The organism is Rhodoglobus sp. G.S.23 (assembly GCF_056675935.1).
Map to the genome: position 1 here is coordinate 56388 of NZ_CM155237.1, position 54547 is coordinate 110934.

Genomic DNA, 54547 nt, shown 5'->3' on the forward strand with positions numbered 1-54547 from the left:
TGCAGACCTATCGCTTCTCAACGTCGTGGTCGCGAGTGCAACCTGACGGCGGTCCGGTCAATCCGAAGGGGATTGATTTCTATTCGCGTCTCGTCGATGAGTTGCTTTCTGCGGGCATCAAGCCGTGGCTGACGCTGCACCACTGGGACCTCCCGCAGGCGCTCGAGGAAAAGGGCGGCTGGGCTAATCGCGACACGTCATACCTTTTCTGTGACTATGCACTCAACGTGCACGATGCCCTCGGCGACCGTGTTGACGTGTGGACGACGCTCAATGAGCCGTGGTGCTCCTCCTTCCTCAGCTACACCGCCGGCGTTCATGCCCCCGGACGCCAAAGCAAGCAAGCCGGGCTCGCCGCCGGCCACCACCTCCTGCTGGGTCACGGTCTTGCGGTTGAAGCGCTGCGGGAACGCAACCCCAAGCTCGAGCTCGGCATCACACTCAACCTGACTGTTGCGAAGCCCGTCGACCCCGCTAGCCCCGGTGATGTTGATGCTGCCCGTCGCATCGATGGACAGTTCAACCGGTTCTTCCTTGACCCCATTTTTCGCGGTGCGTACCCTGACGATCTGCTACAGGACGTTGCTGGGCTTGGTCTCACCGACGTCATTCACGACGGCGACCTCGCCCAGATCGCGCAACCGATCGACGCTTTGGGCGTGAATTATTATCACGGCGAGTTGGTCAGCGACCGGCCAGCCGAGCATCCGCTTCTGGGGGAAGCCCCCACCGACCGGGCAACGAGCTCTCCGTTCCCCGCTGCCGATGGTGTCTACAACCACCCGCAGGGACTCCCGCTCACCGCGATGAACTGGGAAGTTCAGCCTGACGGACTGCGCGAGCTCTTGGCTCGAGTCGACAGCGAATACGCTCGGCCGTCAGGCACGAAGCTCTACGTCACCGAAAATGGCGCTGCCTACGACGACACCATTGACGCAGATGGTGGCGTGCGGGATGTCGAGCGAACCGAGTTCCTGCAGACACACTTGGGTGCCATCCTCGACGCCATCGCTGAAGGCGTTGACGTGCATGGCTACTTCTATTGGTCGCTGCTCGACAACTTTGAGTGGGCGTGGGGATACGAAAAGCGCTTCGGTATTGTGCGGGTCGACTACGTAACGCAAGAACGCACGATCAAGGACAGCGGGTTGGCGTACGCCAAGATCATTCGCGACCGGGCTCTCTCCTAAGGGGGAGTCCGCACTTATGGAGAGGGCATCTCGTGTGCACAAATAGACTGGGGTTATGACAGTCTCAGTGCGCCAGACGCGCCCTACGCAGCCCACCTTGGAAATGGTGGCTGCGGAGGCAGGGGTGTCGCGGGCGACCGTGAGTCGGGTGGTGAATGGATCGACGAAGGTGAACCCGGAGATCGTCGCCGCCGTAAATGCTGCTGTCGAATTTCTTCACTACCTGCCTAATCGGGCCGCTCGCTCGCTCGCGAACCGCCGAACTCAGGCACTTGCCCTCGTTGTCCCCGAGGATATGACCCGATTCTTTGGAGACCCGTACTTTGCGGCGATTGTTCAAGGGATCACTCGCCGCCTTGATGAGAGCGACTACACGCTTAATTTGCTCGTCGCATCAAGCGACCCTCAACACAAAACAATGCGTTATCTGCGCTCGGGCAGTGCTGACGGAGCCCTAATTATCTCGCACCACACCGGTAACGACTTCGTGGCCGAACTCGAAACAACAATGCCGGTTGTCTTCGGTGGGCGCCCTGAGGATGATGACAACACGGATGCCTATTTCGTCGACGTCGACAACGCCGAGGGTGCCGAGACGGGGACCCAACATCTTGTCGACATCGGTCGTCGTCGTATCGGCTCGATCACCGGACCGGTCGATATGTCTGCCGGGATTGACCGGTTCAATGGTTTCCTCCGCACTCTCACGCGTGCGGGTATCGCCACGGATGCAATCGAGCACGCCGACTTTTCGGTCGCCGGTGCCGCAGCGGCCACCCGCAAACTGCTCGAACGTTGCCCTGACATCGACGCCCTCTTTGTTGCGAGCGATCTCATGGCAACAGGGGTGCTTGACGTGCTGCGCGAACAGGGGAGGGTCGTACCGAGGGATGTTGCCATCGTGGGGTTTGATGACAGCCCGGCTGCGGCATCCGCTGCTGTGCCTCTCACGACGGTGAGTCAGCCGTCTGAGGAGATGGGCTTCGCGATGGCGGACACTCTGCTGCGACTGCTGAGTGGAGACACGACCGTTCCGCACCGCACCATCATGCCGACGTACCTTGTGGTGCGCGACTCGGCGTAGTTTCGCTGATTCGTGTTGGCCGACGCGTGAAGCGTTATCGGTGGCGGCGCGTAGCCTAGCTTTATGACTTTCGCGCGCTCCGCCGTCGAGCCTGTGCGCACGAGTTACGCACCAGGTCGTCCGGTTGACGTGCGCGCAACCCTGCAACCGCTCAAGCGTGGTGCTGGTGATCCGACGATGCAGACGGATACCGCGGGCACGTGGCGAACTATGCTCACGCCTGCTGGCCCGGCCACGCTTCTCCTCGTGCAACAACGATCGCACGTGGAGTGCACTGCGTGGGGTGCCGGAGCGGAGTGGGCGATTGACAGTGTCCCTGAGTTGCTGGGGGAGGGCGACGACTGGAGCGACTTCGATATCTCGGCGCTTCCGTTTGCTGCTGAGGCTCAGCGCCAGAACCCTGGGCTTCGGCTCACTCGCACGAAGCTCGTGTTTGAGGCACTCGTGATGGCAATTCTGGAGCAGAAAGTCACGGGCATTGAAGCGAAGCGGGGCTGGCGCATCCTCGTCACCAAGCATGGTTCACCGGCACCCGGTCCCGCCCCGGCCGGGATGCGCGTCGTGCCGCCGCCGCAGGGTTGGGCGCGGATTCCGTCCTGGGAGTGGCACCGCGCGGGAGTCGGGCCCCAGCGCTCGGCGACCGTGATGCGCGCGACGCAAGTGGCGGCATCCCTCGAGCGCACCGCCGACTGGGGGCGCGGCGGCCCGCGCATCGAAGCCGCGCTGCGATCAGTCGTGGGCGTCGGAGTGTGGACAGCCGCCGAAACCGCGCAGCGCTCGCACGCTGACCCCGACAGCCCGAGCGTCGGCGATTACCACCTTGCCGCGGTCGTCGGGTGGGCCCTCATTGGCGAACCCGTTGACGATGAGCGGATGCTCGAACTGCTCGAGCCCTGGCGCGGCCACCGTCAGCGGGTTGTGCGGCTCATCACGGCATCCGGGTTTCGCAAGCCAGCTTTCGGGCCGCGGATGACGATCCAGGATCACCGGGGGCACTAGAGGCACTCGGGAGACGCGCCACGCTACCGCGAGTTCAGTGCGGCAGTTCCATTTCTCGTTTCACGCCTGCCAGTGCCTCTGGGGCCAGTATCACCAGATCATCCCGACCAGTGGTGAGTGACAACGACTCTTCGCCGAGTAATTCTGTGATCTCGCTCGCATTGAGTTGACGGTAGCCGCCGCTCATGCGATCGCCCAGTCTTCAGCCCGCGAGAGGATGTTCTTGTTAAGGAACACCGGAGGTGTTCGCGCTCGCAGCCAGTCCCGAAATTCTGGACCGGGTTCGTCGCCGGGTGAGGTTTCATGGGGCAATGACGGTGCATCGAGCATCCATTGGGGTGGGGCTTGGCCCGCACGTTCAAGACCGTACGCAAAGGCGGTAGCGAGGAAGGTGTCCCAGAGGGGAATCCCGATCAGTCGAGACGGTTGCTCTGTGGCCCAGGCGGGGATGTGTTCACCGGTTTCGCCGGCGCGAATCAGGCGCCCGACGCCTTCGGTTAGATCTCTAATGGCCGACTCCGAGTCGCCTTTTCGCAGACTTCGCGCCATCGCCCGGGATACCGTCTCCGGCGAGAGCAATTGAGCTGTGCCTGTGGGCTGCGGGTTGATCGCCCATCCAGTGGCAGCGAGCAGGCTTTGCATGGTCGCCCAGGTCGGATCAATTTCTTCGTGCTCGATCCGGCTGATGGTCGACTGCGCGATACCGGCTCGGCGCGCGAGTGCGGCCTGGCTGATCCCCGCGCGAGTGCGAGCGGTACGGATCGTTTCGGCCGCGAGCGTCATCGGTTCTCCCATCTCGAGTCACGAGTACTGAGTTTCAGTGTAATACCGAACGTATGCGTATACGCATAGAATTCAAAATTACGGATGCTGCGTAGGTGATCCCCATACGCGAGGTTGCGCGACCCCAACGAAACGCCAGACCACGCCCTAGGCTAGAACCATGGCGGGAATCACCACCCCACGGTCGAAGCACTTTTCTGCGCTCGCCCCAGAGCGCGAGCCCCGACTGGCGTTCCCTCCGCGCGGTAGCTCGCTGATCGGCCCCGTTGAGGCCCCCGGTCTGCATGTCATGACCTACAACATCCGCCGGCGCCTGCCCAAACTTATTCCACGTAACCCCGACCAGTGGCGGCACCGTCAGCCGCTGATGAGGCGCCTCCTCCTTGCCGAACAACCGGCGCTGGTCGGCGTGCAAGAAGCCCTCTTCACTCAGGCGCGCTTTGTGCACAAGGCGCTGGGGGAGCACTACCGTTCGCTCGGCCATGGTCGCGAAAAGAACACGGGTGGCGAAGGCTGCCCCATTTTTTATGACTCCCGTCGTCTGCAAGTGGTCCAATGGCGACAGTCCGCGCTCTCCGATACTCCGGATGTTCCAGGATCAACTTCGTGGGGCAATCGCACCCCACGCATTGTCGTCGAAGCTATCTTCCGTGACCTCGCCACCGGCATCCACTTTCAGGCCGTAAACACGCATCTCGATCACCGTTCCCGCACCTCGCGCCTTCGCTCGGCCGAAGCGTTGAGAAACATCGTGCAGTCGACACCGCATCCCACCATCATGACCGGCGATTTCAATACGGATGCTGACACTCACCCTTATGACCAGCTCACCGGTAACGGGCTGCTGGTCGACACCTGGAACACGGCCGAAGAGCGTCTCACTCAAGCGTGGGGAACGTTCCCCGATTACGGCCCGCCCAAGCGCAACCGCAAGCGAATCGACTGGGTTCTGGCAACGCCCGACGTGACCGTAACGCAGACAGGCATCAACGTCACACGGTATTCGGGCGGGTGGCCGTCGGATCACGCACCGGTGCAGGCCGTTGTGCGTTTCGCCGGGGCAAAATAAGATACCCCACTAGAGCATCCCTACAAACGATTTACAATCTCGATCACGATTCACCTAATCTGGGCGAGTGAATCTGATCTTCCGCACCATCCTCCACCGCATCCTCAGCACGCGTCGTTCAGCGTTGGGCATCAGGGATGTCGGAAGCATGTCCTTCCGGGTGCTGCCGACCGACATTGATGTGCTCCGCCACATGAACAACGGTGTCTACTTCTCGATCATGGACATCGGCCGCATGGACCTCCTGATTCGTGCCGGCGGCTGGCAGAAGCTCTCCGCCAAGGGCTACTACCCGGTGATGGCGAACGAGACCATCAGTTTTCGCAAATCACTCGACCTGTGGAAAAAGTTTGACCTCGAAACGCGCGTCGTCGGGTACGACGAAAAAGCGGTTTACGTGGAGCAACGTTTCGTAGTTGGTGGCGAAATCTATGCCCAAGCAATGACCCGCGCCCGCTTCCTGAAGCGCTCCGGCGGCACCGTCAGTGTTGCCGAACTTCTCGACACCATCGGATGGGATGGCGAACAGCCGGTGCTTCCCGAGTGGGTTCAGGAGTGGGCTGATCATGTTGCGCTGCCCGTCAGTCGCGCAGAAGCGCCGAGCATCTGGGAGTAGCCGCCGCCACACAGGTCGGCACGACCACTCTCACGTGGATCTCATTGAATCCGCGGTAGCCTCGGCGAAAGAGGGGCGGCTATGAAGGTATTGATCGTTGAGGATGATGTGCGCCTCGCTGATGTGATCCGTCGCAGCCTCGGCGAGGCCGGGTATGCGACCCACGTTGTGCACGATGCGCCTGGCGGTAGTGAAGCATTTGAGGTGGATGCTACCTACGACCTTGTGGTGCTCGATCTGATGCTTCCCGGGCTCAATGTCGCCGCCGACGAACCCGCAGGCATGGCGGTGTGCCGCCGCATCCGCGAACTCGACACCAACGTTCCGATACTTATGCTCACCGCCCTCGACGGGATGCGCACCAAAGTCGACGGACTCGATGCTGGCGCAGATGACTACCTTGTGAAGCCCTTCCATCTTGTGGAGTTGCTCGCACGAGTGCGCGCGTTGTTGCGTCGCTCCCCGCAGGCGCAACCCCCAGTGATTTCAGTGCGCGGCGTTGCGCTTGATGCATCGACTCGCACCGCCGAGCGAAATGGTCGGCGCATTCCGCTCACGGCCAAGGAGTTCGCCGTGCTCGAGTACCTCATGCGCAATGCCGGACGCATCGTGAGCAGCACCGAGCTCATTGACCACGCGTGGGATAGCAATTTCGAGGGATTCAGTAACGTCGTGCAGACCTACATTCGCTACCTGCGGCAGAAACTCACCGCTGGGGGAGAGCCAGATGTGATCGAGACGCGGCGTGGGTCGGGCTATGTGATTGAACAGAGTGAGTCAGTTGAAGAGCTGAGCGCCGAACGATGATTTTCCGCCGTGCGATTCGACGCCTCACTCTTACCTACACAGCGGTGCAATTGGTGCTGTTTGGAGTGTTCGCGCTCGCGGTTTATTTCTATGTCACCGGCACCTTCGACTTTGACACCGCCGAAGTCCAGGGCGAGGGAGGTTTGGCGAGTGCAGAACAGAGTTTCGCGACACTGAAGAACGCACTGGTAGTTATCTACGCCGGCCTGCTGCTGGTCGTTCCGCTCACGAGCTGGCTGATGGCCCGCGCGGCGTTAGCCCCGGTGCGTCGCAGCTACGAACTCCAGCAACGGTTTGTCGACGGGGCATCTCACGAGATGCGCACGCCGCTTGCCGTCATTCAGGGTGAGCTTGAACTCGCCCTCACGCGTTCGCGAACTCCAACCGAATACGAGCGCGCCATCCGCGTGGCGGCCGACGCGACCGCAGGTTTGGTGCGGCTCACAAACGACCTGCTGCTCCTCTCGCGAGGCGAATCGCACGAGCTGGCCTTGGGGTTCTCCGAGATTGACCTCATTTCTCTGGTGTCGGATGCCGCAGCCGAAGCATCCGCTCGGCAACCCGCGCTCGCGCCTGTCGTCGTCGATTCGCCAGCAGTTGACCTGGGCGGCGGTGGTGTTGGGCGCATCCGCGGGAGCGAAGAGCTGCTGGGTCGCGCAGTGAGTAATCTCATCGACAATGCGCGCAAATTCAGTGCCGCCGACGATGAGGTGCAGGTGAGCATCCGGTCGCTCGGAACGCACGCGGAAATTGAGGTCCATGATGAAGGAATTGGGATGTCGACCGTCGAGCTCGCGCACGCACGCGATCGCTTCTGGCGGGCAGACGCTGCCCGAAACCGTGCAGGGCATGGTCTTGGGCTCGCTCTCGTCGACGAAATCGTCCGCGCGCACGGCGGCAGCCTAATAATCCGTTCAGAGCTGGGTGTCGGCACTGTCGCGATTGTGCGGCTTCCTCTTCGGTGACTTCACAGGCTTATCCACTCTCATCCTGATCTCACGGGCCGATTCGTAGCGTAGTTATGTGGCCGCGACACTGCTGCCCACACCGACGAAAGGATCTACTCATGGAGAAGAAGACCAAGGCTCTTGGTGGCGCGGGGCTCGCAATCGTGTTGGCGCTTGCCGGAGGAGCAACGCTCACCGCGGCGGCACAAGCCCCCGAGCCCAGCAGCCAAGTCCAACAGGCAGACACCGGCATCGAGGATGGCACCAACGACGGCGAGACCGCGGATGACACCGATGCTGTCGAGGTTGAAGACGGAATCAATGATGGCGAGATTGCTGACGATGGTGTCGAGGATGGCACTAACGACGGCGAGACGGCCGACGACGGTCCCGGTGCTCAGCACGAAGACACGACTGATGACGTGAATGGCGTCGAAGTTGAAGACGGCACCGCCGACTAGCCAGCTAGATCACCCACGCGGACGGGTCGCGCCTTCGGGTGCGGCCCGTTGTGTTGTGCGGTGACGCGAGAGCTATTCCGGAGCTAGCGCCTGAACGACCTCTTCGAGCACTTCGCGGCACGCGATGATCGATGGCCGGCTGACGCTCGAGTCGCGTACCGAGGTGAAGACCGTGCGGCGGGGGAGGCCCGGCATGGGATGCAACTCAACGCTCGGAGTGCGGCTGCCCCACACGAGGCCAGGCAGGATTGCTGTCGCATGACCGGATTCGACTAGACGGATGTGGGCCTGAAGGTCGGCAGTTTCGAAGCGTACGTCGGGTTCGATTCCCGCTCGCCGGCACTGCTGTTCTGCCCAGTGGCGGGATGCGGTGCCGCGTGGCTCCATCACCCAAGAACTGCCGGCGGCTTCAGCGAGGGTCGTGATTCCGCTGGCGATGGGCACAGCGAGGGAGAGTTCGTCGGCGTAGAGGGGGATCATGTCGAGGTCAGGATGCCGGGGGGCTGCATGGCCGGGGTACTGTTCGGCGATCACGAGGTCGAACTCGCGCGTCCAGGTCTCGAAGAGGGCACTTTCGGGTTCGCGCTGAGTCATCTCGATGCGGAGCTGGGGGTATTCTCGGGCGATCACGCTGAGAGCTTGCGGAATGATGCCGAGGGCTGCGGACTGGAACACGGCGAGGCGCACGGTTCCGCGCACTTCAGTGAGAGAGGAGTGGATCTCCGCTTCCATCAGTTCGAGGCGCTCGAGGAGGGCAACAGTGTGCTCGACGAGGAGTTCTGCTTCCGGAGTTAACTGCACGCGACGACCCGCTTTAACCAGCAGGGGAACGCGAGCTTCTTCCTCCAAAAGAGCCAGTTGTTGGGACACCGCGGAGGGCGTATAACGCAGCGCGCTGGCGACGGCGGCGATGGTTCCGCGCAGTTTGAGTTCGCGCAAAAGTCGTAGTCGTCGAACGTCGAGCATTTCTCCTCCAATAGTTAACTAATTCTAAGGGATATCGTGCGAATTCCGTCGCTTTTGCTAAAGGCACCATGGGGCACACACTGAGAGTTCCAGCCACAACCCCGTTCGGAGGCCTATTCTCGTGAGCATGTCAACTCATACCGACAACCTTGATGCTTCACACCAGCAGATCGCCGACCAAACGGTAGCCACCGTTCGTCGTTGGCTGGCTGAAAGTGAAGAGTTTCCCACCGATGCGAGCGCCACGCGCCTCGCCGGTGTACTGAAAGACCCGAACGGACTCGAGTTCACTCTTGGCTTCATTGACACCGTTGTGCGTCCCGAAGATTTGCGTGTCGCCGGCCGCAACCTTGAGCGCCTCACCCACATCATTCCGGCCTTCTTGCCGTGGTACCTCCGCTTCGCCATCCTCGTCGGTGGTGGCTTCGCGCCACTTCTGCCGTGGATCATCGTTCCGATCGCGCGTCGCGTCCTCCGCGGCATGGTCGGTCACCTCATCATCGATGCAACCCCAGCCAAGCTCGACAAAGCCCTCGTTCACCTTCGCCGCGAGGGTGTGAACCTGAACCTCAACCTGCTCGGTGAAGCCGTGCTCGGTGATGACGAAGCAGACAACCGTCTCGCCGGCACCCGTGCCCTCTTGAACCGGGATGACGTTGACTACGTCTCCATCAAGGTGTCGTCGGTCGTTTCCCAACTTTCCATGTGGGCTTTCGATGAGACTGTCGACCGTGTTGTTGACCGTCTCACCCCGCTCTACCTGCTCGCGCTGCGCTCGCCGCAGAAGAAGTTCATCAACCTCGACATGGAAGAGTTCAAAGACCTCGACCTCACTATCGCGGTCTTCGAGAAGCTTCTCGACCAGCCAGAACTACTCGAACTCGAAGCCGGTATCGTTCTTCAGGCTTACCTGCCAGACGCGCTTGACGCGATCAAGGAACTCACCGCCTGGTCAACGGCTCGTCGCGCTCGCGGCGGCGCCAACATCAAGGTGCGCGTTGTTAAGGGCGCCAACCTCGCCATGGAGCACGTCGACGCGGTAACTCACCACTGGCCGATGGCTACCTGGGGCACCAAGCAAGACAGTGACACCCACTACAAGCGCGTGCTTGATTGGGCATTCACCCCCGAGCACATCGACGCTGTTCGCATCGGTGTTGCCGGCCACAACCTCTTCGACATTGCTTTCGCCTGGCACCTCGCTCAAGAGCGCGGCGTAACTGAGGGTATTGAGTTCGAGATGCTCCTCGGAATGGCTACCGGTCAGGCCGAAGCAGTCAGGAAGGATGTCGGCAGCCTGCTGCTGTACACGCCCGTTGTTCAGCCGAGCGAGTTCGACTCGGCCATCAGCTACCTCGTGCGCCGCCTCGAAGAGAACGCCAGCACCGAGAACTTCATGTCTGGACTGTTCGAGCTTTCCAGCAACGAACACATCTTCGTGCGCGAGCAAGACCGTTTCTTGGCTTCGCTCGCTAACCTCAACACGCCAGCCCAGACCACCAATCGCGTGCAGAACCGCTCCACGCCTGCTGCGATCATCGGCGACCGTCCCTTCAACAACGTGGCTGATACTGACCCCGCCATTGGCGAAAACCGCACGTGGGGTCGCGCGATCTTGGCGCGCAGCGGCGACTCCCAGCTCGGCGTTGACACCGTCACGGCCGGCGCTGTCAGTACTCCCGAGCAGATGAAGAGCATCCTCGATTCCGTCACCGCTGCCGGAGCGAACTGGGGCGGCATGCCCGCCGCTGAGCGCGCCGCGATCCTGCACCGCGCCGGCGACGCGATCGAAGCCTCGCGTGCCCGCCTCATCGAGGTCATGGCCAACGAAGCAGGCAAGACCATTGCAGAAGGTGACGTAGAGGTCAGCGAAGCGATTGACTTCGCGCACTACTACGCCGAGCGCTCTCTCGACCTTGAAGCGATCGACGACGCCACGTTCGTGCCGTCGAAACTCATCGTCGTTACTCCGCCGTGGAACTTCCCGGTTGCCATTCCCGCCGGCAGCGTGCTTTCAGCACTCGCCTCGGGCAGTGGCGTCATCATCAAGCCAGCGAAGCTTTCGCAGCGCAGCGCCGCAGTAATGGTCGAAGCGCTGTGGGAAGCGGGCGTGCCGCGTGAAGTGCTCGCCTTCGTCGATCTGAAGGATCGTGAACTCGGTCGCATCATGATTGCCGACCCCGCGGTCGACCGCGTCATCCTGACGGGGGCGTGGGAAACTGCCGCAATGTTCCGTTCCTGGCGCAACGACTTGCCGATCCTCGCAGAGACGAGCGGCAAGAACGCGATCATCGTGACGCCGAGCGCAGACCTCGACCTCGCCGTCGCCGACGTGACCAAGAGTGCCTTTGGACACGCCGGACAAAAGTGCTCGGCCGCATCCCTCGTCATCTTGGTTGGCTCAGTCGGCCGGAGCGAACGTTTCGAGCGTCAGCTGGTTGACTCGGTGCGCACTCTGCGTGTTGGCCTCCCTCAGGATCCCCTCACCATGATGGGTCCGATCGTTGAGCCTGCTCAGGGCAAGTTGCTTAACGCCCTCACCACTCTTGCTCCCGGCGAGAGCTGGCTCGTGAAGCCACGTCAGCTTGATGACGAAGGCAAGCAGTGGACTCCCGGAGTTCGCACCGGCGTTGTCTCTGGCAGCGAGTTTCACATGACCGAATACTTCGGACCCGTTCTCGGCGTCATGCGCGCCAAGAACCTCACCGAAGCAATCGCGATGCAGAACGCCGTGGACTACGGTCTGACTGCGGGCATCCACTCGCTCGATCCCACAGAGGTTGCTCGCTGGCTCGATGAAGTTCAGGCCGGAAACGCCTACGTCAACCGTGGAATCACCGGCGCCATTGTTCGGCGCCAGCCGTTCGGCGGTTGGAAGCGTTCAGCCGTTGGCTGCCACGCCAAGGCTGGTGGACCCAACTACCTGATGACACTCGGGCAGTGGAAGGCCGTCGAACAGCCTGCCGCTCGCGATATTCAGGTTCGTGGGCTCAGCGACCAGGTGTCTTCGGTGATCAAGAAGGCCCAGTCGGGAATGGACTTCGCCGAGTTCGACCGAGTTCGCCGTGCCGCCGAGAGCGACCAGCGAGCCTGGGAAACAGAGTTCGGTATTAGCCGTGACGTCTCGGACCTCGGCGTGGAGCGCAACGTGTTCCGTTACCGTCCGGTGCCCGTCACCGTTCGCCTGTCTGAGGGTGAGCCCATGGGACACCTCGTGCGGATGATTGTCGGTGCTGCTCGTGTTGGCTCGACCATTCACATCAGCTCGGCTGTTCCGTTGCCGTCCCTGCTCGCCGAATCGTTCGAGGCGGCAAACGCTGCAGTCTCGGTCGCCGATGTTGTTGTCGAGTCGGATGCCCGCTGGAACGAACGCGCAGCGAATGGCGAGCTCAACACCAACCGGGTGCGCCTCATCGGCGGTTCAGCTGTCGATCTTGCTGAAGCGGTTGACGGAAACCCCGACATGGCGGTGTGGTCGGGACCGGTCACCACATCCGGTCGAGTCGAACTGTTGATCTTCCTGCAGGAGCAGTCGCTGTCGATCACCGCGCACCGCTTCGGAAACCCCGACCCGGCCATGGCAGCACTCGAGGTCTAACTCGCTCTAGCGAGTACCGCCAAAATGTGATGGCCGTCGTTTAGCCTAAGAGGATGATTCCCTCGATAGCGCTCAACGACGGCCACAGCATTCCCCAGCTCGGCCTTGGTACCTGGCCACTCAGCGATGCTGAGGTAGCTATTGTCGTACCGACAGCGATCGAACTCGGCTACCGCCATATCGACACCGCGGTGCGCTACGGCAACGAAGTGGGCGTTGGCGAGGGCATCCGTCGCAGTGGTGTTGACCGCGATGAACTCTTTATTACGACCAAGCTCGATGGCGATTTTCAGGGCGATGACCTCGCGATCGATGGGCTGCGTGGCAGCCTCGAACGCCTCGATCTGGAGTATGTTGACCTGCTGCTGATCCACTGGCCACGACCAGAACTCGATAAGTTTCTTTCCACCTGGCGCACATTCGAGCAGCTGCAAGCCGACGGCTTTGTGCGCTCCATCGGTGTCTCGAACTTCAAACCAGCGCACCTTGATGTGCTGGCGGATGCCGGAACCACCGTTCCTGCTGTCAACCAGGTTGACCTGTCGCCGACCAACGCTCGCCTAGCCGAGCGCGCCTATCACGACTCTCGCGGAATCGTCACGGAAGCGTGGAGCCCCATCAAGGGAGTGCTCGACCAGCCGGTATTGCTCGAAATTGCCCAGAAGCATGAGCGCTCAGTGGCGCAGATCTCGCTGCGCTGGCACCTGCAGAACGGCCTTGTAGCGATCCCCAAGTCGGCCAACCCCGAAAGGCTGGCCGACAACATTGCGATCTTCGACTTCGAACTCGACTCTCGCGATCTCGAAGCCATTGCGGCGATCGATGTTCCCGGGTCAGGCGTCGATTCCGATGAGGTCGGGCACTAGCCGGCGGCAACCAAGGTTTCGGCGCGCACCGTGCTGAGAGCGCCATCCACCATATTCACGACGGCGTGCATCCGCGGCAGGTGAACCAGATCGTGGGTGACGAGCAGCGTTGACGTGTTGCGTTCATCGGTGAGGCGCAGAATCAGTTCGATGATGCTTGCGCCACGCTCCTGATCGAGAGCACTCGTTGGTTCATCTACGAGGAGAACCTTGGGGTCATTCATGAGCGCTCGCGCGATGTTGATGCGCTGGCGCTGACCGCCCGAAAGTTGGTGGGGACGCTTGTGCGCCTGATCGGCGAGGCCAACAGCATCCAATAGCTCAGCGGCATGCTCTTTCACAGCAGCGCGCTGTCGGCGGCTACGGGGAGCACCTAACTCGTTCATGACCGCGAGCTGTTCGCGCGCCGTCAACGATGGCAGCAGGTTCGGCTGCTGAAAAACGATACCGATAGCGTCGCGACGCAGCACTGTTGCTTCAGTGGGGGACAATTGCGCGGCATCCACGTCATCAATGAGCACGCGACCGGAATCGGGCCTGATGAGGGTAGCGGCCACGGCAAGCAGGCTCGACTTGCCCGAACCGCTCGGCCCGGTGATGCCGGTGACGGTGCCGGGTCGTGCGGTGAGATTGACATGGTTGACCGCGGTGATGCGACCGTCTCCATCGGGAAAGCTCAGTGTGACGTCATCAAGGTGGATCATCGGGTGCTCCCTAGGGCAGTGAGGGGGTCGGCGGTGGTGACGGAACGTAGAGCAAAAGCGGCACCCGCAAGGCCGAGGGTGATCATGACAATCCCCGGCAGCACGGTAGTGAAGGGGTTCAGGATGAACGGCAGAGCGTTACCCAGGAGAGCCCCGAGCAGTGCTGTCACACCGATGCCGATGCCGACACCGATGAGCAGTACGACGAGCGCTTGGCCCAGGGCATCTCGGACGAGGGACGGCGTAGAGGCGCCGAGCGCTTTGAGTACGGCAATATCGGCTTGGCGCTGCATCGTCCAGACGGTGAAAAACGCACCAATTACGAGGGCGGAGATACCAAACAGCATCGCGACCATGAGGAGGAGAGATCCGATTTCTGAGCGAAATGAACCGACCGCGGTCAGTGAAAGTAGCGCACTGTTGCTGATGGTGTCTGCTTCAGCATTCACGGCATCCCAATCGGTATCGCCCGTGACGGCGATGGTTGTGGCGTAGGCGTCGGGGTTTCCCGTGGCAGCGGAGTAGGCCTGCCAGTCACTCAGGGTCACTTGTGCGACAGGAGTGTGGCTGTACCACCAGTTGCCGCTGACCGTCTCGACCGTGTAGTCGATGCCTGCGATGGTGACGGTGTCGCCGCTCGTGACAGCAAGCGTTGTCGCGGCATCCTCGGACAGCCCGATGGTGCCGTCCCTAGTGGGAGCGGTGTCATCAAAGCCCGCGACCACACCAAAGAGGGCGATGGACGCACTGGAGTTGGCTGACTCGGCTTTCGTCTGAGTGACACCGATCGGGTTCGCAGACTCAACGCCTGGCGCGGAAGCCCACGTGCGCACTTGCTGCTCCGTGATCGCAGAATCAGAAAAACTCGCTTCGGACTCACCCTTGCTGCTCGGTGGCGAGAACACGAGCTGGTCGGCCGGAATTGATAACACCGCTGACACGTTTTGGGCAGCCAGACCGCCCGTCAGCCCGCTGAGGAAGCCGACTAGCAAAGTGATGAGGGCGACGACAGTGCCGATGAGCACGAATCGTCCGCGAGCAAAGCGCAGATCGCGCCAGGCAACAAACATGGGAATCCTTTCGGCGTCGAGCGAATTCGACAGTTACCAGATTCCTCGTTCCTCGCCGTGGGGGCATCGGCCGCAAGAACGCAGTTTCACCAGCAAAGGACGGCACAAAAAATCACCCTTTTGATGGATGGGAGTGACCGTTGCCGAGAGTAGGGTCGAACAATGAGCCACACCGCGTTGACCCCGGTTTTTATCGGGTTGCGCACCAGTTTGCACATCCTTTTTGCGGCGCTGACCGCGGTCGTGATCGTGCGTGCCCTGGTTAGCAACAACCCCAACAGCGGCATCGTCATAGCGCTAGCCGCTCTCATGATCGTGACCTATGTCTTCGGCGGTGTGCTGGCCAAACGCACCATGACGACGCCATCAACGACTCGCTCGCTGAGCGGCTACCTTTGGTTGCTTGTCTTCTCCGGCGAATGGCTCGTTCTGGTCTGGTTGATTCCAGATGCCGCCTATCTGGTGTTTCCTCTCTTCTTCCTTTACCTCCACCTTCTCCCGCGTGGTTGGCGAACCCTGGCCGTGTTGACCTCTACCGGGCTCGCGATCGTGGCGCTCGGACTGCATTCGGGGTGGACAATCGGCGGAGTTGTCGGACCCCTTGTTGGTGCCGGCGTCGCGATAGTGATTGGCCTTGGCTACAAGTCATTGGCAACCGAAGCGGCGGAACGAGAGCTACTGATGAAGCAACTCCTCGAGACGCGCGACCAGTTGGCGCAGACCGAGCACGAAGCGGGAGTGCTTGCGGAACGAGCACGACTCGCGCGCGAAATTCATGACACCGTGGCGCAAGGACTGTCGAGCATCCAGATGTTGCTGCATGCGGCAGAACGCGCTGACCCGGATGCTGCAGGTCGTGAGCATGTGCGGCTTGCCCGCGAGACGGCGGCTACGAATCTCACCGACACCCGTCGGTTCATTCGTGAGTTGGCTCCGAGTGCGCTCATTGAGCAGGGCCTGGGGGCAGCATTGCGCCGCCTTGCCGCCACTCAGTGGCAGAGTTCGGATCGTGAGGTGCGAGTTCGGGTAGCTGATGCGCTTGATCTTCCGATGCCTATGCAGACAGCGCTGTTGCGTATCGCACAGGGGGCGATGGCTAACGTGGTTCAACATTCTGGGGCAACCCAGGCGACGATCTCGATTGCTCGGGATGCCGACGGCGTGACTTTAGTCGTGGCAGACAACGGGCGTGGTTTTGACTCCACCGCAGTCGCTGGAGAGACCGCGGCAGGTTTCTCTGATTCCTTCGGGTTGACCGCCACGCGCGAGCGCGTTGAGCAGCTCGACGGCACGCTGACTATCGATTCTGCGCCGGGAAAAGGAACGACAATGACGGTAGAACTGGCGCTGGAGGATGTTGCGAACGCTGTCGGGAGTGTCGATCCGAGTGCTTCTAGCGCGAGTGCGAGCGCTGCCGAGAGTGTCGTCGATGCTGCAGAGGCAACCTCGTGATTCGTCTGGTCATCGCGGATGACCACCCCGTGGTGCGGGCGGGGCTGAGAGCGTTGCTCGACCATGAGGAGGATCTCATGGTGGTTGCTGAAGCGGCGACGCCCGCTGAAGCCTTCGCGTTGGTGCAATCTGAGGTGCCCAATGTTGTCTTGATGGATTTGCAGTTCGGCACGGCCGAGACGGGTGCGGATGTCACGCGTCGCATCCGAGCGTTGGAAGCTGCGCCCTATGTACTGGTGCTCACCAACTACGACACCGATGGTGACATTTTGAGCGCGGTGGAGGCGGGTGCCAGTGGCTACTTGCTGAAGGATGCCCCACCTGCCGAGCTCGTTGCAGCCGTGCGCGCCGCCGCCGCGGGGGAAAGCGCGTTGGCGCCGGTGATTGCTGGTCGACTTCTTGATCGGATGCGAGCACCCCAGATCAGTCTCAGTAGGCGAGAAATCGAGGTGTTAGGGATGGTTGCCGAAGGTAAGTCGAATGCGCTGATTGCTTCGGAATTGTTTGTGTCGAACACGACGGTGAAGTCGCACCTGGCTCACATCTTTTCGAAACTGACTGTCTCGTCGCGCACCGCTGCGGTCTCGCGGGCACGCGAGTTGGGGATTTTGCGCTAAAGAAGAGCGCAGCCGCCGAGGTTAGGCACTGCAGCCAGCGGTTAAAGGGAGAGTGCGGTGGAAACGAAGCGTTGGGCTTCTTCTGCACTGATACCGAGTTCGGCGGCGCGGTCGGCGTATGCTTTCGCATCGAGTTGGAGCAGTGCTGCAGCATCACCGGGGCGTGCCTTCACGACGGTGCCGTTTCGGCCACGGGAGAGCAGAAAGCCGTCTGCTTCAAGTTCGCGATAGGCGCGAGCAACAGTATTGGGTGCAATGCCGAGGTCGCTGGCCAGTTGACGAACAGTGGCAAGTTTGGTGCCGGCAAGGAGTTCACCGCTGGCGATCTGAGCGATGGCCTGTGCTTTGATCTGCTCAAAGGGCGGAACGGATGCCGAGGTATCAATCTCGAAGGTGACGGGACTTTCGGTCGGTGTGCGACGCCACGATTCAGCCATGGTTGATTCTCTCACACGCTGTTTTGGGCGGGCTCGCGCCAGTCAGATCGCTCTAATCGACCGTCTCAGTTCTCGGTGGGGGCGATATTCATTCCGAGTTCGTTCACTGGCGAATTGTCGACGGGAACAGGCGAGTGCTCAACAGGGCAGTTGAGAATTGTGTTCGGCGTTGAATGATCGATGAAGTGTTCCGACATCGGCTGCCCACATACAGGACACAGCGCGTCACTAACTTGCTGAATGACGTTGTCGTATGGCCCCAGACCGGGAGTGCCGAGAATCGGCAACAGTTTGAGGTTGAGCCAATCGATGAATCCGACGTAGCCTCGACGGCCAGACGTCTCATCCTTGCCTTTCGTGTGCTCGTATTCGTTCATGACTTCAGATTAGCCACGCGCGTCAGCCACCGTAAGGGGGGAGTGGCGACAGCTGTGCTGTCGCCACTCTGCCGTGTTGTGGTTATGGGTGAACCCGCGGCTTCTGTGCGCTGTTGGCGCTCGGGAGGCTAGGCGTCGCGGCTCTTGGTGAGTGTGGCGGCCGCAATGTTCAGCACGACAACCCACGTGAGCAGCACGAGGAAGCCCTGGGTGGGGTCGAGGGTGAGTACGTCGTCGGCGATGCCTCCGAGCGGCGGACCTCCAGCAGCGGAGTCGCTACCGATGGCATACATTTGGCTGCCAGCGGAAGACGGCAGGAGAGCCGAGAGGTTGTAGATCCACGTGGCTTGAGCGACGCTCGAGAGAATCGCGAGCACGGTCGGAACCACAAGAATCAGCCCGAGCGCGGTGGCAATACCACCGGCGCTGTTGCGCAGAATGGCACCGAACGCAAACGCCAACAGGGCGATGAGAGTCAGGTAGCCGGCGCCGCCGACGAGTGCTCGCATCACTTCGCCATCCAGAAGCTGTCCTTCAACGCCCTTGCTCGCGAGTATCGGCGCGGTCACGAGTGCCGTGAGGACGATTGATACGAGGCCGACCACGAAAGTGGCTACCGCAAGCACTAACGCTTTCGCAAAGAGGGCTGGCAATCTTTTGGGTACCGCCGCAAAGGTGGAACGAATCATCCCTGTCGTGTACTCGCCGCTAATGATGAGCACGCCGAGTACGGCGGCGACGAGCTGCGTGAAGTTCACGCCAAGCGTTGCCACCATCACCGTGAACGATTTCTGCGTTTCGGCGTCAAGGGCTCGGCCTGCTGAGGTGTCGAGAGTGGCTGTCATGAGCAGGCCAAAGCCGACCGTGAGCAGTACGAAGATCACAAACGACCACTGGGTCGAGCGAAGCGTGCGCAGCTTGATCCATTCGGAGCGCACAACGCGGGGGAAAGTCAGTTTCGTCGCGCGGTTGGCTGTGGGAGCCGGTGCGGTCTCGAGGGCGGTGCTGGTCATCGGGAAACCTCCGAGTGGTATTCGACGTCATCTTGTGTGAGCTCTAGGTAGGCGTCTTCAAGCGATGCAGAGAGCGGTGTGAGTTCATGAAGCACGATGCCTGCCTGTGCTGCAGCCTCACCGATCTGAGCGGATGCCAGACCGGCGATAGTCAGAAGGTCACCTTCGACGCTGGTGACGGTAACGTCACTGCCCGCGAGTCGATTGGCGAGTTCCGTGGCCTGTGGTGTGCGAACCCGCACCGCGGTTCCAGTTGCGAGCGCCAAAATCTCGCCAACGGGAGCATCCGCAATGATGCGGCCGCGCCCGAGCACGATGAGGTGGTCTGCGGTGAGGGACATCTCGCTCATCAGGTGCGAGGAGAGGAAGATTGTGCGACCCTCTGAGGCGAGGTGCCTCGTGAGTTTGCGCACCCACATCACACCTTCGGGGTCGAGACCATTGACAGGTTCATCGAGGATGAGTGTTTGGGGGTCGCCGAGGAGCGCGGCGGCAATTCCGAGGCGCTGGCCCATGCCGAGCGAGAACCCTCCGACACGTTTCTTGGCAACGGATTCGAGGCCGGTCATCGCGATGACTTCATGCACTCGCGCTTTACCGATTCCGTGGGTGGCAGCCATGGCAAGGAGGTGGTTGTAGGCGGTGCGGCCGGTGTGGATTGCCTTCGCGTCGAGGAGGGCTCCGACTTCGTGCATCGGGTTGTGGTGTTCGGCGTACCGTTTTCCATTCACGGTAACGGTGCCAGAATCAGGGCGGTCAAGCCCGATGATGGTGCGCATAGTGGTGGACTTGCCTGCGCCATTGGGGCCGAGGAAACCGGTAACGAGACCGGGACGGATGGTCGCGGTGATGTTGTCGACGGCGGTTTTGGCACCGTACCTTTTGGTCAAACCTTGAATTTCAATCATGTCTTCCAGGGTAGAAGCCCCGTCGCTTGGCGGCGTCCCCCGAGCGGATGAGGTTGTGCGCTGGGGGTAGTCCTGGGGGACTACTGGCATGCGTGCGGTTCTGCGATTTCTCTTCACTTTGGGGCATCCGCAACTTAGCCTGATCCCATGCCTCTGGATGCTCGCACTCTACTTTCGGGACCACGCGGCCGTCGCTTGTGTCTTGCCGCTGCCATGCCCGAGCGGCTTCTGGCGACTCCGGAAGTCGCGGAGCTGTGGAGTGTGCTGGTCTATGCTGCGCATCATCTGGAAACTGCACGGGGTCAGGGCGGAACGATTTTCGGTTGGAACATTCCTGACCCCCTTCCCGAACCCTCTGCGGAGGAAGTCGCAGTAGCGCTCGAAAACATTCCGTTGTCGTTGCTTGGCGTCGCGGATCTTCTCGACGCTATCGCTGTTTGTGTAGACAGTGCGCGCTACTGGCAAGAGCCCGATGGTACCGATGAACTGTTGCTGGATTTCCGCCTCGATCACGCTCTCGAACGCATCGCGGATCATGTTGTCGCGTTGCCGTCAATCGAATGGTGGAGCGAGCCCATGGCCGCCGAGCAGTGGGCGGTCAAATTTCAGGACCCCCGCTTTCAGATGCCTGGGGCGCCGCCTGCAGCGGAGACTCTTCGCTTGTGGTCTGCCGCAATGGATGAAAACGAGCAGACGGCGGTTCGGGAACGCCCGACAGATCCCGCCGCCAATTTTTCAGGCGACTGGTGGTCGAGGCCACCGTTCGGACTCAGCGCGACGACGCGGGCGCTACCAGAGCTGGGCCCGGTCGGTCTCTGGTTGATCGAAGATCGCTCTGACGATGGACTGGTGAATAGCCATCCCGTGCCCGTCGAAGGCACTCCGCGCGTGTGTGAAATTGTTTCGGCAGAGTCTTGGGCCGAGCTTTGCCGGCGATACCCGCGCGAGGTCACCGCTACCCGGCGCCACGACTGGTACCGCGCCACCGGCCGAAACGGTAAATGGATGATGCCTGATTGGTCGCGAGTGGCCCACGATTTCGATGCGGTGCACCTTTCCCTCGCTGCCTACCTTTCTGCCGCTGGCGTCGCTATCCCGCTCGACGACGGCTTCGCGAGTGTCATCGCCGGGTGGAACCCCGACGAAACGTACTGGTTTACCGATGTTGTGACGCATCCGGTCTCTGATGCCACTTGGATGCGAGAGGTCCAAACGCGGCGGTGGCGACGGCACGCGACTAATTCGGGAGTGTGACAACTGGGGCCGACTAGAGCATCCCGGAGTGAATAGCGTAGGAGGCCGCACCGGTGCGCGAGGTCTGGTCGAGCTTGGTGAGGATGTTGGCAACGTGCCGGTGCACGGTGTGCTCGCTGAGCACGAGTTCCGTAGCGATTTCGGGGTTGCTCAGTCCTCGCGAAACCAACCGGAGTACTTCGAGTTCTCTGGCAGAGAGCCGTCTATCGTTTGGTTCACCGGACGCTTCACCAGCGACAGCGGCGAGTTGTCGCGCTTGGGTGAGATCGTCGAACGCCGATAGTTCGGAAAGTACTTCTGTAGCGATGGCGAGGTGACGTTGGGCCGCGGCCGGGTCGCCTGTCGCGAGGAGCACCTTCGCGAGCGCGAGGCGAGTATGGGCTTCGTCGAAGCGAAGTCCGGCAGCATTGAATCGTCGCACCGCCTCGATCAGTAGCGGGACTGCGGCGACCGGTGGGGCAAGAGCGGCAGCGGCAGCAGCTGCGGATGCCATGAGGGAGTCGGTTCCTGTCAGTTCAGCAGTATGGCGAAGTTCGTTCGCGAAGAGTTGTGCCTGCTCGGTCTTGGCGGCAGCGTGAGCAATGATGACGGCGAGATAAAGAACGTCGGCGCGAACAATGCGACTGTTGCGCGGCAGCCAATCGAGAAGCCCCCGGATAGCAGTCCAAGCGCTCGCGGTATCGCCGCTGGCTAAACGTAGCTGGGCAATGCCGGTGATCGCGAGGGGATGAAATTCGGCTTGCGCAAAGAGGGCTTCGGCTTCATCGAAACGACCTTGGCGGCGGCGGAGTTCTCCCAACTGCACAACAGCCTCAAGTCGTGAAGTGCGTTGAGACGATGAGAGCCGTTCCATGACGCCGACGAGTTCGTCTTCGGCTTCGCGCCACGATCCGCGGGCTACCTGAACGGAAGCGTATTGGATGCGGCACACAGTGAAGAGGGGAGCGAGATCGCGTTCAACACAGATCGCTTCCACGCGGCGACACCAGTCAGCGGCACGCGTCACATCCTTATTTTGGTTGCAGGCGGCGATCAACCAACAGCACACTTTCCCCATCCACATGGGGTCGACCACGTCGCCCGATGTCGCTGCGGCCACCGCGGCATCCAATTTGGCCATTCCGCCCTCGAGATCTCCGGCGCTGGTCATCGCTACGCCCTGGAGGGCCATGCCGACCACGTCAAGGTCGCCAACGTCGAGTCGCCGTGCGATGTCGGATGCTCGCACTGCTGAAGCCAATGCGCGGTCGGGGTCATGGCCGACTTCCATCGCCAGTTCTGCTTCACGCACCGCATGCCAACCATGTTCTGGGGACTCGTCGAGCCCCTCAAGGAGTGACTCGGCCCGCGTCCACCATCCGAGCGCTACCGCATCGCCGTGCCCGAACAGCAACGAGTCCCATGCCAGACTGGTGGCGGTGCGTGCTGCCCCGAGTGAATCGCCGAGCTCGCGGTGGCGTCGGTAGGCAGATTCGCGTGATCCGACACAGGTTTCACCATCGTCGAGCCACCAGGCGGCTTGCGCCAATCCCTCATAGGCAAGAGGGTCGCGAGTTTCCTTTGTGACAGCGAGAAATTCGGTTCGTGCGACTTGCCACGAACCGGCAGCTAATGCTTCGCGTGCCGACGTAAGGGACGTCATCTCCTCATTATGGTCCTTCGCTCGCCGGCCAGTCGGGCCCGGGCCCGTGTCCGTGCCCGATCTGGCCCGGCGAGTTTGGGTGACTCAGGCGTTCACGCCAGCGGCTAGCGCTTTCACATCTGCCGTAGAAAGCGGGTTGCCGGCAATGCCCCAGCTGCCGCTGCGCACCTCTTCGACAACGCACCACGTAACGGGGCGCATGTTCTCGCCCTCGATTCCCACCATGGCGTCGGTAAGCGTCCGAATCATTTCTTGTTTCTGCTCGTCGCTGAAGACGTTCTCAATGACTTTGACTTGGATGAATGGCATCTCAATCTCCTCGTATCTCGGCCCCACGCTGTGTGGGACTTCTCCATCAACTGTCGTCTTCTGAGGGTTGCTGCGCGTCGGCAAGACAGGCCATTTGTGGTCGTCGGGCTTGTGGCCCGATCGGGTCATGAAGCCAGAGATCTCGGAACAATTGCCCTCTGATGAGGCAGTACCGTCACTCGGAGCGCTCACCGCTAAAGTTGGCGCATGTCAGCCACCGCATCCAGCCGCACCGCATAGCGCGCGTCAATGATTGGTCGACGGCGCGGTACACCGAAGCCATGCCCCGCGGTCAATGAGGCTGGTCACGCGGTAGCGACCACCAATCACGCTGCCGATAATCTTGTCACCTCAGTTCGACGATGGTCGAGCAGATTTGCCCTCGACATACGTATCTCATCAGTCCAGACCAGCGATTGTGAATGAGTTGGCTGGGTTCACCTCACCTCAGCTCAGCACTTTCGGAGTTCGCAACACAGGGTGACTAGTCTCGGTTCACCCTGTCCCACTGAACAGTGTGCTGCGCGCGACCTTTAGTCAACCCCGGCACCGGTCGCGGAGGGCCTTTCGGGATCTGAATGCTGCTCGCTGCCCAATAAGTCGAGGATGTGAGTCTGGAAAGTCGGAAAGGTCACGTATCCTGACGTAATCGACAAAGGAGTTGACAATGCCAAAACTATATTACGCTGGCCACACATTTGAACTCACGCCAACCCTTCCCGGGGAGAACATTGCAAACCGAATTGACCAGGGATTAATCGAAGGGCGAAATCTGGTGGGGAACACGAAGGTTCCCACGAATATGGTTCTCGCCGTCACGCGTCTGGCCAACGGCAACGACCTCCTGTTTGGATTCAGTGGATCCTTACCCATCGCTATCGAAAGCGACTCCGGGCAGCAGGATGAATGACAACGCCAGTCCAAAGCGCCTAGGAAATCACACTGCTAGCGTTGGCGCATGTCGGCCACCGCATCTAATCTAATCGCCGCGCTTGCCACCATTCCTGAGCATTGGCAGCCACACCGCATAGCGACCGTCAATGACCACGACGTGAAGATCGTGAAGCTGCAGGGCGAGTTTGTGTGGCACAGTCATGACGAGACTGACGAGTTGTTTTTGGTGGTGGAAGGGGAGCTCACGATCCAACTGCGGGACCGCAACATCGTGCTCGGCCCGAACGAACTCTTTGTGATCCCTTGCGGCGTTGAGCATTGCCCGAAGGCTGACCTCGAGGTATCCGCCGTCATCATTGAACTCGGGGGAACGGTAAATACGGGCGACGCAGGGGGAGAACGTACCTCTCCGCTGCGCGAACTGAGTTAGCCGCGCGCCACCTTCGCAGTGAGTGCCGCTTCTACCGCCGCCTTCGCGACTGAATAGCGGCTGCGCACCGTCGACGCGTTGAGTCCGAGCACGGCAGCGGCATCGGCAATCGTGAGACCGTCCCAGTGGATGAGTTTTAGCAGTTCGGATTGTGCGGCCGGCAAGGTTTCAAGCGCAGCGCGCACCTCGAGTTGGATGTTGTTCTCGCTCTCGGCGACGGCGAGGGTATCAGCGCGAACGAGCTCGGTGCGCAGCGTTTCCAGAAGCTTGCCTCGGCGGCGACCCGTTCGGCGATGGTTGAGCAGAGTGTTGCGCGCGACTCCATACAGCCACCGCTTTACCTCCTCGTCGGGGGTGGGCATCGCGCGTCGTCGGCGCCACGCGACCAGGGCCGTCTCGGAGAACAGGTCCGCAGCATCCTCGACATTCTCTACGCGATACGTGAAGTAGGCGAGGAGTGCCGACTGGTGCTGCCGGATCGCATCGCGGGCGCGAGTGTCTACGGCGTGCACTCGTCGATCCCTCTCCCGGAAATGCCCAGCAGTGGAGTCCCGCGAGCCTCGAATTCGGTCAGCGTCGCCGCGATCACTTGCGACTTGATTGACCGTGAGAGGATTTCTGCCGTTTGCTTCGCAAGTACCGTTTCGTGGTCCATGAAGGCGGGGTCGGGGCGGATGGCCGACCAGTCTTCTGTCTGGATAAACACCTTTGCTTCGTCAAAGGTCTCTTGGTCGAAGCCAGGCTGATGCTCAACCGGGAGCAAGGTATACCCGCCGCTACAGGCGAACTCTTGTCCATGAGTGCTGATGACGACGTTCCAAGTCAGGTCGTAACCCTCGCCGGTTTCGAACAGGGAGGGCGGAAGGAGGGGAAACAAGAGCCCAGCTGCGGCCGCAGCTGCGGTGCCGGTTCCGAGGAGGAGTGCCGAGACACCAGCGATGACGGCAGGTCGTCGATACTGCGGTGATCGTGTGGAGGATTCGACAACATCGTTCAGGGCTGCCGAAACGGCCGGGGTTGTCAGGTCGCGCCGAGGGGTGCTCGTATCGAGCAATTCGGTCGTTCTGTCCATAACATTCTCCGCTTCGTAGTGTTGCTCCTACTCAGTACATGTCCGGCTGAAGGGTGGATGTCCACGCTCGCCGGCCTCGACTCTCGAATAAAACCGCACAACGCTCGACATTTCCTCGGTTTTGCCTTACTCTAAGGCAACCCATCACTCGTCGTTAGGGGAACCCCGTGTCGCAGGCGCTGAAGACTGAACAATTGGATGCCCCGAACGTGTTGTCTGGGCGACTGATCGTGGCGCGCATCCGGAAACTCATTCTGACCGCTGGCTTCACCCTCATGGTGTATTCGATTTTCACTACGGCCAACCGAGGTTACTGCCCGGTTGATGTCGCTACTGATGGTTCTCTTGTAGGCAGCGACGGCAACTTCACTGAAGTAGCACCCAGCTGTGTGAATCTCACGCTTCACCCCAGCGGCCTCATCTATTTGGCAGTTTTTGCGATCATCATCGTTACTCTCAATTTTGTGCTCCGACGAGCAAACGACGAAGAATCTGCTCTGCAATATCTCGACCGCGCGGAACTTGGGATCATGGTTCTGGCCGTCGTTTCGTTGCTCATCAGCCAGATTTGGTTCTGGATGATTCCGATTACTGACTGGAACGGCAGCGGCACGTTCTATTTCCCGTTCCCCTTCGGTGCCGTTGACCTCATCACCACCCCGATCACTACGCAATAGGACGGATGCCGTTCCCCCCTCAGCACACTGGCGATTTTCAGGGTAGGCACCGGCTTCTGCTTTTCACTGGGAGTATTGATCCCATGACCGCCACTGCCACGCCGGCCCGCCTCCGCGCTGCCGCGATCGCGACCTTCCTTGTCTTCGGTATCAATGGGTTTGTGTTTGCGAGTTGGGCGGCCCGCATCCCTGCCGTCACCGACACCCTCAATCTCACACCCGGCCAGATGGGTGCTCTCCTGCTCTGTGTCGCCGTTGGTTCGCTGATCGCCTTGCCCACAGCCGGTTATGTGACAGGCAGAATTGGCACCGCAAATACCGTGCGCGTTGCGGGACTGATCGCCGCGCTCGCCGGAGTCGGTATCGCCTTGTCGCTCTCAGCGGCAACCACGGTCGGAACCGCAATCTCTTTGTTCTTCTTTGGCATCGGAATCGGACTCTGGGATGTCGCTCAGAACATTGAGGGTGCCGACGTCGAGCACAAAATCGGCCGCACCATCATGCCGCAACTCCATGCCGCTTTCAGCGGTGGTGCCTTTCTGGGCGCGCTCCTCGGTGCCGGGCTGTCGACTCTGGGGGTCGGATTGCCCGCGCATCTTCTCGCGATCGTTGTGGTGGTAGCCGTGACGACTTTTGTTATCCCGAAGTACTTCCTGGCGCGTATTCCTGAAGTGACGCAGCCCGCAGGAGAACCTGCCCCGCCGAAGGTGCGCACTGCCTGGACCGACCGCCGTACCCTACTGATCGGTGTTGTTGTGCTTGGTGCAACCCTCACGGAGGGCGCAGGAAATGACTGGATTGCCAAAGCAGCAGTCGACGGACTCGACGTCACAGAATCCAACGGCGCCCTCATGTTCGCGACCTTCGTGCTCGCCATGACCCTGATGCGATTCTTCGGAGGCAAAGCGATCGACGCCTACGGTCGCGTTCCCGTGCTGCGCGCCAGTATGGCGGCCGCAGCAATCGGCCTCACGCTCTTCGTGCTTGCGCCAAACATCGGGCTAGCCATGGTCGGCGTCGCCCTGTGGGGCATCGGCGCCGCGCTCACATTTCCGATGGGGATGTCGGCGGCAGCCGATGACCCCAAGCATGCCGCCGCTCGCGTATCAGTGGTCTCCACCCTCGGGTACGTCGCGTTCCTTGCCGGACCACCACTGCTGGGCTTCCTCGGCGACATCGTCGGAATCAGATTCGCGTTGCTGGCAATCGGAGTTCCCATCCTGATTGCTCTCGTGCTGGCTGGGGCCGCGCGGCCGTTGCGCGACAGCATTTCCCTGAAAGCAGAGCTATGAACACGAGAACTCGCTCCCTCATCGCTCGAGCCTTTCGGGTTCGACGGCTCATGATTGCTCGCGCATTTCGGAGTCGTCGACTGATGCGTGCGCCGATCGGACTGTACCGCGCCGGGTTCGGCTTCCTTTTTGGCAGACGCCTGATGATGCTTGAGCACACCGGCCGCAACTCCGGCGAATCCCGCTACGTCGTCTTAGAAGTAGTGACGAGCCCGAGCCCGAACGAAGTGGTGATTGCGTCAGCCCTCGGTCGACGCGCCCAGTGGGTTCGCAATCTGGTGGCCGAACCGAAATGCCACGTCAGCATCGGGTTTCGCCGCCGAATCCCCGCTAGCGCAGAGGTGCTCGGGCCAGACGACGCCCAAGCCTATCTTGCGGCCTACCAAGTACGGCATCCGAGGGTGTGGAAAGAACTCACCGCACTCATGACCTCGCTCCACGACGGAAACCCTGACTTCGAAATCCCCCTCGTTCGCATCACGCTCCACCCTTAAGCCGAGCCGAACAAACCCGGAAATACTCTTTGGGTCTAAACCTTTTCGTCGACGATGCCCACGAAGCGACTGCCAATGCCATCGATCTCCGAGCGGAACACCCCTTCAGCGGGAGCGGGAAGCTCATCCGCATCATGCCAATCGCACGTCAAATATGTGAAGGCTGGCCACCACTTCTTCGGTCGGGCTGCTTCCGTGAAGCCGCAGACCGTGCACGTCAGTTGCATCCACACGGGACGCTTGCCGGTGCGGTTGGCGCGCGACTGAACCAACCAGGCTGGGGGGTTGGTTTCGAGTTCTTCGAACTCGGCATCCGACATCCGATTCGGGAGGTCATGCCGTCGAGCCATCTCGAGAGGGATGTCGAGGCGCAGTGCAGCTTCCCGTCGTGTGATCATGTTCCTACGGTACGCGAACTGGGCGGGCGCCCGTACTCGTTGGCCCGAATCTGCGCGCCAATGGAGACCCCTAGCTGAGGTAAATCTTGCGCAGCGTTTCGGTGACCGTCCACGTGGTCTTCATGCCGTCGGTGAGCCGCACAACGTCACCGGGGCCAACAGCGATCGTGCGATTATCCGCAGCGAAGTGGATGCTGGCGCGCCCGCTAATGACCACAAAGACCTCATCGACCTCGGTGTCTGCTGCGGTGCCAACGCTCATCTCCCAGACGCCGATCTCGGTGTCGCCGAGGGTATCGAGCACGGCGTACCCCGCGGTGGGAGTGCCCTCCACTACATCAGCGGCCTCAAGGGCCTCGTGGGCGACGGGGACGGCGCTCGCCGCAAGGGGAGTGCCGGGGGTGAGAAGCGGGGCGGGTTCGGTCATGGGGTTCAGCCTATGAGACTGGGCTGCAGATCGCGCAGGGTGCGGCGGTGGGTCATTCGGGTCACTCCGATGGCGGCCAGGATGAGTGCGCCACTGAGCCAGGCGCCGAGGACGAGAGCGTCGGTGCCGACTCGGGCTAGGTCGCCGCCGTACATGAGTTGGCGCATCGCATCCACGACGTAGCCCATGGGCAGAACATGGTGGAGCGCGGCGAGCGGGGCTGGCAGGGTTTGCCACGGGAAGGTGCCGCCGGCGGTGACGAGTTGCAGCACCATGAGAACGAGCCCCAAGAATTGGCCGACCGAGCCGAACCAAATGTTGAGAGCAAGAATGATTGCGGCATAGGTGAAGCTTGCCGCCACCATGACCCCGAGAGTGCCGAGCGGATGCGTGAAGCTGAAGCCGAGCGCAGCAGCGAGCACGCCGAAGAGCGCAACCATTTGGAGCGCACCGAGCACTGCTGGGGTGAGCCAGCCAGCGAGAGTGACGCGTAACGGTGACCGGAGGGCCGTTACGGCACGCTTTGAGATGGGTTTGACGATGAGGAAGAGCGCGTAGATTCCAATCCATCCGGCTAGCGCTGTGAAGAAGGGCGCGAGGCCTGCGCCATAGTTGCCCGCTGCCGTGACTGCGCTCGTTTCGACATCAACCGGATCGGCAATCGCCGCTGATTGCTGTTCGCGCAAGTGGGTAGTCGAGGCGGGGATCGCTTCAACACCATTCTCAAGCCCGTCACGAAGCTGAGTCGTGCCATCGGCGAGAGTTCCCAGTCCGCTTTCTAGCGCACCAACGCCAGCGCTGAGGGTTGAAGCACCGGACTGTGCCGAGCTCACCCCGGCTGCGAGTTGGGTTGCGCCCGAGGCGAGGTCGGCGGCTCCGCTCGCGAGCGACGTGGCGCCCGCCGAAAGCTCATCAACCTTCGACACCGCAGACTGTACGGTGCCATTTCCTTCAGTGATGCGCGCGCTCAGCGGGTCGAGGGAGGCAAGCACGGTGTCGATCTCAGCAGCATCAAGACCCTGATCGGTGAGCGCGGTGATGAGGTCGGCGCGTGCGGAAGGAAGCGCATCCGCAATGGTTTGGGCTGCGGTGCCCGCGCGGTCGGCGTACCCGGCGAGCTCACGATTGCCGGCGGCGACCTGAGCTGCCCCCGCGGAGATCTGGTCGGCACCGTTGGCGAGACTGCCACTTGCGGTGCTGAGCGTAGACAGTCCTGTCGCTAACGTTCCCGCGCCATCCGACAACTTGTGGGCACCCGTCACAGCATCATTCGACCCGTCGACGAGCAGCGTTGCGCCGTCGGTGGCATCAGAAAGTTCGGTGCGGATGTCAGAGATTGCGGTCAATAAAGTGTTTGCTGCTTCTTGACCAACAAGTTCCGCTACCGAGCGCCGGATCTGCTCAACAGCCTGCTTGCCGATGGTCGACGCCAAATAGTTGTTAGCGTCATTGGTCTCAAGAGCGATCTCGGCCTGATGCGGATTCGTGCCCGCGATGGAGGTCAGAGCATCCGAGAAGGCGCTGGGGAGTGTCACCGTGAAGTCGACGGTTCCGTCAGCAAGAGCCGCAGACGCCGCGGATGCCGTGAAGACATGCCACTCAAAGTCGTTTCCTGCGAGCAGGTCGTCGGCAACGCGCTCACCGTAGTTCACTGCCTCTGTGTCACCGTCGGCGGGGACACCATCGTCGGCGACCACGAGCCCGACGGGCACTTCAGCGAAGCTGCCGTAGGGGTCTTGGTTTGCCCACAGGTAGACGCCGCCATAGAGCACGGGCACAAGCATGAGCGCGAGTAGCGCCAGCATGGCCATGCGCGAAGAAGTGAGTCGTCGCAGTTCAGCGACGACCATGGAGAAAACCTTCATGCGGGATGTACTCCTGTGGTGGTGCCGCTCTGGGTAATGGCCCACTCCGAGGCGCGACCAGCGACGGCAAGAATCGCGAAGCCACGAGTGGCGAACTCGTCGAGGAGGTTCCACCATTCCAGGGGCGGACCACCATGGCGGTCGGGGGCGGTCACGACGAGTGCCTCGACACCGGGGCGAAGAGTGGCCAGTTCGCACAGCACCCGCAGTCGCGTGGAGGGCTCAATATCTGCGATCGGCGTGGTGGCAAGCGTGCGATAGCCCAGTTCTTCTAACCAGCGTCGGGTAGATAGTGGGTCGGCGCGACGGCCAGCGAACATGAGTTCTTCGGCCACAACACCAGCTAGGGGAACGCCAGCATCTGGGTCAGAAACGCCGGGGGCATCAACGAGAGCAACCCGACGACGTAGCGCACGGGCATCCGAAGCGCCGTCGATGGTCACGGTTCCCGAGTCTGGCCGCATGCGACCGGAAGCAATCAGGCCAAGCACGGTTGGACGTTGTTCTGTTTCGGCAACAGCGAGGGTCACATTGCCGGTGGAGAACGTAGCGGATGTCGCGGGCAGGGCTTCGTTGTTGCGCCCTTTAGTGACGGTGGTCAGTTCGACGCGCATTACTCGGAGCCGAGAATCGACGGGTGCTCTTCGAGCAGTGCGACGCTTTCGCGCCAGGAGAGCCCAGCCACGCTGAGGGTGGTGCGCACGGCGAGGGAGCGTGCTTCGGGCAACGCAGCATCGACGCGAGTGATCGCGGCGCGGGCCGCCTCCTCAACAAGTCGCGAAAGTGTGGTGACATCCATGTCGGTGCGGAGAGTTTCGGCATCTTGGCCGCGCTGCAGGATCTCAACCACGGTGCGCCGCAAGGGTGCAAGAGCTTCTGCCGTGGCAGAAACATGGGTTTCATCGAGGGCGGTGGCAGCCACGACCTGCATGTGGGCGGCCTCACCCCAGAGAAGCGAGGCGAGTCGAGCCAGAGCCACTTGAGGGTCAGTGTCGTCAACCCGCAGTGCGATCGCGTTGAACCGTTGGGCGCCTGCCGCGATGACTTCGGTGACGAGAGCGTTGCGGTCAGTGAAGTGCCCATAGAGTGCGCGCCGAGAGAGGCCGGCTTCGCGCGCGATGGTGTCGATCGAGGCTTGCGGGTCGTGGGCGATCGCTGCAGTGGCGGCGCTCAGGATGCCGGCGCGGTTGTCGACAGCATCCTGGCGGGGACGTCGAGTGGCGGGGGTGGTCATTCCCTCACTGTAATAACTTGCACAATGATGTGCAAGTTATTACCGGCTACTGTCAGGTCAGCGCTCTGCCGAGCAACGCTTACGAGTCGAAACCGAGCCCGAGAGCATCCAACGTCTTGAGAATGGCATTGCGGCGACCCTGATTGTGGTCGGCCCGGTTCAGCGACCACCGCGTCGCATTGATTCCCAGCGAGGCAATCGGCTCAGGCGGGAACGGCAACGGCATCTTCTTCACCATCTCCAACTCGGTGCGCTCCGTCGTCAGCCCATCGAGCTTGTCGAGCATCACCTGAGCAGCAAAACGAGTCGCCCCAACACCGAGCCCGGTGAAGCCAGCCGAGTAAGCGACCCGACCAGCACGCGCGGTTCCAAAGAACGCACTGAACTGCGTTGAGGCATCAATAGCCCCAGCCCAACGGTGGGTGAACGTGAGACCCTCCAACTGCGGAAACGTCGTAAAGAAATGACTCGCGAGCCGCTCAAAACTTTCCGGACGGTGCTCATACTTGTCACGAACCTTGCGACCGTAATGATAAACCGCGTCATATCCCCCGAAGAGAATACGGTTGTCAGCACTCAGCCGGTAGTAGTGGAACTGATTCGCCATATCGGCAAGACCCTGACGATTCGACCACCCGATAGAAGCGAGTTGCGCGGGGCTCAAGGGTTCCGTCATCAGCACATAGTCATACACGGGAACCGTCTGCAGGCGCGCACGCTTGAGCAACGACGGAAAAGCATTCGTCGCGAGTGCAACCCTGGCGGCACGCACCATACCCTTTCGGGTGTGCACTGCTGCAGCATCCGTTGGGCCACCGGATGTCTCGACCTCACGCACTGGCGAGTTCTCAAAGATCTCGACCCCGAGTTCGCTCGCGACCCGCGCCAGTTCACGAACAAGTTTCGCGGGGTGCACGAGCGCGTTGATGCGTTTGTTCCACACCGCGGCAAGGTAGGTGGGGGAGTTCACTTCTGCTCGAACCGCAGCCTCGTCAAGAAAGACCGTGTTCTCGTCAGTCTTGGCCTCTTTCAGCCACGCAATTTCGTGCGGCTCAATAGCGAGGTCGAGGGATCCGGTGCGCTCAAAGTCGCAATCGAGCCCCAGTGACGTCACGCTGGCCTCAATCTCATCGAGGTTCTGCATGCCGAGGCGGTCGAGCTGTTCGTACTCGTTCGGCCAACGGCTCAGGCCGTTCTCTTCACCGTGGGTGAGGCTGGCTTCGCAGAAACCGCCGTTGCGGCCAGAGGCAGCCCAACCCAGTTCGCGGGCCTCGAGCAGCACAACTTTCGCGTCGGGGTTGCGCTGCTTAGCGAGCACGGCGGTCCACAGTCCGAGGTAGCCACCGCCAACGATCGCGAGGTCGGCCGTGATCTCGCCACGGAGTGCAGCAAACTCGGGGGCATCCTTGACGTCGTCGATCCAGAACGGCTTGTGTATCGAGCCATGGAGCGAATTGCTGATGACGGATGCTGCTGGCGGGTTTCTTTCAAAAACTACTTTGCCCACGGGGCACGTTCCCTTCTCGCGTGGTTGGTCGCGAGGTTCATGATTGTGCGGGCGCGAGGTAAACGCGCTCGCCTTCGACGAAGGTCTGTTCGGTGCGGGTGAGGCCGATTTCGGCAACGGGGCCCGCGAAAGGGTTGCGGTCAAGAACCACGAGGTCGGCAAGCTTGCCCACCTCGATAGTGCCGGTCTCATCGAGGTGATTGGTGAAGGCAGAACCGGCGGTGTATGCGGTCATCGCGGTCAACAGGTCGAGGCTTTGCTCGGGCAAGAACGCCTCGTACTCGCCTTCTTCGTGGCCGGGCGCCGCAATGCGATTCACGGCGACATGGATGGCCGCCATTGGGTCTGGACTAGACACCGACCAGTCGCTGCCCGACGCCAAATGTGTTCCGGCGCGGTGCAGATCGCCCCACGGGTACTGCCATGAGCTGCGCGGTTCACCCAAGAACGGCAGGGTTAGGTCGACCATTTGGGGCTCGAGTGCAGCCCAGTAGGACTGCATGTTGGCTGTCACTCCTAACTGAGCGAAGCGGGGAACGTCATCCGGATGCACGACCTGAAGGTGCGCAATGTGGTGACGGTTGTCGTTGGGACCGTTGATAGCTCGGGCGGCTTCGATTGCGTCGAGGCACTCCCGCACGGCGCGGTCTCCGATGGCGTGAAAGTGCACCTGGAACCCAAGAGCGTCGAGTTCGGTGACATTCGAGATCAGTTGAGCGGCGTCGACAAAGGAGATGCCCGAATTGCCGGTGTGGTGACCGCAACCATCAAGGTAGGGCTCGAGCATCGCGGCGGTGAAGTTCTCGGCTACTCCGTCTTGCATGATCTTGACGGTGGTCGCAGCGAAACGTCCGGCAGCATTGTGCTTGCGCCGAAGAACAAGTTCGGGAATCTGCTCGGGGCCGCGCTTGCGATCCCACCACAGGGCTCCGACGACGCGAGCCGTCAACGTGCCAGCTGCTGCTGCTTCCATGTAGGCGGGAGTGGCGTCGCCAGAATCGCCGTAGCCACCCAGGATGGCGTCCTGCCAAGCCGTGATCCCGAGCGAGTGCAAATACTCTTGACCGATCGACAGGGCGCGCAAATAGTCTTCGGGCGAGGTCTCGGGCAGCAGTTGGTTCACGAGCGACATCGCCCCTTCGTGGAGGGTGCCGGTGGGGTGACCGTCGGCGTCGCGCTCTATCCGGCCATCAGCAGGATCGGGGGTTTCGCTCGTGATGCCGGCCAGTTCTAGCGCTCGCGAGTTCACCCACGCGCCATGGCCATCGCGGTTCGGGATGAACGCTGGCCGGTCTGCGACCGCCGTGTCGAGATCGGATGCCGTTGGTGTTCCTCCGGGGAAAGCCGCCATGTTCCAGCCACCACCCAAAACCCACTCAAGCTCGGGGTTAGCGTCAGCGTAGTGGCGAATCCGGGTGAGGTACTGCTCGCGAGTGGAGTCGTAGGCGAGGTCGCAGCGGATGAGGTCGAGACCTCCCCAGACGGCGTGCACATGGGCATCCTGAAAGCCTGGGCTCAACAGCTTGCCTGCAAGGGCAACGACCTCGGTATCAGGACCGATGAGAGCTTGGATGTCAGCTTCGGTAATCGGCGAGTCGTCAGCGCCTGCGGGAACATCCGCACCAGTGCTGACGGCCACGATCCGGCCAGCCGACACGGCGACACTTCCCATGCTCGGTTCAGCACCGGTCGCCGTGAAGACGGCACCTCCAGTCAAGACAAGATCAGCGAATGACATATTTTTGTGCACTTCCCTTAGCGGTCTGGTGTTTGGAGAGCGGTGACGGTCTAGCCGCCGCCAACGGTCTTAGCGATGTCGGTCGCGGAGTCGCCGGCCCGACGCAGGACGTAGGCCACCAACCCCAGCGCAGCCAGGGTGAGGAGCAGCATGATCGTGGAGACGGCCGCGATTTCTGGTCGCAACCCGCTTCGCACCGCGCTGAGTACATAAACGGGCCACGGGGTGGTGCCTGAAACCTGCACGAACGCCGACACGATCGTGTTGTCGAGACTCAACGTGAACGAGAGAAGCCCACCAGCGAGCACGGCAGGCATCACCAACGGAAGGGTGATTTGCGTGAAACGTCTGAACGGAGGCGCATACAGGTCAGCTGCTGCCTCTTCCAAGCTTTCATCGATACCGATCAGGCGCGAGCGCACGATATACGCCACGACTGCGGTCGAGAACAGGGAATGACCGACGACGAGTCTGACAATGCCGTTGTCGAAGATGCTGAGGCCGACATCCTGACCGAGAAAAACCATCCACGGCAAGAGCGAGACGGCATCCACAATTTCGGGCGTGACCGTGACAAGGATGAGCAGAAGCAAGAACGCTGGCGCCCACTTGCCGGCCCGGCGCGCCAACGCGACTCCGGCCATGGTGCCGAGGGCTGTCGCAATCAGGGCCGCGATAAAGCCGGTCTGTATCGACACCATCACGGCATCCGTGATGGCGGGCTTCGTGACGATCGTGGCGAAGGAGCCAAACCCGAACTCATTCCACGCTACGAGCAGTCGGCCCTCGTTGAAGGAATAGATGATGATGATGGCGATGGGGGCAAACAGGAACCCGAAAACGAGGACTGCCCACACCTTGAGAGAAATGTCGGTGAGCGATAGCCGGTTCATTATTTGTCTCCCAACACGAGACGATTACGACTCCTGAGCGGCCAGGTTGCCAACCATGAAAGGAGCGCGGCGATGAGCACGGTCGTGAGGATTGTCAACACCAGCACAACTGCCATTGCCGAGCCCAACGCCCAGTTTTGTGCGGTCTGGAACTGGTTGGCGACCATTTGGCCGGCCATATTTCCCTTGGCTCCACCCAGCACGGTCGCGGTGATGTAGTCGCCCATGAGCGGGATGTAGACGAGCAAGATGCCGACGATAATGCCCGGCTTTGCCAGAGGCAGAGTGACATTGAGGAAGGTGGACCATCGCCCCGCGCCGAGGTCTTTGCTCGCCTCACGCATAGGCAACGACACCCGATCAAACGCTACAAACATCGGCAAGATCATCAATGGGATGTAGTTGTAGACCACACCGATCAGCACTGCCGTGCGAGTGAAGAGGATTTCGAGTGGTTGATCGAGCACGCCGATCGACTGGAGGGCGTTGGAGAGCAATCCGCTCGGGGCGAGGATGATTTGCCAGCCAATAGTGCGCACCAGAAAGTTTGTCCAGAACGGAATCATCACCATGGCTAAGAGGATTCCGCGGCGAGCCACCGGGGCCTTGAAGGCGAGCCAATAGGAGAAGGGGATGGCGATCGCCAAGCAGATAAGCGTGCCAACAACTCCCACCCACAGCGTGTTTTGGAAAGTAGCGAAGAACGTCGGGGAGAGCGCTTCAGCGTAGCGATCTAGCGAGAGCACATCATTAGCGTGGGTGCCAAAAATGCCGGGCTTGTATCCGAAACTGAACCACACAACAAGCGCGACGGGCGCGACGAAGAAGGCGAACAGCCACGCCCACGCAGGAATTGCGAGGGCGAACCCCGGCAATGTCAATCGGCGGCGCGGGCGCGCGTGAGGCGCGCGTGCCCCAAGTTCTGGGGCGGCGCGGTCCTCAACGGTGACGGTCATTGTTTACTCTCGATTAGCTGCAATGGCTAAGCGCCAGCAGCAGCCTTGGTCTTGTCCCAGATCTCAACAATGCGCTGCTGTGCTTCGGTGAGCTTCCCCGTGTGCATTGTCTTGACCTGTTCTTCATCGAAGAAAACCAAGTCAAGCATTTCCAGATCGGCAGCACGTGCCGCTTCTTCGATGCCGGCACCACCGGTGTGGTACCCGATGTAATCAAGCTCGCGCAAGGCCTTCTCGGGCGCGAGCACATAGTTAATGAAAGCGTGAGCAGCCTCGGGGTTGGTCGCGCCCTCCGCGATAGCCCAGTTGTCCATCCACAGCTCGGTATCGGGGGAGCCGAGCACCCACTGCCAGCGGTCGGGCTCGTCACTCTCCATGATTCCGATGCGAGCGTCACCGTTCCAAGACTGCATGAGGATCTGCTGCGCTTGAGGAATAGCCGCACCACCCGGGTAGGAGTCGAAGGCCGAAATGTGGGGAGCGAGCTGCGTGGTGAGGAACTCTTCTGCCGCGGCCAAGTTTGCCTCGTCGGTGGTGTTCCAGTCGATTCCGTTGGCCCAGTAGTAAATGCCCAGCAAGGGGGAGGGGTCGTCGAGCACCGAGGTCTTACCGCTGGCTTCGTTCTGCGCAGCATCGATGAAGTCTGCCCACGTGGTGAGCTCACGACTGATTTTGGTTTTGTCGTAAACGTACCCCGTGGTTCCCCAGGCCTTGCAGATGGAGTACTCGTTGTTGGGATCCCAATCACGGCTCAGGAAATCGGGGTCCATGTCGGCAATGTTGGGAATCAGATCAAGGTTGAGCTTGCTCAGCAGGCCGTTCTCGATCATCTGAGGAATGAATGGGCCGGTGGGGACCACAATGTCGTAGCCGCTGGTGCCGCGGGCCGCGATGAGCTTGGAAATCAATTCTTCATTGGAAGCAAATGAGTCGAAGGTGATTGTTGGGCCGAGTTCGCTTGAGAACTCGGAGACCACGTCGGGGTCGTCGTAGTCACCCCAACTGTAGATCGACAGGCCACTTTCGAGTGCGCCACCGCTGGCTTGCGGCGACGAGCCAGCACCAGATTGCGGGGTGCAGGCGGCGAGCAACGCCGCGCCGGCTGCGGTGCCGGAGAGGGCAAGAAAACGGCGCCGGTTGAGTTCCGACTTGATGATCTTGGTTGCCGAGGTCGAGGCGAGAATGCGAATAGGGGTTTCGTGTGACATCAGGCTGCTCCTTCTAAAGGGCGATCGAACTGGTGGGTGGGGCTGGATTGGAGACCGCGCGGGCGATGTCGGCCTGGGCCTCGGTCGCCTGCTCGCTCGGGAAAAGGTGAACGCTCGCCGACTCCCAAGCGCAGACGACGGTGTCGCCGACGGCGAGTCGAGGGGCGTTGGGTCGCGGAATGCGCGAGAGGAGCGTCTGGCCGTGACCGATCGATATCAAGAACTGAAGCGTCTCACCCTGATGGGAGACGCCGATTACTTCTCCAGCAATCTCGTTCACCGCAGCGCTGGACACTTCCGCGCCGGCCGAATTTGTTGCAGTGACTGTGACCGCTTCTGGCCGCACCGCTGCTTGCGCGTCGGACCCCGCATCAAGTTCAGGATGAGGGGTTGCCGCGTTCAGAATTCCAAAGCGTGACTCCATAACGGCCGTATTGGTCGACACCGTTCCCGGGATGAAGTTCTGCTGACCAATGAAGCCGGCAACGTAGGCGCTCGCCGGGTTGTCGTAGATCGAATCCGCGTCATCCAACTGCTCGATGCGGCCTTTGCGCATGATGGCGATGCGGTCACTCATGGAGAGGGCCTCGCCCTGATCGTGGGTGACAAAGATAAAAGTGATCCCCAGCCGCGACTGCAGAAGCTTGAGCTCAATCTGCATCTCTTCACGAAGCTGGCGGTCGAGAGCGCCGAGCGGCTCATCGAGCAGCAGCACGGAAGGATTGTTGATCAGTGCTCGAGCTAACGCGATGCGCTGTTGCTGGCCACCAGACAGTTGAGTGGGTTTTCGGTCAGCAAATGACCGCATTTGCACGAGGTCAAGCGATTCGGTGACGCGCTCGCGGATCTCCGCCTTAGCGATTCCCTTTTGGCGCAGACCGTAAGACACATTCTCGGCAACGCTCATGTGTGGAAAGAGCGCGTAGGCCTGAAAAACCGTGTTGACGTTGCGCTTATGTGGCGGAATTCCGACAACATCCTGACCAGAAATTCGGATGCGCCCCTCGGTTGGCTCTTCAAAGCCGGCGAGCATCCGCAACGTCGTGGTCTTTCCGCAACCGGAAGGACCGAGCAGGGACAGGAACTCCCCTGGCCGCACGTGCAGACTGATGTCGTCTACGGCTATTGCGCCGCCAAACTTCTTGGTCACACCCTCGAGAACGACCGAGCCTTCTGGCTCTTCGGTGCTCCCTGTTTCGACGTTGGTGCTCTCTGCCGTTGAGCTTTCGGACCCGATGTTCTGAGCTGAAACCGTCACGTTGTACGCACCTCCGAGTTCGTGAAAACTGATTCACGACTAGTGATGTAGTCAATCGGAAAACGGGGCAAGATGCAACGGTATGCATGGTTATGTTCGTGTTACAGAACGGAATTCGTTGCGAAAGACGGCTTTAACTGCGCAAAACAGCACGGTTCGCGCAGCTGGGCAGCGAGCCGGTTGTCGCGGTTTAGTTATTCGTAGCGGCGGTGAATGAGGCGGGACAACACAATCGAGCTGCGGGTGTTGTCGATGTTCGTGGCGGTTCGCAGGCGTTCAAGGGCGACCTCTAGCGAGTGGATGTCGCGCGAGCGCATATGAACGACAGCGTCGGCCGACCCACTGACGGTTCCGGCATCCACCACTTCGGGGATGGCGCTCAGGATTCGCTTGAGTTCGTGCGGAGCGACATTGCCGCGGCAAAAAAGTTCAACATAGGCTTCTGTTCCCATGCCGTCTACGGCTGGATCTACCTGAATGGTGAAACTGCGAATCACGCCGGTAGAGACGAGCCGGTCAACGCGACGTTTAACTGCGGAGGCGGAAAGTCCTACAGCTTCACCGATATCTCCATAGCCCGCACGGGCGTTGAGGCGGAGCATGTCGATGATTCCAGCGTCCAACTTGTCCATTCGGACAGTCTACGGCGATATATTGTGCGTTGACCAGCCATTGCGCCGAATTAGTGCGCATATTGCCGAGACATTGCGGATAGGTGCGTGAAACACTGGAGCTATGACGATCACTGACACCTCATCGACCACGCCTGCACGCCAGGCCACCGCGAAGACCGTGCTGATGTGCCGTCCCGACTTCTTTACGGTCACGTACAGCATCAACCCGTGGATGAACCCCAACGATCCCACAGACACCAGCCTCGCTGTCAAGCAGTGGCAGACGCTCTACGACACCTACATTGACCTTGGCTTCACCGTTGAGCTCATTGACCCCATCGACGGCCTGCCCGACATGGTCTACGCCGCAAACGGCGGATTCGTGATTGACGGCAAAGCCTACGGCGCCCTCTTCACCTACGACGAGCGCAAGGCCGAAGGCCCCGCCTACATGGACTGGTTTGGCGCCAACGGCTTCGACGTAGCTTCCCCCGAGAACGTTAATGAGGGTGAGGGCGACTTCCTCCTTGTCGGCGACAACATCCTTGCAGGTATGGGCTTCCGCACCTCAGTCGAAAGCCACCGAGAACTCGCTGAAATCTCCGGCCGCAACGTTGTCTCCCTCAACCTCATTAACCCCAGCTTCTACCACGTAGACACTGCGATTGCGAAGCTTGACGAGACCAACATCGCCTACTTGGAGAGCGCCTTCGATGAGCCCTCCCTCGAGAAACTCCGTGCGCTGTATCCCGACGCCATCCTCGCCACTGAAGAGGATGCGGCAGTGCTCGGACTCAACTCCTACAGCGACGGCTACAACGTCGTCATCGCCGCCCGCGCCAAAGACTTCGAGCGTCAACTCAAAGAGCGCGGCTACAACCCCATCGGGGTCGACCTGTCGGAGCTGCTGCTGGGTGGTGGCGGCGTCAAATGCTGCACCCTAGAACTTCGCCGCTAGCGGCACGGTACCTCTGACTTCGCCGCTAAACGGCGAGATGCGCTTGGCGCACTGAACAGAACGAATGGCCTGCGCGTCGAGCGCGGGCCATTCGTGTTTTCGCTAGCGGGGCGTAGCGGCTGTCGTTTTCGTTGACATTGCCGTCGCTGCCGTCGCCGGCGTCGTCTCTGACTTCTGTGCCGGGCGGATGCCTCGAATGAGCAGGTATCCGACGGTCCACAGTTCGCCGACTGTCGCCGGGAGCACGAGCACATCGGCGATGACGGTCGGGAAAGTGTCGATTGCGGCGGCGAGCACGGTGCTGAGCACGTAGCCGATTCCGCCGACGATGAGGATGATGCCAAGGATGCGCGGCATCCGTTTCGTGGAGATCATGAACCAGCCCATCGGGATCAGCCACAGCCCGAAGAAGATGCCCCCGGCCGCCCAGAGCGAGTCGGAGAGTGAGTACAGCAGCGCGACGGTCCCGGCGGCGTCACCGGCGGGAGCGAGTCCCGGGGTGGTTGCGACGCTGACTGCGCTTGACAGCATCGCGGCGCTCACCAGAATCGCTGCGGCATTCATCATTCCGAAGGTGGCGACACCGTAGGCGGTAACTGGGTGCTCGTTTCGGAAGATGGCGTAGAAGCCGAGTGCTGCGAATGCCTGGGTGATGACGACGAGCAGTTCGAGGCCGACGCTGAGGTGGGCGAGCGCGCTGTTCTCTAGAATGTTCGCGACCGTTGCGGAGGGGTCATCCGCGGTCTGTAATTGTGGTCGAATCACCAGATAGCCGAGCAGTCCGGTGAGGGCAAGGCCGAAGTAGGCGGCGCCCGTGAGTCTGGCGGTGCGGGTGAGTGAGAGCATTTCTTCCTCCGAGATCGATGTAAAAAATTATTGACACTTGAAGGTAAAGCCCGCATACTCGTAATGTCAAGAATTATTTACACCGAAGGTTGGCATGGTCTACGAAGAGCGAAACAAATGGTCGGGACTCGTCGTCGCGCTCATCACCACGATCGGCTACGTGATCACAGTCCTTCAGACTGCGAACGGTGGGCCCCTCGCTGACGTGGAGTGGTGGCCCATCATGGCGTGGACCATCGGCATCAGCATCGTTGCCACGATCGTCATTAGTGTGCTGTGGGGCATCATTGCTGGAATGTTTGACCCAGACGGCGTAGGAAAATCTGACCAACGCGACCGCGACATTTCGCGCATGGGTGATCGCGTCGGCCAGTCCTTCATGGTGATCGGCGGACTCGGGGTTATCGTCCTGTGCGCCTTCCAAGCAGACACTTTCTGGATCGCGAATACGATGTTCCTCGGCTTCGCGCTGTCCGCCATTGTCGGCGGCATTGCCTCAGTGATTGCCTACCGCCGCGGACTCGCCTGATGGTCAAACCGACCAAAGTCACCAACAACATCCGGGCTCTTCGTGAAGCAAAAGGGCTGACGCAGGCCGAACTCGCCCGCCGCATCGGGGTGACGCGTCAGACGCTCATCGCGATCGAGCAGGGCAAGTATTCGCCAACGCTCGAACTGGCATTTCAGATTTCGCGCATCTTTGACTCCGGGCTCGACGATGTATTTCATTACCCGGCAGACGCCGAATAGCGAGGGTCGCCGCCAGCGAGCTGCGGTGCCGCGAGGCGCTGAGCTGCGTCTTCAGTACTCTTCGCAGATCACCACGGGGATGTCGCGCGTCGTCTTGGTCTGATACTCCGCATACCGCGAATTCGCTGCCACAATCTGCGGCCACAGTTCTGCCTTTTCGGCGGGGCTGGCGGTATGGGTGTGCACATTCACTGTGCGTCCACGAACGGTGATTGCGGCATCCGGAGTCGCCTGCAGATTGCGGTACCAGAGCGGGTCACGATCGTCGCCGCCCTTTGACGCCACGATGATCCAGCGTCCGTCGCCATGCACGGGAGCTGTGAGCATGGTCGACCGTTGCGCGCCCGATACCCGCCCCGTGGTGTGCAATTCAAGTGCGGGCATGCTGCCGAGGGTCCAGCCGAGGCGACCACCAGAGATCGCGAGTGCCGCACGGTGCACACCGTTCATGAGCTTCATGAGGACATCGCTGGATCGTTGGCTTCGCATTGACCCATTGTCTCGCACTGACCCAGTTGTTCTGCAGTCTGCTCGGTGACGAAGCATTTCGCTACAGTCACAGTCATGAATGCTCTTCGAGTTCGGATGCGCGCCCGTGACATTGAGGAACAACACCGTGCCTCAACACCGCTAGAACTGCTGTTCGACCTCACCTTCGTGGTCTCGATCGCGTCACTCGTGAAACAGCTGACGCACGCGATCGAGGTGGGCCATGCGGGGGAGGCGATCGTGCCGTTCCTCATGGTGTTCTTTGCCATCTGGTGGGCCTGGAATCAGTTCACGTGGTTGGCGTCGGCCTATGACACCGATGACACCCTGTATCGACTCTTCACGATGGTGCAGATGGGTGGGGTGCTTGTGCTCGCCGCCGGGGTGCCGAGTGCGTTCGAGGATGGCAACTTCACTGCGATCACTATTGGTTACCTGGTGATGCGCCTAGGACTGCTCGGAACGTTGCTGCGTGCGATTAAGGACGACCCGGAGACTCGAGCAACGGCTGCACGCTACGCCACCGGCATTGCCGTTCTCCAGATTGGATGGCTGTTTCGGCTTTTATTGCCAGACGAGTTTGCTGTTGCGAGTTTTGTCATTCTCGCGATTGGTGAACTGTGCGTCTCTCCGTGGGCTGATCGGGCTTCACAGTTGTCGTGGCATCCACACCATGTTGCGGAACGCTATGGCCTGTTCACGATCATCCTGCTCGGTGAAAGTGTTTTGGCCGTGACGGTTGCTGTGCAGGAGTCGCTGAAGAGTGCACTCTCCCCGGAGTTGTTGACAGCCGCGATCGCCGGGCTCGTGTTGCTCTTCACCCTCTGGTGGCTCTATTTCTCGGAACCCGCAGCAGAAGGCCTCGTGAGTCGTCGAGAACGATCCCACCTGTGGAGCTATGGCCACTACTTTCTCTATGCGGCACTGGCAGCGGTAGGCGCAGGACTCGAGGTTGCCGTTCGCAGCATCAACGGAAAAGTGGAGTCGAGCGGGCTCGTGGTGGGATTCTCACTGGCAATTCCTGGTGCTGTAATCATCCTTCTGTTGTGGCTCGTTCATGCACCCATGGTGGAGCGCGTCTCCATTCCTCGGTCGGCATCGGTCGGTGCGATCGCGGTCATCTTGGTGCTGCCTTTCTCGGCGCCAGTGCTCGGCACCATCGGTGTAGTTGTCGCGGTTACCGGCGTTGCCGTGCTTTTGCTTGTTGTGACCCTTTTCGTCGAGGGACAGCGGATGACCAGCACCCCTCAGTGAAGTCTTTGCATGATCGCAACCGCCGCGGAAGTCCGCAAACCTGCCGAGCCGCCCCGTTAGAATAGGGGTGGGTAATGTGTGGGTTGTTGCCTTCTCTTTCCGCCCGGTTGCTCCGCCGCCGGAGCCGTTCTGAATGACCGATAAATGCCGTGGAGGCCCGATGCTCGCTCTCCTCGCAGCTTTCGGTGCCGGGGCGGTTCTCATGCCGACGCTCACGCGCTGGCTCGGTCGCCAGGTGTTTTTCGTTGCAGCGCTCGTGCCGCTCGCCGCTTTCGTCGCAGCGCTCGTAGACGGGCCGCGCGTTGTTGCCGGCGCAACTATCGCGCAGAACGTTGACTGGATCCCCGAACTTGGTCTCTCAATCTCGATGCGCATGGATACGCTCTCGTGGCTGCTCACCCTCGTCGTAACCGGAGTTGGCGCCCTCGTGCTCATCTACTGCGCACGGTACTTCGCAAACGACGAAGTCGCTCTCGGCCGATTTGCGGGACTACTGCTCGCGTTCGCCGGGGCGATGTATGGACTGGTGCTCGCCGACGACGTGTACCTCCTCTTCGTCTTTTGGGAGGCGACGAGCGTGCTCTCCTACCTTCTGATCGGCCACTACACCGGCAATAGGGCCAGTAGAGGGGCGGCCCTCCAAGCCCTGCTGGTCACCACCCTCGGTGGGCTCGTAATGCTCGTGGGTCTCGTGCTGCTCTCGGTGGAGACGGGCACATCTAGCCTTTCCGGGATCATCGCTGAGAGCCCGTCCGGCACCATCGCCACTGTCGCGATCATGCTTGTGCTCGTGGGCGCAGCATCCAAATCGGCCATCGTGCCGTTCCAGTTCTGGCTGCCAGCAGCGATGGCGGCACCGACCCCAGTGAGCGCCTACCTGCACGCTGCGGCCATGGTCAAGGCCGGTATCTATCTGGTAGCGCGGTTCGCCCCAGGATTTGCAGATACACCCGGATGGCGCGAAGTCGTCGTCATACTCGGCCTCACGACAATGCTGCTTGGCGGGTGGAATGCACTCAAGCAGAACGACCTCAAACTCGTCCTCGCCTGGAGCACCGTTAGCCAGCTTGGCTTCCTTTTCGTCATCGTTGGATACGGAACACAGGATGCCGCTCTCGCTGGTATCGCCCTGCTCCTCGCCCATGCTCTCTACAAATCCACCCTGTTTCTCGCCATTGGGATCATCGACCACCGCACCGGAACCCGCGACCTGCGCAAGCTCTCTGGCCTCGGCCGGCGCGCCCCCGTTCTTGCTGTCATAAGTGCGCTCGCGCTCGCCTCAATGGTCGGGCTTCCACCAACGATCGGTTACGTCGCGAAAGAGGCAGCATTCACTGCTCTCCTCACCGATGCCGAGAGCGGTGACGCCCTCGGGTGGGTCGCGCTCGTTGGAGTGGTGCTCGCATCGGCGCTAACGGTGGCGTATTGCGCTCGTTTTATGTGGGGTGCCTTCGCCACCAAACCGGGTGTCGAACGAATCGGACCGGTCCAGGAGCGTCCGCTGTTCTGGGGTGCGCCCGTCATACTCGCCCTGACGGGGCTCGTGCTTGGGCTCGCGGCACCCCTCGTCGACCACTTCGTCGCGGGCTATCCGGCGCTCTTCGAAACGTACCCAACAGCGGGAGGTGCCGAGACATACCATCTCGCTCTGTGGCACGGTTTTGAGCCAGCTTTGGCCTTCTCGGCTTTCACGCTAGTGGCAGGTGCAGCGCTGTTTTTCGCCCGAATCCGGGTCGCTGGCCTGCAGAAGCGCATCGCGACCGGCTACTCGGCATCCGCTGGATACAACGCTGTCATGCGTGCGATCGATCGCACCGCGGCACGCACAACCGGGCTGACCCAGCGCGGCTCCCTCCCCTTTTACCTGGGCATCATCTTGGCCGTATTTGTCTTTGCCGTGGGCACTTCGCTCGCATTCAACCGCACCTGGACCGGGTCTCTCCGGCTCTGGGATTACCCCGTGCAGGCCATCATCGGCCTCATCATGGTGATTGCGGCGATTGCCGTGACGCGAGCGAAGAAACGGTTCCAGGCGGCGGTGCTTGTTGGCGTGACCGGTATGGGGATGGTGGCACTCTTCGCGCTGCAGGGCGCCCCCGACCTCGCTCTTACCCAGGTGCTCGTTGAAATAGTCACCCTCATCGCTTTCGTCCTCGTTTTGCGACGATTGCCGGCCAGGCTCGGCACCGCCCACGGTTCTGCGAAACGTGGTCTCCGGATAACTATCGGTGTTGCCGTTGGAATGATCATGGGCGTTGTTGCTTTCGTCGCCACCGGGGTCAGAACTCAACTCCCCATCTCGCTCGAGTGGCCAGCTCTCGCCTTCAACGAAGGCCACGGACGCAATGTGGTCAACGTCGCACTCGTCGATATCCGGGGGTGGGACACGATGGGAGAGCTCTCAGTCATCATCGCCGCCGCGACGGGGGTGGCAAGCCTCGTATTCATCAGTGGCCGAGGCGTCGACAATCTTCCGAAAGTTGGGCGGCGGGAAGCTCAACTGACCGGACGCGCCACACTGCGAAACGCCAGCGATCCCAGCAATGACGATCGTGGCTCGTGGTTGCTCGCCGGTGGGGCGCTCGCTGCTCTCAACCGTTCCATTCTCCTCGAGGTGGTCGTGCGGCTGCTGTTCCACTCCATAATCGTGCTCTCGATCTACCTGCTTCTTTCCGGCCACAACGCGCCAGGAGGAGGCTTCGCCGGGGGAATCGTCGCCGGCATGGCACTGGTGGCTCGATTCCTCGCAGGGGGTAGATACGAACTCGGTGCTGCCGCACCCTTGGACGCTGGCAAAGTTCTCGGTGCTGGCCTCGTCCTCGCCGTCGGAACGGCGATCGCACCACTGCTATTTGGTCGTGACGCGCTCTCCTCGACCCTGTTCGAAGGTGAATTCGGCATCTTTGGTCATGTCGAGTTCGTGACATCCACCATCTTCGATATCGGTGTGTATCTTGTCGTCATTGGACTCGTGCTCGATGTGCTGCGCAGCCTCGGGGCAGAGGTTGACCGGCAATATGAGGAAGACAATGTCGGTACGACGGCGAAGCGCGACAGCGACTCAGAGGGGGTGCCGTCGTGACGATTGCACTCATCCCCATCATCGTCATGGCGGTGCTGTACGCGTGCGGGATCTCTCTCATGCTCGAGCGCAGCGTCACTAGGGTGCTGCTCGGGTTCCTGCTCGTCGGCAACGCCACCAACCTGCTTCTGCTCATCATGGCGGGCAAGGTGGGCGTCGCGCCGATCGTCGGAGGCGGAATACCCGCCGAAGACATGACTGACCCTCTGCCTCAGGCCCTTATTCTCACGGCCATCGTCATTACCTTCGGGGTGTCGGCGTTCTTGCTTGCGCTCATCTACCGGGCCTGGCGACTCGCGCAGGGTGACACCCTCCAAGACGACGAGGAAGATATCGCGCTCCGCACGAGCCTCGGCGTTCCGGGAGAGAACCCTGCAGACGTAACCTCAGGCAGTGATGCTGACGACGATGGCGCAGAGATGCGCGATATTGAAGAAGCGGATGCGCAGGCAGCGGCCGTTGAGATAGAACAGTTGACAATAACGACAGATCGGGGTGACTCATGAACGCCCTCGTTCCTCTCGTCGTCTTGATCCCGCTCGTGAGTGCTGCGCTGACTCTCATCCTCGGCAAACGACCCAAGGCACAGCGTGTCATCGCTATTGGCGCCCTCGTCGTTGTGCTCGCTATCGGCATCGTTCTCATTTCGGTGGTGGACGCTGAACGATCGCTCGCGATGGAGGTCGGCGGCTGGGCGAGCCCTTTCGGCATTGTGCTCGTCGTTGACCGCCTTTCGGCGCTGATGGTTGTCGTGTCCGCGATCGTGTTGCTCGCAGTGCTCGTCTTCTCCCTCGGGCAGGGTCTCGCTGACAGTGACAACGAAACCCCCGTGTCGATCTACTATCCGACCTACCTGATTCTTGCGGCCGGCGTTTTCAATGCCTTCATCGCCGGGGACCTTTTCAATCTGTACGTCGGCTTCGAGATTCTCCTAGTCGCCAGCTATGTGCTGATCACTCTCGGGGGAACGCAGGAACGCATCCGAGCAGGAACCACCTACGTAGTGGTCAGCCTTGTATCGTCGTTCTTCTTCTTGGCCGCTATTGCGATGATTTACGGCGCGGTGGGCACCGTCAATATCGCGCAAATCTCACTACGGATGGAGCAGATTCCGCTCGATGTGCAGATTGTGCTGCATGTGATGCTTCTCATCGCTTTCGGTATCAAAGCGGCCATCTTCCCGCTGTCGTTCTGGCTTCCCGACTCCTACCCAACGGCTCCGGCACCGGTGACCGCTGTGTTCGCGGGCCTTCTCACGAAGGTGGGTGTCTACGCGATCATCCGCACCGAGACAATCATGTTCCCCGGCCCAGAACTCAACACAGCACTCATGGTGGTTGCGCTGCTCACGATGGTTGTTGGCGTGCTCGGAGCGGTCGCGCAGGCGGACATCAAACGACTGCTGTCGTTCACCCTCGTGAGCCACATCGGTTACATGATCCTCGGGATATCACTGGGGACCGCGGCCGGAACCGCTGCAGCGATCTACTACATCGTGCACCACATCATCGTGCAGACGACCCTGTTCCTCGGTGCTGGACTCATCGAACGCATCGGAGGCACGACATCCATTACGAAGTTGGGTGGTCTACTGAAGGCCGCGCCGCTGGTGGCCGTGATGTTCCTTGTTCCCGCACTCAATCTCGGGGGCATCCCACCCTTCTCCGGATTTATTGGCAAGCTCGGACTCTTCGAGGCGACGGCACAGCAGGGCACGCCTCTCGGTTATGTGCTCATCGCGGCCGGGGCCCTCGTCTCGCTCCTCACTCTTTATGCCCTCGCGCGGGTGTGGAATATGGCTTTCTGGAGGCCGGTGAAAGACGTTCAGGGGTACGAATCGCCGCTGCTCGATAACGTCTCCGAAGCGCCGGGTTCAACGAAGGTACGCGCTGCCCGGCGAGCGCCAACACTGATGGTGGTGGCGACCGGCATTATGGTGCTGGTCAGCCTTGCCCTCACCGTTTTCGCGGGGCCGCTCTATAGCTTCAGCGACCGTGCTGGCCAGAACCTGCAAGGGCCGCGCACGTATATTGGCATTGTTTTCCCGGGCGGTGACAATGAGTGATTCTGCACCCGAGACGAGCGATCCGCTGACGAAACGGCAGCTTCGCTGGCGACTCTGGCAACAGCTGCCGCTGATCCTCGTGCTCGTTGCCCTGTGGATGCTGCTCTGGGGGACCGTCAGCGTGCTCAGCGTGACGAGCGGGGTCGTGATCGCACTCGTTGTGACGACCGTGCTCTACTTGCCGCCCGTGCAGCTCTCCGGTCGCTTCAACCCGTTCTGGTTCGCCGTTTACCTGGTTCGCTTTCTGGGCGAACTCGTTGTCGGTTCGGTCAACGTTGCGTTGCGGGCGTTCTCCCCGAGCGGGGTTACGGGCAACTCGGTCATTGCGGTGCAACTGGTGACGCGCTCCGACATCATCATGACCCTCACCGCGATCTCGGTCACGCTTATTCCCGGCTCCTTAGTCCTTGAGGTGGATCGTCAACAATCCGTGTTGTACCTGCACGCTCTCAACATCACGGATGAGGTGGCAGTGAACGCACTGCGACGTTCCGTCCATTCATTCGAGCGCTCCCTCGTGCGAGCGCTCGGATCCCCGGAGGACGTCTCCAATTGCAGAACGGTCGCCGCCCTCGACGAGCGCGCACGACACTCGAGCCCGCCGAGCGACCGAGCGGGAGGTTCGCGATGATTCCCATATTTCAGGGGGTGGCCGTAGCGCTGTTCGCCGTTGGCGCGCTGCTAGCCCTGTACCGCGTGCTTCGGGGGCCCACAATTCTCGACCGGATGATTGCATCCGACGTTCTGCTAACGACACTCATGCTGGCGGTGGGAGCCGACATGGTGATCAACGGCCATACGCGCACCATTCCGGTCGTGCTCGCCCTCGCGGCGACCGCGATTTTTGCGACGATCGCCGTCTCCCGCTACGTTTCGAAGCAAGACGCCAGCGATTCGTCTGCCCGGATTGCGGCAAACGCGATCGGCACCTCCACGGCTTCGGCTGCGCACGGGGAGGGCTCCGATGACGACTGATACCGTCCCCGACCTGATCGCGGCAATTTTGCTCCTGTTTGGTGGCATCCTCACCCTCGCCGCTGGTGTCGGACTCGTACGTTTCCCTGATGCTCCGAGCAGGTTGCACGCCTCAACCAAGCCCCAAGTGCTCGGCCTCGTTCTGGTGGTTATCGCACTCGCGTTGTCGGCACGCAGTTGGTCAGTTCTCTTGATGCTGATCCCCGTTATCGTGTTCCAACTGATCACTGTGCCGATCTCGGCCCATATTGTCGCGCGGGCCGCGTACCGTATGGGTAACTTCAGGAAGGACCTGATGTACAAGGATGAGCTCGCCGCCGCGATTGAGCAGGCGAACGACGAGGAGTCATCCGGTCAGGAAGCACCGACACCACCCCCATCGGGTGCAGCTCGCGATCGTTGAGCACAACAATCCTCTGATTGGTGATCTCACCCTGACTGAGGTGGTGACGCGAGTTTTGCCGGTGCGTTTGGCGGCGGCTTAGGCAAACTGGTTGCACCGGGGCTTCGATGGGTATGGAATGTTCACGCGTGAACTCCCTCAACGAAAGCAGGCCAATCATGTTCTCTCCGACACGCGCGCTATCTGGTTTTAGTGTGGATGATCTTGATGCAGCGAAGACTTTTTACGGTGAGACTCTGGGCTTGACCGTGGTCGATGGCGAGATGGGAACACTGCTGATCACGGTGCCTGGCGGTGCACAGTTGATCGTCTATCCCAAGACGGATCATCAGCCCGCTAGCTATACGATGCTCAATTTTGTGGTTGATGATGTTGAGGCTGCCGTCGACCAGTTGAACAAACTCGGGGTCCGCACGAAGATCTATGACGACTCTGGGCACGAAGGCGATCTGAACACTGACGAGAACGGGATCATGCGCGGGCACGGGCCAGAGATCGCCTGGTTCATGGATCCGGCGGGAAACGTGCTGTCTGTGATGGCGCCTTAGCTTTCGCGTGAGCGAATTCACGTCAGAGTTGTGGGGCGAGACGGCAATCGTCTCGCCCCACACTGCCTTCGCGCGCCGTCGGGTTACTCGGCGAGTAGCGTCCAGTTGCCGTCAGCTTGCACGCTGATCACGGAGGGGCCTGAGCTCAGCGGCACGGTTCCGCTGTAGGCTCCGATTTCGTTGACGAGGAGTCCTACCGAGAAGGTTTCGCCGGTCTCTTCGAGCACGACGAAGTTGCTTGAGCCGTCGTGAGTTGCGGTGAGTTTTCCGGCCAGGCCGTCGAACAGATACACGCCGTCGCCAGTTCCCGATGCCGCGAGGGCGGGAGCAGTGGAGATGGGTGTGATGGTGATGGTCCAGTTTCCGTCGGCTTTGACTTCGAGGGTGGTGGCGTCGGTGAAGGAGTTGAAGCCGTACACGCTGATGCCGCTGTAGGGGCCGATGGTGTTGACGAGCAGGTCGCCGGTGGACCCGTTGCTGGCGTCTAATCCGTTGATAACGAAGTTCGATCCACCGTCGTGAGTTGCGGTGACGATTCCTGCTTTCGCGCCTTCAGGCAGCGTGATGAGGTTGTCGCCGGTGCCTGATTGGGTGACGGCGTCGAAGCTGCCGAAGCTGTCATCCGCCCAGCTCTGCACTGTGTTGGTTTCTTCCGCGGGTGCTTCGGTGACGGGTTCGGTGTCAGAGTCGGTTGATTCTCCGGTGCTCGTGCTGGGGGCATCCGCTGACTGGTTGACTGCGTTGCCACCGTTGACGCCGCCGGTGATGATGGAGAGCAGAATCACGATTCCGGTGATGACCCAGGCGATCTTTTTGTGCTGGTCGTAACCGGCGAGGGGTAGCCCCTGCTTGTCTTTTTGTGCGCCGGTGAGCACGAGGATGAGGTCGATGAGGAACCAGATTCCGAAACCGCCGAAGGTGATGAGTTTCAGGATGCCGGTGCCGACTTTGCCGAGGTAGAACCGGTCGACTCCGAAGATGCCGAGCAGCAGTGAGAGCAACCACGTTGTGAGAAATGACTTGGAGGACTCTGGTGTCGTAGGAACGGCAGGGATTGGTGGGGGGAGTTCGGAAGAGTGCTGCTGCGTGTCTGTGGACATGATGCTCCTTGATTGGTGATTGGTGATTGGTGGGTGTGAGTTAGTCGCGTGCGACATCGATGATGATGTCGAGGCCGTTGTCGGGGTGGTAGCCCCAGGAGGCGCTGAAGCCGTTCCAGTCGGCAGACTGTCGGCCGTCTAGTGACCGTGTGTTGCTGATGAGGCTGAGAGCGCTGTCGGGAATCTTGAGCTGGTCGAGTACGCAGAAGACGTCGTCGAACTCTGCTCCGGATGATTCTTCGCCGAGACTCTGCATTGAGAGGCTCTGCCCGCCGTCGCCAATCTGAATCCACTGGTTCGTTTCAACACCGCAGGTTTCGACTGCGGTCGTGATGGGGCTGGGTTGTGCGGCGGAGATGACACCGCCGGCCAGGTTTCCCATTGTGGGGATTACGGCGAGGCCAAGAACAAGTCCGAGCGTGAGCCCGATTCCGACTCCTACCACCCCGAACGCAAACGCGATTGGATTAAGTAGGGAGGAGGCCGGAGGTGCCGCGGGTTCGTTTGTCGGGGTTGCGGGTTCTGTCGGCGCCGGGGTGTCTGATTCTGGTGTGGTCATGTTCTCTTCCCTCTCTTCGGCGTCGCTTACTGAAACCGCGGCAGTTCGAGTAGGTTGTTGGTTTCTCTGCCGTCTGCCTCTGTGGTGATGTATTTGAGGTAGTTCGCGCCAGCGCGAGTGACGACCCTGGCACCGGCTCCGGTGACGTTGTTGTAGGTGTAGATGTCTCCGCCGCCATCGATGACGCTGACGATGGCGCCTCGGCTCACAGTCGTGAGTGGGCCCGTTTTGGTGCCTGAGTATTTGACGTCGATGATGTGTTGGTTTGTGGTGCCCGGCGCCTGAACGCGAACTTGGCGGATGTACAGCATGGGGTGCTCCTTTGTTCAGTTGTCAGGGCCTCCTGCCGTGACGTAGTGAAGCGTGGAGCACTAGGGCCCGTATATCTCGAAAAGTGCTGATAATGAGCCTTATCAGACAACGCATACAAATGACACAAGGTCGAGCTAAGCTCATCGTGTGGCACAGCCGTGCACGTGAGCCGAAGAGGGAGTCATGAACGCAACTGCACCGAAGCTATTCATCTCGCTTTCCGGTATTGCGCGTTTGGCGCAGGTTCAGCGCCCGGTGGTGTCGATGTGGCGCACCCGTGCTGCGGCATCCGAGTCGCCTTTCCCTGCTCCTGTTGCTCAGGATCGCGGTAGCGAGGTGTTTGATGCGCGGCAGGTGGCGGAATGGTTGGTGGCGACAGGTCGGGGCAACAATCCTGATGTGGTGGCTGACGCATCCGCGTATGCCCGGTTTGACGCCACGAGTCGTGGTGATGAGGGTGCGTTTAATGCGCTGACCTCGTTGGTTGCTTTGCGCGCCGCCATGGATCAGCCGATTGGTGAGCTAGACCGTGAACGTTTGCTTGATCGCGCTGATGAGATTGATCCTGACGACGTGAGTATCCAGGGCGAGATCGATGGTCTCGGTGACGAGCTGGTCCCGATGGCTCGCTTTGTCGATGTTTTGGTGGATGGTGCGTATGGCCCAGCGGCAGCGTTCGAGTCTCTTCTGGGTGAACGCTTCCGGGATGGCCGTCGGGTTCTTATGCGCACGGCTCTCGAACCGCAGGCAACAGCCCTGGTCAGCGAACTCGCGGTGGAATTATCTAGGAGCAACCCTGATGCCGATTCGCAGCGCCCAGAGTTTATTGACCCGACGGGGGCGTGTGGGGATCTGTTGATTGCGGTGTTGAAGTCGGTCCCTGAGAATGTTGATGCCGAGGTGATGACGGCGAACACTAACGGTTCTGGCGCGCGGTTGTTGCGTCGCCGGCTCATCGCGCATCAGTTGCCGCATACCTCTTTGGCGGTCTCGGCGACTGGTGAGTTCGCTGCAGTCGGTGCACCGGTGCATGTGGCGCAGTTCCCTACTCCTGAGTTGTCGGTGATGTCGGCGGTGCAG

60 protein-coding genes (2 of these 60 only partly in view) are annotated in these 54547 nt (G+C 60.9%); 30 read left to right on the forward strand and 30 right to left on the reverse strand.

From position 1 onward, the window contains the following. From AC1ENN_RS00300 to AC1ENN_RS00310, 3 genes are all read left to right on the forward strand, one after another. A protein-coding gene (locus AC1ENN_RS00300) for a GH1 family beta-glucosidase (protein WP_480406343.1) crosses the window boundary here: on the forward strand, positions 1-1190 show its 3' portion. 226 nt of this gene lie to the left of the window's left edge; only the last 1190 of its 1416 coding nucleotides appear in the window; its start codon lies beyond the left edge, outside the window; the stop codon is at positions 1188-1190. A 55-nt stretch (positions 1191-1245) separates the two neighbouring features. Next, positions 1246-2274, forward strand: a complete 1029-nt coding sequence (locus AC1ENN_RS00305) for a LacI family DNA-binding transcriptional regulator (protein ID WP_480406344.1) — start codon at positions 1246-1248, stop codon at positions 2272-2274. A 63-nt stretch (positions 2275-2337) separates the two neighbouring features. Further along, positions 2338-3273 carry a DNA-3-methyladenine glycosylase family protein gene (locus AC1ENN_RS00310; RefSeq protein ID WP_449647923.1) on the forward strand — a complete coding sequence of 312 codons (936 nt, stop codon included), beginning with the start codon at positions 2338-2340 and terminating at the stop codon, positions 3271-3273. Positions 3274-3307: 34 nt separating this feature from the next. On the opposite strand, the gene AC1ENN_RS00315 is transcribed toward AC1ENN_RS00310, so the two are convergent. Both AC1ENN_RS00315 and AC1ENN_RS00320 read right to left on the reverse strand, forming a co-directional pair. After that, positions 3308-3460 (reverse strand): hypothetical protein, encoded by a 153-nt coding sequence (locus tag AC1ENN_RS00315; RefSeq protein WP_449647924.1) that lies wholly within the window; start codon positions 3458-3460, stop codon positions 3308-3310. Next, entirely contained in the window at positions 3457-4056 is a 600-nt protein-coding gene (locus tag AC1ENN_RS00320; protein WP_449647925.1) for a helix-turn-helix domain-containing protein, read from the reverse strand. Before AC1ENN_RS00320 ends, AC1ENN_RS00315 begins: the two co-directional genes overlap by 4 nt. 160 nt (positions 4057-4216) lie before the next feature. On the opposite strand from AC1ENN_RS00320, the gene AC1ENN_RS00325 reads away from it, so the two are divergent. From AC1ENN_RS00325 to AC1ENN_RS00345, 5 genes are all read left to right on the forward strand, one after another. Further along, the gene (locus tag AC1ENN_RS00325) at positions 4217-5125 is read left to right on the forward strand and encodes an endonuclease/exonuclease/phosphatase family protein (protein WP_480406345.1); all 909 of its coding nucleotides are present in this window, start codon (positions 4217-4219) and stop codon (positions 5123-5125) included. Positions 5126-5192: 67 nt separating this feature from the next. Then, the gene (locus AC1ENN_RS00330) at positions 5193-5741 is read left to right on the forward strand and encodes an acyl-CoA thioesterase (RefSeq protein ID WP_480406346.1); all 549 of its coding nucleotides are present in this window, start codon (positions 5193-5195) and stop codon (positions 5739-5741) included. Positions 5742-5822: 81 nt separating this feature from the next. Continuing rightward, positions 5823-6548, forward strand: coding sequence for a response regulator transcription factor (locus AC1ENN_RS00335; RefSeq protein ID WP_480406347.1), 726 nt, complete (start codon positions 5823-5825; stop codon positions 6546-6548). Next, positions 6545-7513 carry a sensor histidine kinase gene (locus AC1ENN_RS00340; protein WP_480406348.1) on the forward strand — a complete coding sequence of 323 codons (969 nt, stop codon included), beginning with the start codon at positions 6545-6547 and terminating at the stop codon, positions 7511-7513. Before AC1ENN_RS00335 ends, AC1ENN_RS00340 begins: the two co-directional genes overlap by 4 nt. A gap of 101 nt (positions 7514-7614) precedes the next feature. Then, positions 7615-7956 carry a hypothetical protein gene (locus AC1ENN_RS00345; protein WP_449647930.1) on the forward strand — a complete coding sequence of 114 codons (342 nt, stop codon included), beginning with the start codon at positions 7615-7617 and terminating at the stop codon, positions 7954-7956. A gap of 72 nt (positions 7957-8028) precedes the next feature. Here AC1ENN_RS00345 and AC1ENN_RS00350 read toward each other — a convergent pair whose 3' ends face one another. Beyond that, complete coding sequence (locus AC1ENN_RS00350; protein WP_480406349.1) at positions 8029-8922, reverse strand: LysR family transcriptional regulator; 894 nt, start codon at positions 8920-8922, stop codon at positions 8029-8031. A 127-nt stretch (positions 8923-9049) separates the two neighbouring features. Here AC1ENN_RS00350 and AC1ENN_RS00355 point away from each other — a divergent pair, with 127 nt between their 5' ends. Both AC1ENN_RS00355 and AC1ENN_RS00360 read left to right on the forward strand, forming a co-directional pair. Next, positions 9050-12520, forward strand: a complete 3471-nt coding sequence (locus tag AC1ENN_RS00355) for a bifunctional proline dehydrogenase/L-glutamate gamma-semialdehyde dehydrogenase (protein WP_480406350.1) — start codon at positions 9050-9052, stop codon at positions 12518-12520. Between the two features lie 53 nt (positions 12521-12573). Beyond that, positions 12574-13386, forward strand: a complete 813-nt coding sequence (locus AC1ENN_RS00360) for an aldo/keto reductase (protein ID WP_449647933.1) — start codon at positions 12574-12576, stop codon at positions 13384-13386. On the opposite strand, the gene AC1ENN_RS00365 is transcribed toward AC1ENN_RS00360, so the two are convergent. After that, the gene (locus AC1ENN_RS00365) at positions 13383-14090 is read right to left on the reverse strand and encodes an ABC transporter ATP-binding protein (protein ID WP_449647934.1); all 708 of its coding nucleotides are present in this window, start codon (positions 14088-14090) and stop codon (positions 13383-13385) included. The two genes, AC1ENN_RS00360 and AC1ENN_RS00365, sit on opposite strands and share 4 nt — an antisense overlap. After that, positions 14087-15160: an ABC transporter permease gene (locus tag AC1ENN_RS00370; protein ID WP_449647935.1), complete on the reverse strand. Its 1074-nt coding sequence runs from the start codon at positions 15158-15160 to the stop codon at positions 14087-14089. The genes AC1ENN_RS00365 and AC1ENN_RS00370 overlap by 4 nt, the downstream gene beginning before the upstream one ends. Before the next feature lie 162 nt (positions 15161-15322). Between AC1ENN_RS00370 and AC1ENN_RS00375 the strand changes: the two genes are divergently transcribed. Next, a complete protein-coding gene (locus AC1ENN_RS00375; RefSeq protein ID WP_449647936.1) occupies positions 15323-16612 on the forward strand; it encodes a sensor histidine kinase in 1290 nt (429 codons plus the stop codon). Beyond that, positions 16609-17229, forward strand: coding sequence for a response regulator transcription factor (locus AC1ENN_RS00380; protein WP_480406351.1), 621 nt, complete (start codon positions 16609-16611; stop codon positions 17227-17229). The genes AC1ENN_RS00375 and AC1ENN_RS00380 overlap by 4 nt, the downstream gene beginning before the upstream one ends. Positions 17230-17270: 41 nt before the next feature. On the opposite strand, the gene AC1ENN_RS00385 is transcribed toward AC1ENN_RS00380, so the two are convergent. The 4 genes from AC1ENN_RS00385 to AC1ENN_RS00400 all read right to left on the reverse strand — a co-directional run bounded on the left by AC1ENN_RS00385 (position 17271) and on the right by AC1ENN_RS00400 (position 19964). Beyond that, entirely contained in the window at positions 17271-17666 is a 396-nt protein-coding gene (locus tag AC1ENN_RS00385) for a GntR family transcriptional regulator (RefSeq protein ID WP_449647938.1), read from the reverse strand. A gap of 65 nt (positions 17667-17731) precedes the next feature. Beyond that, positions 17732-18043, reverse strand: a complete 312-nt coding sequence (locus AC1ENN_RS00390; RefSeq protein WP_480391535.1) for a hypothetical protein — start codon at positions 18041-18043, stop codon at positions 17732-17734. Between the two features lie 128 nt (positions 18044-18171). After that, positions 18172-19056, reverse strand: a complete 885-nt coding sequence (locus AC1ENN_RS00395) for an ABC transporter permease (RefSeq protein WP_449647940.1) — start codon at positions 19054-19056, stop codon at positions 18172-18174. Continuing rightward, positions 19053-19964, reverse strand: coding sequence for an ATP-binding cassette domain-containing protein (locus tag AC1ENN_RS00400; protein WP_449647941.1), 912 nt, complete (start codon positions 19962-19964; stop codon positions 19053-19055). Before AC1ENN_RS00400 ends, AC1ENN_RS00395 begins: the two co-directional genes overlap by 4 nt. A 147-nt stretch (positions 19965-20111) precedes the next feature. Between AC1ENN_RS00400 and AC1ENN_RS00405 the strand changes: the two genes are divergently transcribed. Then, entirely contained in the window at positions 20112-21218 is a 1107-nt protein-coding gene (locus AC1ENN_RS00405) for a hypothetical protein (protein ID WP_480406352.1), read from the forward strand. 13 nt (positions 21219-21231) lie between these two features. On the opposite strand, the gene AC1ENN_RS00410 is transcribed toward AC1ENN_RS00405, so the two are convergent. Both AC1ENN_RS00410 and AC1ENN_RS00415 read right to left on the reverse strand, forming a co-directional pair. Next, complete coding sequence (locus tag AC1ENN_RS00410; RefSeq protein WP_480406353.1) at positions 21232-22860, reverse strand: LuxR C-terminal-related transcriptional regulator; 1629 nt, start codon at positions 22858-22860, stop codon at positions 21232-21234. Between the two features lie 84 nt (positions 22861-22944). Continuing rightward, complete coding sequence (locus tag AC1ENN_RS00415; protein WP_449647944.1) at positions 22945-23169, reverse strand: tautomerase family protein; 225 nt, start codon at positions 23167-23169, stop codon at positions 22945-22947. A 667-nt stretch (positions 23170-23836) separates the two neighbouring features. Between AC1ENN_RS00415 and AC1ENN_RS00420 the strand changes: the two genes are divergently transcribed. Together AC1ENN_RS00420 and AC1ENN_RS00425 are read left to right on the forward strand one after the other, a co-directional pair. After that, positions 23837-24079, forward strand: coding sequence for a hypothetical protein (locus AC1ENN_RS00420; RefSeq protein ID WP_480406354.1), 243 nt, complete (start codon positions 23837-23839; stop codon positions 24077-24079). 48 nt (positions 24080-24127) lie between these two features. After that, a complete protein-coding gene (locus tag AC1ENN_RS00425) occupies positions 24128-24493 on the forward strand; it encodes a cupin domain-containing protein (RefSeq protein ID WP_480406355.1) in 366 nt (121 codons plus the stop codon). On the opposite strand, the gene AC1ENN_RS00430 is transcribed toward AC1ENN_RS00425, so the two are convergent. Together AC1ENN_RS00430 and AC1ENN_RS00435 are read right to left on the reverse strand one after the other, a co-directional pair. Then, entirely contained in the window at positions 24490-25005 is a 516-nt protein-coding gene (locus AC1ENN_RS00430) for an RNA polymerase sigma factor (RefSeq protein ID WP_480406356.1), read from the reverse strand. The two genes, AC1ENN_RS00425 and AC1ENN_RS00430, sit on opposite strands and share 4 nt — an antisense overlap. Further along, the gene (locus tag AC1ENN_RS00435; protein ID WP_480406357.1) at positions 24993-25565 is read right to left on the reverse strand and encodes a hypothetical protein; all 573 of its coding nucleotides are present in this window, start codon (positions 25563-25565) and stop codon (positions 24993-24995) included. The genes AC1ENN_RS00430 and AC1ENN_RS00435 overlap by 13 nt, the downstream gene beginning before the upstream one ends. A 167-nt stretch (positions 25566-25732) precedes the next feature. Between AC1ENN_RS00435 and AC1ENN_RS00440 the strand changes: the two genes are divergently transcribed. The 3 genes from AC1ENN_RS00440 (at position 25733) to AC1ENN_RS00450 (ending at position 28028) form a co-directional block, all read left to right on the forward strand. Next, a complete protein-coding gene (locus AC1ENN_RS00440) occupies positions 25733-26242 on the forward strand; it encodes a hypothetical protein (RefSeq protein ID WP_480406358.1) in 510 nt (169 codons plus the stop codon). Between the two features lie 83 nt (positions 26243-26325). After that, complete coding sequence (locus AC1ENN_RS00445) at positions 26326-27534, forward strand: MFS transporter (RefSeq protein WP_480406359.1); 1209 nt, start codon at positions 26326-26328, stop codon at positions 27532-27534. Continuing rightward, entirely contained in the window at positions 27531-28028 is a 498-nt protein-coding gene (locus AC1ENN_RS00450; protein WP_480406360.1) for a nitroreductase family deazaflavin-dependent oxidoreductase, read from the forward strand. Before AC1ENN_RS00445 ends, AC1ENN_RS00450 begins: the two co-directional genes overlap by 4 nt. A 35-nt stretch (positions 28029-28063) precedes the next feature. Here AC1ENN_RS00450 and AC1ENN_RS00455 read toward each other — a convergent pair whose 3' ends face one another. The 12 genes from AC1ENN_RS00455 to AC1ENN_RS00510 form a co-directional block, all read right to left on the reverse strand. Continuing rightward, positions 28064-28426 carry a hypothetical protein gene (locus AC1ENN_RS00455; RefSeq protein WP_449648000.1) on the reverse strand — a complete coding sequence of 121 codons (363 nt, stop codon included), beginning with the start codon at positions 28424-28426 and terminating at the stop codon, positions 28064-28066. Positions 28427-28496: 70 nt separating this feature from the next. Beyond that, positions 28497-28853: a cupin domain-containing protein gene (locus tag AC1ENN_RS00460; protein WP_480406361.1), complete on the reverse strand. Its 357-nt coding sequence runs from the start codon at positions 28851-28853 to the stop codon at positions 28497-28499. Positions 28854-28858: 5 nt separating this feature from the next. Beyond that, positions 28859-30718, reverse strand: a complete 1860-nt coding sequence (locus tag AC1ENN_RS00465; protein WP_480406362.1) for a YhgE/Pip family protein — start codon at positions 30716-30718, stop codon at positions 28859-28861. Further along, positions 30715-31332, reverse strand: coding sequence for a hypothetical protein (locus AC1ENN_RS00470; RefSeq protein ID WP_449648003.1), 618 nt, complete (start codon positions 31330-31332; stop codon positions 30715-30717). The genes AC1ENN_RS00465 and AC1ENN_RS00470 overlap by 4 nt, the downstream gene beginning before the upstream one ends. Next, entirely contained in the window at positions 31332-31952 is a 621-nt protein-coding gene (locus AC1ENN_RS00475) for a TetR/AcrR family transcriptional regulator (RefSeq protein WP_480391561.1), read from the reverse strand. Before AC1ENN_RS00475 ends, AC1ENN_RS00470 begins: the two co-directional genes overlap by 1 nt. Positions 31953-32031: 79 nt before the next feature. Next, complete coding sequence (locus tag AC1ENN_RS00480) at positions 32032-33459, reverse strand: NAD(P)/FAD-dependent oxidoreductase (RefSeq protein ID WP_449648005.1); 1428 nt, start codon at positions 33457-33459, stop codon at positions 32032-32034. A 37-nt stretch (positions 33460-33496) separates the two neighbouring features. After that, a complete protein-coding gene (locus tag AC1ENN_RS00485) occupies positions 33497-35197 on the reverse strand; it encodes an amidohydrolase (protein ID WP_480391562.1) in 1701 nt (566 codons plus the stop codon). Positions 35198-35247: 50 nt separating this feature from the next. Continuing rightward, positions 35248-36090 carry an ABC transporter permease gene (locus AC1ENN_RS00490; RefSeq protein ID WP_449648007.1) on the reverse strand — a complete coding sequence of 281 codons (843 nt, stop codon included), beginning with the start codon at positions 36088-36090 and terminating at the stop codon, positions 35248-35250. Further along, positions 36090-37046, reverse strand: coding sequence for an ABC transporter permease (locus tag AC1ENN_RS00495; RefSeq protein ID WP_449648008.1), 957 nt, complete (start codon positions 37044-37046; stop codon positions 36090-36092). Before AC1ENN_RS00495 ends, AC1ENN_RS00490 begins: the two co-directional genes overlap by 1 nt. Positions 37047-37072: 26 nt before the next feature. Further along, positions 37073-38254 (reverse strand): polyamine ABC transporter substrate-binding protein, encoded by a 1182-nt coding sequence (locus tag AC1ENN_RS00500; RefSeq protein WP_480406363.1) that lies wholly within the window; start codon positions 38252-38254, stop codon positions 37073-37075. A gap of 13 nt (positions 38255-38267) precedes the next feature. After that, positions 38268-39512: an ABC transporter ATP-binding protein gene (locus tag AC1ENN_RS00505; RefSeq protein ID WP_449648010.1), complete on the reverse strand. Its 1245-nt coding sequence runs from the start codon at positions 39510-39512 to the stop codon at positions 38268-38270. 194 nt (positions 39513-39706) lie between these two features. After that, positions 39707-40144, reverse strand: coding sequence for an Lrp/AsnC family transcriptional regulator (locus AC1ENN_RS00510; protein ID WP_449648011.1), 438 nt, complete (start codon positions 40142-40144; stop codon positions 39707-39709). Positions 40145-40247: 103 nt separating this feature from the next. Here AC1ENN_RS00510 and ddaH point away from each other — a divergent pair, with 103 nt between their 5' ends. Then, a complete protein-coding gene (ddaH, locus tag AC1ENN_RS00515; RefSeq protein WP_449648012.1) occupies positions 40248-41084 on the forward strand; it encodes a dimethylargininase in 837 nt (278 codons plus the stop codon). A 102-nt stretch (positions 41085-41186) separates the two neighbouring features. Here the strand turns inward: ddaH and AC1ENN_RS00520 are convergent, their stop codons facing one another. Continuing rightward, the gene (locus tag AC1ENN_RS00520) at positions 41187-41930 is read right to left on the reverse strand and encodes a DUF4386 domain-containing protein (protein ID WP_480406364.1); all 744 of its coding nucleotides are present in this window, start codon (positions 41928-41930) and stop codon (positions 41187-41189) included. 94 nt (positions 41931-42024) lie between these two features. On the opposite strand from AC1ENN_RS00520, the gene AC1ENN_RS00525 reads away from it, so the two are divergent. Then, a complete protein-coding gene (locus tag AC1ENN_RS00525) occupies positions 42025-42459 on the forward strand; it encodes a hypothetical protein (protein WP_480406365.1) in 435 nt (144 codons plus the stop codon). Then, a complete protein-coding gene (locus AC1ENN_RS00530; protein WP_480406366.1) occupies positions 42459-42680 on the forward strand; it encodes a helix-turn-helix transcriptional regulator in 222 nt (73 codons plus the stop codon). Before AC1ENN_RS00525 ends, AC1ENN_RS00530 begins: the two co-directional genes overlap by 1 nt. Before the next feature lie 51 nt (positions 42681-42731). Here AC1ENN_RS00530 and AC1ENN_RS00535 read toward each other — a convergent pair whose 3' ends face one another. After that, the gene (locus AC1ENN_RS00535; RefSeq protein WP_449648016.1) at positions 42732-43169 is read right to left on the reverse strand and encodes a nitroreductase/quinone reductase family protein; all 438 of its coding nucleotides are present in this window, start codon (positions 43167-43169) and stop codon (positions 42732-42734) included. 75 nt (positions 43170-43244) lie between these two features. On the opposite strand from AC1ENN_RS00535, the gene AC1ENN_RS00540 reads away from it, so the two are divergent. From AC1ENN_RS00540 to AC1ENN_RS00575, 8 genes are all read left to right on the forward strand, one after another. Further along, positions 43245-44423 carry a low temperature requirement protein A gene (locus tag AC1ENN_RS00540; RefSeq protein WP_480406367.1) on the forward strand — a complete coding sequence of 393 codons (1179 nt, stop codon included), beginning with the start codon at positions 43245-43247 and terminating at the stop codon, positions 44421-44423. A 160-nt stretch (positions 44424-44583) separates the two neighbouring features. Further along, positions 44584-47505 carry a Na+/H+ antiporter subunit A gene (locus AC1ENN_RS00545; protein ID WP_480406961.1) on the forward strand — a complete coding sequence of 974 codons (2922 nt, stop codon included), beginning with the start codon at positions 44584-44586 and terminating at the stop codon, positions 47503-47505. Beyond that, positions 47502-48011, forward strand: a complete 510-nt coding sequence (locus tag AC1ENN_RS00550; RefSeq protein ID WP_480406368.1) for a Na(+)/H(+) antiporter subunit C — start codon at positions 47502-47504, stop codon at positions 48009-48011. Before AC1ENN_RS00545 ends, AC1ENN_RS00550 begins: the two co-directional genes overlap by 4 nt. Continuing rightward, complete coding sequence (locus AC1ENN_RS00555) at positions 48008-49570, forward strand: Na+/H+ antiporter subunit D (RefSeq protein ID WP_449648020.1); 1563 nt, start codon at positions 48008-48010, stop codon at positions 49568-49570. The genes AC1ENN_RS00550 and AC1ENN_RS00555 overlap by 4 nt, the downstream gene beginning before the upstream one ends. Further along, a complete protein-coding gene (locus AC1ENN_RS00560) occupies positions 49563-50201 on the forward strand; it encodes a Na+/H+ antiporter subunit E (protein WP_480406369.1) in 639 nt (212 codons plus the stop codon). The genes AC1ENN_RS00555 and AC1ENN_RS00560 overlap by 8 nt, the downstream gene beginning before the upstream one ends. Further along, a complete protein-coding gene (locus AC1ENN_RS00565; RefSeq protein ID WP_480406370.1) occupies positions 50198-50545 on the forward strand; it encodes an MrpF/PhaF family protein in 348 nt (115 codons plus the stop codon). The genes AC1ENN_RS00560 and AC1ENN_RS00565 overlap by 4 nt, the downstream gene beginning before the upstream one ends. Next, positions 50535-50948: a monovalent cation/H(+) antiporter subunit G gene (gene mnhG / locus AC1ENN_RS00570; protein WP_480391567.1), complete on the forward strand. Its 414-nt coding sequence runs from the start codon at positions 50535-50537 to the stop codon at positions 50946-50948. The genes AC1ENN_RS00565 and mnhG overlap by 11 nt, the downstream gene beginning before the upstream one ends. A 158-nt stretch (positions 50949-51106) precedes the next feature. Further along, positions 51107-51496 (forward strand): VOC family protein, encoded by a 390-nt coding sequence (locus AC1ENN_RS00575; protein ID WP_480391568.1) that lies wholly within the window; start codon positions 51107-51109, stop codon positions 51494-51496. Between the two features lie 83 nt (positions 51497-51579). Here the strand turns inward: AC1ENN_RS00575 and AC1ENN_RS00580 are convergent, their stop codons facing one another. From AC1ENN_RS00580 to AC1ENN_RS00590, 3 genes are read right to left on the reverse strand one after another with little or no spacing between them, the layout of a single operon-like run. Beyond that, positions 51580-52596 carry a TM2 domain-containing protein gene (locus AC1ENN_RS00580; protein WP_480406371.1) on the reverse strand — a complete coding sequence of 339 codons (1017 nt, stop codon included), beginning with the start codon at positions 52594-52596 and terminating at the stop codon, positions 51580-51582. 40 nt (positions 52597-52636) lie between these two features. Next, positions 52637-53155: a hypothetical protein gene (locus AC1ENN_RS00585; RefSeq protein ID WP_480406372.1), complete on the reverse strand. Its 519-nt coding sequence runs from the start codon at positions 53153-53155 to the stop codon at positions 52637-52639. Positions 53156-53181: 26 nt separating this feature from the next. Continuing rightward, the gene (locus AC1ENN_RS00590; protein ID WP_480391571.1) at positions 53182-53466 is read right to left on the reverse strand and encodes a DUF3892 domain-containing protein; all 285 of its coding nucleotides are present in this window, start codon (positions 53464-53466) and stop codon (positions 53182-53184) included. A gap of 184 nt (positions 53467-53650) precedes the next feature. Here AC1ENN_RS00590 and AC1ENN_RS00595 point away from each other — a divergent pair, with 184 nt between their 5' ends. Then, a protein-coding gene (locus AC1ENN_RS00595) for a hypothetical protein (protein WP_480406373.1) crosses the window boundary here: on the forward strand, positions 53651-54547 show its beginning. 1206 nt of this gene lie beyond the right edge of the window; the window shows 897 of its 2103 coding nt (coding positions 1-897); it begins with the start codon at positions 53651-53653; its stop codon lies off the right edge, out of view.

Bases quoted from the DNA above. Each gene is read 5' to 3' on its own strand.
- AC1ENN_RS00535 (WP_449648016.1), bottom strand. From the start codon at position 43,169: ATGCGAAGCCAACGATCCAGCGATGTCCTCATGAAGCTCATGAACGGT.
- AC1ENN_RS00370 (WP_449647935.1), bottom strand. From the start codon at position 15,160: ATGTTTGTTGCCTGGCGCGATCTGCGCTTTGCTCGCGGACGATTCGTG.
- AC1ENN_RS00305 (WP_480406344.1), top strand. From the start codon at position 1,246: ATGACAGTCTCAGTGCGCCAGACGCGCCCTACGCAGCCCACCTTGGAA.
- AC1ENN_RS00425 (WP_480406355.1), top strand. From the start codon at position 24,128: ATGTCGGCCACCGCATCTAATCTAATCGCCGCGCTTGCCACCATTCCT.
- AC1ENN_RS00315 (WP_449647924.1), bottom strand. From the start codon at position 3,460: ATGAGCGGCGGCTACCGTCAACTCAATGCGAGCGAGATCACAGAATTA.
- AC1ENN_RS00530 (WP_480406366.1), top strand. From the start codon at position 42,459: ATGGTCAAACCGACCAAAGTCACCAACAACATCCGGGCTCTTCGTGAA.
- AC1ENN_RS00555 (WP_449648020.1), top strand. From the start codon at position 48,008: ATGAACGCCCTCGTTCCTCTCGTCGTCTTGATCCCGCTCGTGAGTGCT.
- AC1ENN_RS00385 (WP_449647938.1), bottom strand. From the start codon at position 17,666: ATGGCTGAATCGTGGCGTCGCACACCGACCGAAAGTCCCGTCACCTTC.
- AC1ENN_RS00465 (WP_480406362.1), bottom strand. From the start codon at position 30,718: ATGAAGGTTTTCTCCATGGTCGTCGCTGAACTGCGACGACTCACTTCT.
- AC1ENN_RS00445 (WP_480406359.1), top strand. From the start codon at position 26,326: ATGACCGCCACTGCCACGCCGGCCCGCCTCCGCGCTGCCGCGATCGCG.
- AC1ENN_RS00310 (WP_449647923.1), top strand. From the start codon at position 2,338: ATGACTTTCGCGCGCTCCGCCGTCGAGCCTGTGCGCACGAGTTACGCA.
- AC1ENN_RS00460 (WP_480406361.1), bottom strand. From the start codon at position 28,853: ATGACCGAACCCGCCCCGCTTCTCACCCCCGGCACTCCCCTTGCGGCG.
- AC1ENN_RS00520 (WP_480406364.1), bottom strand. From the start codon at position 41,930: ATGCTCTCACTCACCCGCACCGCCAGACTCACGGGCGCCGCCTACTTC.
- AC1ENN_RS00540 (WP_480406367.1), top strand. From the start codon at position 43,245: ATGAATGCTCTTCGAGTTCGGATGCGCGCCCGTGACATTGAGGAACAA.
- AC1ENN_RS00345 (WP_449647930.1), top strand. From the start codon at position 7,615: ATGGAGAAGAAGACCAAGGCTCTTGGTGGCGCGGGGCTCGCAATCGTG.
- AC1ENN_RS00455 (WP_449648000.1), bottom strand. From the start codon at position 28,426: ATGATCACACGACGGGAAGCTGCACTGCGCCTCGACATCCCTCTCGAG.
- AC1ENN_RS00590 (WP_480391571.1), bottom strand. From the start codon at position 53,466: ATGCTGTACATCCGCCAAGTTCGCGTTCAGGCGCCGGGCACCACAAAC.
- AC1ENN_RS00405 (WP_480406352.1), top strand. From the start codon at position 20,112: ATGCCTCTGGATGCTCGCACTCTACTTTCGGGACCACGCGGCCGTCGC.
- AC1ENN_RS00485 (WP_480391562.1), bottom strand. From the start codon at position 35,197: ATGTCATTCGCTGATCTTGTCTTGACTGGAGGTGCCGTCTTCACGGCG.
- AC1ENN_RS00410 (WP_480406353.1), bottom strand. From the start codon at position 22,860: ATGACGTCCCTTACGTCGGCACGCGAAGCATTAGCTGCCGGTTCGTGG.
- AC1ENN_RS00365 (WP_449647934.1), bottom strand. From the start codon at position 14,090: ATGATCCACCTTGATGACGTCACACTGAGCTTTCCCGATGGAGACGGT.
- AC1ENN_RS00390 (WP_480391535.1), bottom strand. From the start codon at position 18,043: ATGAACGAATACGAGCACACGAAAGGCAAGGATGAGACGTCTGGCCGT.
- AC1ENN_RS00340 (WP_480406348.1), top strand. From the start codon at position 6,545: ATGATTTTCCGCCGTGCGATTCGACGCCTCACTCTTACCTACACAGCG.
- AC1ENN_RS00580 (WP_480406371.1), bottom strand. From the start codon at position 52,596: ATGTCCACAGACACGCAGCAGCACTCTTCCGAACTCCCCCCACCAATC.
- AC1ENN_RS00490 (WP_449648007.1), bottom strand. From the start codon at position 36,090: ATGAACCGGCTATCGCTCACCGACATTTCTCTCAAGGTGTGGGCAGTC.
- AC1ENN_RS00510 (WP_449648011.1), bottom strand. From the start codon at position 40,144: ATGGACAAGTTGGACGCTGGAATCATCGACATGCTCCGCCTCAACGCC.
- AC1ENN_RS00450 (WP_480406360.1), top strand. From the start codon at position 27,531: ATGAACACGAGAACTCGCTCCCTCATCGCTCGAGCCTTTCGGGTTCGA.
- AC1ENN_RS00395 (WP_449647940.1), bottom strand. From the start codon at position 19,056: ATGACCAGCACCGCCCTCGAGACCGCACCGGCTCCCACAGCCAACCGC.
- AC1ENN_RS00470 (WP_449648003.1), bottom strand. From the start codon at position 31,332: ATGCGCGTCGAACTGACCACCGTCACTAAAGGGCGCAACAACGAAGCC.
- AC1ENN_RS00415 (WP_449647944.1), bottom strand. From the start codon at position 23,169: ATGCCATTCATCCAAGTCAAAGTCATTGAGAACGTCTTCAGCGACGAG.
- AC1ENN_RS00360 (WP_449647933.1), top strand. From the start codon at position 12,574: ATGATTCCCTCGATAGCGCTCAACGACGGCCACAGCATTCCCCAGCTC.
- AC1ENN_RS00325 (WP_480406345.1), top strand. From the start codon at position 4,217: ATGGCGGGAATCACCACCCCACGGTCGAAGCACTTTTCTGCGCTCGCC.
- mnhG (WP_480391567.1), top strand. From the start codon at position 50,535: ATGACGACTGATACCGTCCCCGACCTGATCGCGGCAATTTTGCTCCTG.
- AC1ENN_RS00500 (WP_480406363.1), bottom strand. From the start codon at position 38,254: ATGTCACACGAAACCCCTATTCGCATTCTCGCCTCGACCTCGGCAACC.
- ddaH (WP_449648012.1), top strand. From the start codon at position 40,248: ATGACGATCACTGACACCTCATCGACCACGCCTGCACGCCAGGCCACC.
- AC1ENN_RS00375 (WP_449647936.1), top strand. From the start codon at position 15,323: ATGAGCCACACCGCGTTGACCCCGGTTTTTATCGGGTTGCGCACCAGT.
- AC1ENN_RS00420 (WP_480406354.1), top strand. From the start codon at position 23,837: ATGCCAAAACTATATTACGCTGGCCACACATTTGAACTCACGCCAACC.
- AC1ENN_RS00475 (WP_480391561.1), bottom strand. From the start codon at position 31,952: ATGACCACCCCCGCCACTCGACGTCCCCGCCAGGATGCTGTCGACAAC.
- AC1ENN_RS00560 (WP_480406369.1), top strand. From the start codon at position 49,563: ATGAGTGATTCTGCACCCGAGACGAGCGATCCGCTGACGAAACGGCAG.
- AC1ENN_RS00545 (WP_480406961.1), top strand. From the start codon at position 44,584: ATGCTCGCTCTCCTCGCAGCTTTCGGTGCCGGGGCGGTTCTCATGCCG.
- AC1ENN_RS00525 (WP_480406365.1), top strand. From the start codon at position 42,025: ATGGTCTACGAAGAGCGAAACAAATGGTCGGGACTCGTCGTCGCGCTC.
- AC1ENN_RS00585 (WP_480406372.1), bottom strand. From the start codon at position 53,155: ATGACCACACCAGAATCAGACACCCCGGCGCCGACAGAACCCGCAACC.
- AC1ENN_RS00355 (WP_480406350.1), top strand. From the start codon at position 9,050: ATGTCAACTCATACCGACAACCTTGATGCTTCACACCAGCAGATCGCC.
- AC1ENN_RS00435 (WP_480406357.1), bottom strand. From the start codon at position 25,565: ATGGACAGAACGACCGAATTGCTCGATACGAGCACCCCTCGGCGCGAC.
- AC1ENN_RS00495 (WP_449648008.1), bottom strand. From the start codon at position 37,046: ATGACCGTCACCGTTGAGGACCGCGCCGCCCCAGAACTTGGGGCACGC.
- AC1ENN_RS00400 (WP_449647941.1), bottom strand. From the start codon at position 19,964: ATGATTGAAATTCAAGGTTTGACCAAAAGGTACGGTGCCAAAACCGCC.
- AC1ENN_RS00575 (WP_480391568.1), top strand. From the start codon at position 51,107: ATGTTCTCTCCGACACGCGCGCTATCTGGTTTTAGTGTGGATGATCTT.
- AC1ENN_RS00565 (WP_480406370.1), top strand. From the start codon at position 50,198: ATGATTCCCATATTTCAGGGGGTGGCCGTAGCGCTGTTCGCCGTTGGC.
- AC1ENN_RS00320 (WP_449647925.1), bottom strand. From the start codon at position 4,056: ATGACGCTCGCGGCCGAAACGATCCGTACCGCTCGCACTCGCGCGGGG.
- AC1ENN_RS00350 (WP_480406349.1), bottom strand. From the start codon at position 8,922: ATGCTCGACGTTCGACGACTACGACTTTTGCGCGAACTCAAACTGCGC.
- AC1ENN_RS00335 (WP_480406347.1), top strand. From the start codon at position 5,823: ATGAAGGTATTGATCGTTGAGGATGATGTGCGCCTCGCTGATGTGATC.